A 54663-nucleotide genomic window follows, 5' to 3' on the forward strand; every position below is an offset into this window, starting at 1 on the left:
AGAGATCCGCTCCTTAACATAATAGGTTTATTCTACAAGCCCTTATTTTTTCTGTCCAACTTAGTGTAACCGATCCATGCGTAGTGGCTCCGGGGTACAGGATGACATCAATCAGGCGCGGCGTGAGCAGCAAGAAGCCCGCGCTGCCGCTTCAACTCGTAACAAAAAGCTTGAGGACGCACTAAGCGCCAATACAGCTGCACTCGCCCAAAACACAAAAGCGACCGACAAAAACACGAAGGCCCAACTGCGCGAGAATCTCTCACCGTTAGACTTGGCAGACAGCCTGCTTGGGCGCATTGAGCGTCATATGTGGTCCACGTAACGTTAGTTAAAGGGGGGGGGGAGCTATCTTGATTAACGTGTTTCTATCGCACTCCAACAACAAAGAGATCATGCAACTACCCGTCCCTCCAGCAAGTTACAATGTGCCGTCTCCGTGGAACAACGAGAAAGTGGAAGGGCTGCAGCAGTCGTTGAATCTGATCGGGCTAAAAGGGCTCCGAACCGTGGAGATCAAGAGCTTCTTTCCAATCCGCGACTATCCGTTCTTGCGAAACCGCAGCATGTGGGGGATGGCCTATGTTGACACCATCGAGCGATGGCGTGAGCTTCGAGTACCGATTCGCTTGGTGATTGTGGACTCAGGGGGAAGCAAGTCACTAAACATGCCTGTCACTATCGATGAGTTCGAGTGGGGCGTGGGAAGGAGTGGCGATATCGACTACACCCTGCAGATGACTGAATTCACATTCGTTTCAACGGCGCGGAGGTGACAGATTTGTTTGCACTGACACTGATAAAAAATGCTGGCGATAAAAGTTACGATATTACACCGCTGGTCGGAAGCATGTCGTGGGACTCGAACCTGTCGCTAATGTCGGCACTGGAATTTGACATCAGTTGGACAGATGCCAAGCTTTTTCCAGTGAACCCATGTGAACTGGGCGACGTTGTGCTGCTTTCCAAAGATGGAAAAGAGGTTTACCGGGGAGTCATCATCAGCGAAGGTAGGAGCGGAAGGCAAGCGATCAAATATCGAGTCTATGACTACGCTTGGTATCTTGGCAGGTCTAAAAGCGTCTACCAGTTCAACAAGATATCAGCCTCGCAGGCCATACTGAAAATCTTGAAAGACTTCGGCATGCTTGTCGGTAAGGTGCCTGATATGAATACGATCATCGACGACATTTTTTTGGAGAAAAGTCCGGCAGAGATCATCGAAACGATCTATAAGCGCCACGAGAAAGCCACTGGCAAACGATACAACGTAGAAATGCGCGAAGGCAAAATATTTTTTGAGGAAATGAAAGAGCTAGTTATCAAAGGAACCTTCAAACTGGCGGATAATATTGCGCCAGTTGATATCCTGGCCAATCCTTTGGGCGCCGATCGCTCTCGTTCCATCGAAGAAATGCGAAATCGAGTAAAAATCCTGATCGAGCGGGATGACAAAGAAAAAACGAAGCCGAAATATGAAGTGGTTGCCGTAGCGCAGGATGAGTCGGCCATCATGAAGTATGGTCTTCTCGAAGAAACGTTCAAAATCGAGGCGGAAGATGCAGCAAAAGGTCGCGAAGTTGCGCGTATTCTTTTGCAACGACTTAATCGGATACACGAGACGAACAGTTTGAAAGTCATGGGCGATGTCGCCTTTAAGGCAGGTAGGCTTTGGGATGTGACCGAACCAGTAACGGGCATGAAAGGCCGATTTATGATTATTGCCGCCAAGCATGAGGTGAAAAATCAAGTGCATACGATGGAGCTAACTTTGGCTTTGCCGGAGGATGTGAAGTAATGGACAGCCTCGATAGACTTGCTCAGTTGATAGTAGCCATGCACAAGGAGAACCGTAACCCAGTGAGCACAGCTCCGCGAGTTGGTAAGGTTATTTCCGCAAGTCCGTTACGCATCCAGTATGGAGAGAGTATCATCTTGGAGCAACGGCACTTAATTATTAGCGAAAGCCTGATGGCGGGTTACTGCCGGAAAGTCGAGTTGACTGACCTCAAGTTATCGGGAAACAACCCGGAATATCCCGCGCGCATAACATTCTACAATCCCGGCGGAAACGTTACCGAGCGAATCATCGGCATAGACGTTCCTCCGACCGTACCGGAAAGCCACGAAAATAAGCTAAATGCAACAATCACTTTCGTTGATGGACTGAAGGAAGGCGACGAGGTAATCATTCAACCGGATGAGTCGCTGCAGCTATGGTTCGTCATGGATAAAGTCTGGAAGGAGGCCGTGACATGAGCCTACCACAGATTGCTCAGCTGGAAATGCCAGCTACAGAGATCACCCGTCAAGCGAGATCCCAAACCGTTCACAAAACGTTTTTGTGGGATTTCCAGGCGGGTGATTTTGTTTTGCGGGATGGCAAGCTGGTTGAGGTAACTGGAATCGAGTACATCAAAGTCTGGATCGAAAAGGCGCTGCGAACGGTAAAGGATAGTCTGATTTACGCAGGAACGGGATACGGCAGCGAACACCACTCGTTGATCGGGCAGAACTTCCATCCGGACTTTTCTCGCGCTGAGTACGAGCGGATGATTCGTGAGGCTTTGCTACAAAACGATGCTATTACGCAAGTAGCCAATTTCAAGTTTACGCAGGATGGCGAACGGCTATCAGTTGAATTCGACGTGACCAGTATTTACGGAGTAACGAGCGGAGAGGTGACGGTGTAGTGGCAAATAAAGATGCCATATTGATGGACATGCTTACCTCTGTTTCTGATGAGCATGACAAACGGCCAGGCAACTTTTTTTATGATGCACTTGCGCCAGCTGCAGAGCAGTTTGAAAAAGTAGATGCTGCTATCGAAGCAGCTAAGAAGAAGCTGGATATACGCACCTTGACAGGAGAAGAACTGGAACAGCGTATATATGAGCGCACAGGAATTGGGCGCAAACCAGCAACACATGCCATTGGTACGGCGACGCTGGCGGGGACAGGGATGGTGCGCATAGGCGATTTGGTAGAGACGCCAGGTGGAATCCAGTTCCGGGTGACAGAGACAAAGGCAATCTCGGGCAGTGGCACGGTAAGCATCGAGGCAGTCGTGGCTGGAGCCGACGGCAACGTACCGGCAAACACCATCACGCTGTTTCCAGTTACGCTGGCCGGGTTAACGGCTGTTACTAACCCTAGTCCTACTGCCGATGGGTTTGACGCTGAATCTGACGACGATCTACTGCAGCGCTACTACGAGCGCATTCGTACACCCGCCACGAGCGGCAATAAAGCCCACTACAAAAACTGGGCAAAGGAAGTACCTGGTGTAGGCGACGCCCGCGTCATACCACTCTGGGCTGGTGACAACACGGTCAAGGTAGTCATCATCGACAGTGACAAAAAGCCTGCAAGTCCGGCAATCGTAGCGGACGTTCAGGAGTACATTGACCCAGGAGTAACGGGAACAGGCGAGGGGGCGGCTCCACTCGGAGCTTTTGCAACGGTAGTCAGCGCCGCTGGAGTAAATATCAATGTGTCCGTCACCATTACGTTATCAGCCGGATATACGCTGCAACAGGCAACAGAAAATATCTCAATGAGTTTGACACAGTACCTCAAAGGGATCGCCTTCGCAGAGTCGATCGTCAGCTATGCGAAAGTGGGGGCGACTATTCTGGAAAGCGATGGCGTAGAGGACTACTCTGGGTTGACGATCAACGGCGGGGCAGCAAATGTTTCAGTCGGAACTGAAGAAGTAGCAGTATTAGGGACGGTGACAGTGAATGTCTAGGGCCGACGAAATGCTCAAACGGCTGCAACCGTTTCAGCGCAAATCAAAGCTTTACCAGGCGATCTTTGACGCCGAATTGCCGCAGTATGTCAGCAGAGAAGAGGCGATAACAGATCTGCGTGCCCAGATGGACGTTAGCACGGCTACATGGGCTCTCGTTATCTATGAGTACGAGTACGGGATCAAGACCGATCCGTCAAAAACCCTGGAAGCTCGCAGGTCGTCCGTCATCGCCAAGATGCGGGGAGCAGGGAAGTTTACGGCTCCCCTTGCCCATGCCATCGTGAGCGCTTTTACGGATAGAGTCAGCCGCGTAACCTTTACTGGCAGAATCAAAATCCAATTTGACGAACTGACAGACCTAGACTTGGCGGTTGTTGCTGCCGCGCTGGAGGACGTCAAGCCGGCACATATCGATGTGGAGTATGACCTAAAAAATAACTCCGCCCTGGTGATATCGGATAAGGTGATCGTTCACCATCGGCGATACCACAAGGTGTCCGAGTTCCGAGTCGGGATGAAGCCATTGAGGTATCAAAGCGAGGTGACATTATGATCGACAATGCCTACCTGGGGCGAGCCGCTGAAGACCTGAAAAACCGGGTTGGCTCTCTTGTTGTAAACAATCACACGGTGCCGATTCAAAGCGTCACCCGAGATGGCCGATCGATCATCGTGCAAACATTGAGCCAGCAGGGAATCACAGAAGTCACATCCATCAAATTGTACGACGATAATGGAAACCTGATCACCGAGAGGGCAGCCAATATCACCGTTGCAGACCAGCAACGACTAGCATTCCGTTTTGAGTTTGAGGTCAGGGGGGAGGCAAGATGAGTAGTTATGATCCAAAACTGGACTGGAAATACGATGATGATGTCACGGAACAGGACATCAACCGATGGGAAAATGGGATCAATAACGCTCACGTCCAGTTGGCGCAGCTGCAGGCGGATGTGTCCAACCTAAAAACGCGAGTAAACACGCTGGAGGCCACGTTACCCGACAATTTCACCCTCAATAACTTTAACGATGACCTTGCATCAATCGACTCGATCAAAGTGATCCGCGGCTACTACAACGAGGCGCAAAGCCGCCTGGAGGTATGATGCTATGATCTGGAAACCTGCCGATAACGGCCATTGGTAGGGGGATGGACAATTATTGCTAATTGTTGGAAAATAGGGATGGAGAGGGGGGATAGAAGTGAAAGTGCTTAGACAAATTGTTCAAACGGAAATATTTCAACATCATATGGAATCAAAGCTTCAAGATAAAGTAAATGATTTCCTTCACCATTTAAAGCCTGAAGACATAATCGATATTAAGATGAGTCACGGCGTGTCTTCGCCAAATCCTAGTGAGCACAACGATGTTTATTCTACGGTTGTAATGATAGTATACAAAAAATACATTACCTAAGCTGCTCACCCGAGCGGCTTTTTCTTTTGCACGAGGAAAGGGGGAGAAACATGCCTGTAGTTACTCTAAGCAAATTAAATTCTGTCACGCAGGATACATTCGTAGAATCATTCGCCCCTACTAACACACAAGGAACATCAACCGTAATTCGTGTTGGTCATTCTAGTTCACCAGGTAACATTCGCGGTCTGCTTAAATTCGATTTGGGTCTAGTGCCTAATGACGCAATCATTAACAGCGCGACACTGAAATTAAAGCAGTCGTATACTAATAATGGGGCAGGTGGACAACTAGACATCCATAAAATCACCGGAATTTGGGATAACTCAACAAATTGGAACACTCAACCTCCATTCGACACTACTCCATCCGCCAGTTTTACAGTTGCAGCAAACGGACTGTATACCGTTGATATAAAGAACCTTGTGCAAGACTGGGTAAATGGCGCTACGAATAACGGTCTGTTAATTAAAAGGCAAGATGAGTCTGTTGTCCATTATGTTGAATTCGACTCATTTGATCACACGACCAATACCAACCGTCCTATTTTGGAGATCGACTACACCATCCCGACAACAGGCAAAAAACAGGTGGAGTATGTGGGACAAAGTAACAGTTACTCATCTGCTGAAGTTTCTAGCATTACTCCTACAATCCCAACTGGGGCGGTTTCAGGTGATTATTTAATTGCTCATTGGATCATTTATTCCGAAACAAGTACATTTGCACTCCCTCCTGGGTGGTCGCTTCTTAGCAATGGAACAGGGCAAGCTTGGCGCTACGTAATTGCGTATAAGAAGATGCAGACCGGGGAGACAGCGCCTACTTTTCAAATCACGTCTGCTGCAAAGTACACAACCATTGTTCTATATGCCTTCCGTAATGTTAAAAGCGTTTTGAACACTAGCCAAGCAAATACGGGCACAGTGACTGCATACATGCCACCTGCTCCAATTAACGTTTCTGTCGACAAGGCATTGTTCGTTTTAAGCAATTGGAACGCAATTGGATACACAGCCACTCCACCATTAAGTTACGCAGAAAAAGAGGATTTTCAAAACGCAAGAGGCGGATTTGAGATGTCGATACGCTACTTGCACACACTGCGCACGCAAACAGTAAGCGATATGACAACGACATTAAACGCAGCATCGAACGGTGTGGCTGGGGTGTTTGTCCTCGAACCAATCACCAACAACCCACCAACACTCACGCTCACGTCACCTTCCAATAATCTCGTATTATCAGAAGGTAACACGCTGCAGATCGGAGGCTCGGCAACCGACTCGGACAGCGGCAACGTGGTGACCATCAAGTACAAAGTCAATAACGGCACGGCAAGGGCGTTGCAATCCGGGGTATCCAACGGCAGCACGCCTATTTCTTTTGCCAAGACGCTGACCTACAGCAACAAGCGTCTGTGGGACGGCGCGACGGACGTGGTAGGAGCGGATCTCGCGGAGGGCACCAATCACACGCTGGCCGTGTGGGCGGAGGACGATCAACCGGGCGGGGTATCCAGCCAGGTGACGCGGACGTTTACCGTCATACACAACCGGCCGCCAACGATCAGCGGATCAAACACAAACCTCGGGACGATCAGCACGCCGCCGAGCCAGACCTACACCGTCACAGAGCCGGAGGGGGACGGCTTTACCGTCACCGAGAAGATCAATGGTCAACTCATCCGCACGTTTGCTGGGGGCGCCGGGCGCCAAGAAACGGTGACCATACCTCATGACAAGTGGATCAGGCTGGACCTGGACACGCCGCACACATTGACCGTGGAGGCAACGGACAGTAAAGGGTTGATGTCGACGAGGACATACACCTTTGTCCGCACAGAGACACACATTGAGTTTATGCTGGACTTTGACAATCCGGACGTAGCCGCGCATTTTACGCTGGATGGCATGCCGGAGCGCGTGCTGGTGACGCTTGAAAAGTATCTCCCTACAGGAGCGGAGATCGAGAGTGTGAAGGTATGTAACAATGCCTTCGACGCAAGTCCGACGTGGGAGGATGCCACTAGCGCAGTGCGTGGCGGCCGCGGGTATCTTTTCACCAATACGGTCAAAACGGCTGCAGATTGGGGCATTAATATTTGGGTTGTCTTGGCGAAAGGAACGGCGGCTGAGCGAGTGCTGCTCAACGGCTACGGAGGTGCATTCGATTGAGTTTGAAGGTGAAAAACGTCAAACCAATCTCTCAGATCAGGCAGGAGCAATTGGTGGACGACAAGGCCAGAATTGCCCAACTGGAAAACGAGCTCGCAGCATCCAAAGAAGAGACCCTCATGGTTATGGAGGCGCTCGCCGAGGTATACGAAGAGCTGCTGGCGCTGAAGGGAGAAGCGTCGTAATGACTCAAATCTACTACAACCTCGTAAAGGCCGGACGCCGAACGATCGACCAGGTACCGGAAAATCTGCGGGAGGAAGTGCAGGCGATGCTTGATGCTGACAGCAGCGCTGGTTAATCTCGGCCTCTGGCTGATTGCCTTGGGAGGAGGTGAGGAAACCATGGTAGCGATCTACGTTGCTCTGATTGTCGCGGGGCGTCGCACGTTTGAGAGCGTGCCGACGGGCCTGCAACCAGCCGTACAAACTGATCTGGAGGCATTGGGTCTGGGTACAGACGGAAAGCCTTTGGCATAACGCTCTTTCCTAGTGGAGAGGGCGTTTTTTCGTGACACCAAGACTGACAGCCAGCCTCGTGCCTAGCGTGGCTACTTTTATTGCCCGCCGAGGGAGAGAGGAAGAGAGAGCATGGAAAACATCTTTAAATCAGCAATAGCAGTAGGCGGTGCAGCCGTATCGTTCTTGTGGGGTGGATGGTCGCCACTTCTCGCCGTCTTGCTGACCTTTGTCATCATCGATTACATTACTGGGGTCATGGCTGCAGGAGTCGAGGGTAAGCTTGCAAGCCGAGTCGGGCTGGCAGGAATCGCGCGAAAGGTCTTCATTTTCGCGATGGTCGCAATTGCTCACTTGATCGACACAGCCCTCGGCGACCAGCACGTATTGCGCGACGCGACGATATTTTTCTACCTGGCGAACGAATTGTTGAGCATCATCGAGAATGCCGGACGAGTGGGGCTCCCTGTTCCGACGCCGATCAAAAAGGCTGTCGAAGTGTTAAAAGGAAAGGGTGGTCAAGATGCCAGCAACAACTAAAGGAATCGATTGCGCAGCTCCACTTACAGCCGATAAAGCAAAAGCGATCGCCGCAGCAGGCTACAAGTTCGCGGTGCGCTACCTGGTGCCGGAGCGGCTGGCCTGGAAGCGTCTGACGCGGGCAGAAGCAGAGGTGATCACGGCGGCCGGGATGAGAGTAGTATCCGTGTTTGAGACAACTGCCAATCGGCCGGCAGGTGGGGCTGTAGCCGGGCTGGAGGATGGAGCCGAAGCATACAAAGAGGCGCAGCTCATCGGGCAACCGATCGGCAGCGCCATTTATTTTGCTGTGGACTTTGATGCTACAGCGAAGGACTACCCTGCGATTGAGGCGTACCTGCGCGCAGCGGCGACCAAGATACCGGGCTACGAGATGGGGGTCTACGCCGAATATGATGTAATCGAAGAGATGGCAAAGCGCGGCGCGGCCAAACACTTTTGGCAAACGTACGCGTGGAGCGCGGGGAAGAAGTCAGCGCGAGCGAACATCTATCAGTACAAGAACGGCCAGACGTTGGCCGGGCACTCGGTCGATCTGAATGAATCTTACGGCGGTGAGGGATGGTGGGATACTCGCCCACAGGTGGTGGAAAAACCTGTGGGCAAGCCCGCCGCCAATCCTCCGGAAATACCCGAATGGAAACGGCAGGACCACGACGAGTTGCTGGCCGCGGGGCTGCTGACGTCGGACCATACGGCCAGCTTGGATGATCCGGTGCCGCAATGGATGCTGTTTGCGCTGCTCAATCGGCTGCGCAAAGGCGATACAGCGCCGCCAGCGCCGCAGCGCCGCCAGCGCCGCAGCCAACGCGATAAACGTTGCTCATCCTGTCGTGGCTGACTGGCTCAAACAATACCTGTAAACTGCAAAAGCCCTTCTGGTATCAACTACCAGAGGGCTTTTGTTTTAGATACGGCTTTGTATTCTAACCTTTTCAATAGCTCCGTTTATTAAATCCTCGAATTTTTCCTTATGCGCTTTCTTAAACCCTTCAAACTCCTGGTCACTTTCGATGTTTTTGTACTCATCAGGTTTCATATCCAATAACTTTTTAAGGTATAGATATGTGTCAGTATATTCCCTAATATGGGCAGAAAAACGGGCCATGTCATTGATGCAGGCATAAGATTCAGGAAACGTCTCGATTGCCTTATGAAAGTACTCTTTTGCCTTGATAATATCTTGCTTAGAGTACCAATACGCATAAGCTAACGACGTGTAACCATTGAATAGTTTAGGGTAAGTCTCTACAGCCTGTTCAAACAAGGAAATAGCCAGTTCTTTATCATGTTGATTTTCACTGAACTGAAAACTATAGGCAGTCATCAACTTTTGCATAGCTTCTTGCATCTTCAAATTTTCTTTGTCTAGAGCTTCAAGTCGCTCGGAAAGTTTTGACTCTAACTTCTCATCAATTATTTTTTCGGCATGATGTGTATTGAAATAACCATACAAAGCAAAGCCGAGACCTGAAATAGCAGCTGCTAAACCGCACACACCTAAAAGAAAAGCGACTGGATCCCAGTTAGATTCGGGCAACGGAGTTGAGCCTCTAATTCCTGCGTACACAAAAATTACAACGCCCAGTAGAACGATCCCGTATGGAAGGTATTTTCTCAAATATTACACCACCTTTCCAGTAGCTTCGACCTCAGTATACTTGAAAAACGCTTCTGCTAGGAAGGATTTAGTGAAAATTTTAATTGTCAATTTTAATTTCAATACGTTTCTATTTGGGGTGGGGGAGCTCGGGCGGATTTTTACGGAATGGGGCGTCGTGAAGCGCATCGATATGCAGTACCGACAAATTAAACTTTTGCGAGACGAAGACTTTTGGTGGATACCCATCGATCAGCTTATAGGGGTTTAGCCTGTCTGAACAGGCTTCGCATCCGGAAAAAGAAAGATGACCCGGCTCCGCACTAAGCAGAGGCGGGTTTCTGATTATATGCTCTTGCCAACCTGCTCTAATACCTTGATAAACAGGGGAGACAATTGGATCAGGATGTATCCAAGTCCGGCGTTTTGGATGGTTGACCAAGCCCGATCGGCCTGCCCAAACATGAAGAAGAAGCAACCCCCGATCATGACCACAGATGCAACAGGCAGTGAAATGGCAACAAGTATCTGCGTCAGTGGATCAAGCGCATGAGCTAGTACCTGGAGCGTTGTGCCAGCTACAACCTGCGTAGCAGACGCTGTAAGGCTCTCTGCGGCGCTTACGTGTACTGCAGAAGCGAGTGCTAACGGAATCATGGCCCCTGCTTTTATGAGCGCGTCTGTGACCTTTTTCAAATCGTTCTTTTTGCCTGGGTCCTTCCACGTCCCGTCCATGAAGTCACGAAATTTAATCACTTCTGTCCTTGCCATGCCGATCACTCCTTAGCGTATATCTTCGATGCAGTAAACCCGGGCAGGCATGCCCTGGCACATCTCCACAAACCGTTTTACCCTGCTCCTGCTGACTGTGACAACGTGGAGGGCAGGGAAGTAACCAAACTCCAGCTGGAAAACCCCTCGCTCGAACATTTCCCTGTACTTCTTGACCTTCAAACCGTTCTCCGCCATGCTCTGCGTATTGTCGACTTCCAAAAAGTGATACCTTTTATCCTTGATGAATAGCGCGTCCGTAACAAGAGTTGCTTTTCCGTCTGTGACCTTCATTTCGTTTTTCCAGCTGGCCGGACAACCAGCATAGAAAAAGAAGTCGTTGCGCATAAGCGTGTGCCTAGTCTGGAGGGTGCGGCGGACAACTTTCTGTGATCCAATCATCTGCCGGCCGATCTGGTTGAGATAGTAAACAGCGCCATAACCTTCCTCCCGAAAGCTGTACAGGCACTCTTCCATTCGCTTGAGCACCTTCTGTGCATTGCGATCACCGCCCAGTCGGTGGAGGCGCTGCAGTTGTTGTCTACTCAAAAAAACGAATCTGTCCAGGCTGCGGAGGATTTGCTCCTGCCGTTCGACTCTGCTGATTGTGGCCCGCATCGTTCTGCTCCTTTCTCTGCTTAATGGCGATATGAGGCTTGACGATCCGCTGGATAGCTTGCGTGTCTATGAAAGGCGTCTGCACGATTTGCCGCTTGCCGGCAGTCTGGTATATGGCACGACCTCGTATCTCCGGCAGCAGCTCGGCTCCGGTTTCATCCAGGACGACGCGGGATGCGGTGGCCGTCTGCACCCGAAAGCACAGCTTCGCGTCAGCGTTTTGCTTGCATGCGCGAGGTATCACGTCCCCGGTTGGGTATTGCGTGGCAAGGATGAGCCTGTAGCCTAGCCCGGCACCAAGCCGCGCGATCTGGCTCATGTAGGTTTGGCAGCGCTCTTTGAGCTGGCGTTCTTCCTTGGTCACGGCCTCGTCTGGATTGAGTTCGCCGACCTCGTCAACGATGATAAAATGTCGGTTCGGGTCTTTTGCTTCCTGGACGTTTCTGACGCCCTTTTGTTTGAGGGCAGACTGTTTCCCTCTCATTTCCTCTACGATGGCCTGTAGCGCCGCCTCTGCCTCCTCCGGTTCCTCTGCATAGTGGACGACCTGCTTCATATCGCGGTAGCCCGCAAACTCCACGCCGCCCTTGAGGTCGATCAACGTAAAGCGCACGTTTTCCGGCTGCTGCGCCAGTAAGGTTGTGATGACCATGTTTAAAAAGTTGCTCTTGCCGTACCGGGTAGCGCCGCCGATAACCATATGCGGGATCTGTTCAAAGTCATGATGGACGATGGTGTTGCCTTCGCGGATCTGCCCAACTGGCACGGACCATCCTCCAGGAGCGTAAACGTCCTCATACTTGACCAGCGTGGGGAGGGGATGGTTGTAAACCTTAACCTTGAGCAGACCGTCATAACTCAGTTCAACTTCCTTTTTCGCAGCCTTTTTCTTTGTGACTAGGGCTTTGATCTGGGGGAGCAGGGGCCGCGCGCGATCCAATGCCTTGACGTCTGACCAGGTAAACTGCAACGTTGTCTTGCGGTTATTCAGACCGTCTTGGATGTGGTTCAGCTTCGCCTGGTAGTCCTCGAAACTGCGACCGAGGGGAATCCTGTACCTGTACTCTGTTCCCCATGCGTGGTTCACTTTTTTGACGAGCTGCGCCGTGCAGGTTTTATCTCCATCTCGGATGTTCAGGCCGGTCAGCGAAAAAATCTTGTTAAGCTTGGCGCTGTCATTTGTGGCGCCAGATTTTTTTGTCTGTGCATAAAGGGCTATCCCTCCCATCAATGCGGATGACACGATTTCCAAAAGCAAACTGCACCACCTCACTGTTGTTTCGTTAGAAACAGTTGCGGTAAAAACGAACTCGTACTCTGGCGCAGATCCATTGTGGCTACCGCGTTTTCCCGTTCGTTTCGGTGTTCCAGGGATACGCCAGCAAAGCGAATGGTAAAGCGAACATCGTTGCGAATCATCTTGTGTTACTAAGGGATGCAGCAGGGATTGTCCATTATTCCATTGAATTTAGTAAAAATACAATGTGTTGGAAAAGGGGGCAAGGAATGAGCGGATTGGGGAAAACACGATCACTTCTTGGTGAGTGGTTAGATAAACGCGGCATCAAACAAGAGTGGCTTGCCCGGGAAAGTGGGGTAACAAATAGCACCATCAGTAACGCTGCATCAAAGCCAGGGCACATGCCGACCTACTCAAACATGGTGAAGATTGTTGCTGTGTTAAAAAGGATCGACCCGACAATAACCATCGAGTCGTTTTGGCCTTCAAAAAACGCATGAACAGGGGGACGAATTGGGGACGATCTTTACTCGGACTCTCGAAAATTCACACGGTTACGAACGGATACGAACAAGAAAAACCCTTGATTTTCAAGGGTTTTTAAGATTTACTCGGACATAATAAGCACTAGATTTCAGCTTCCCAAGCTAGCGGCGTGGGTTCGATTCCCATCACCCGCTCCATACGAACGCTCTTGAAAAAGGGGCTATCTACTACGTCTCAAACCAAAAAAGTTGGGCGGGAAAACGTAATGCTTTCCGTCCAACTTTTTTGGTTCTTTTGCTTTTGCCGGAAAGTGGCGAGGCGGATACTCGCCGCCTTCACGCCTTCAGTAGATTGTGGGCCAAAGCCACACTCCCAAACTTGGCGTGAACCACTGGCCGCGCTTTCAACTGGTGTGGGAGCAGGTCCTTTCAAATAGGGGAAGAGGATAGAGAGGAGAATAAAGAAGAGTAGCAATAAGATGAATTGGGTAAAATCCGAGAACCTTTTCATGGAGTCAGTCCTCCTTTAGGCAAGCAAAATGAACCCCTCCAAACGATGATGGTGGGGTAAATGCTGTTACAAGCTTGTCAAAAGCTTGCGAGCGCATCCGCTCGCTTTATCATCACAATCCTACGCGAAACATGACGATAAAACCTTTACCAGATTGTACCACTTCTTTCCGGCATGTTCAGAATCGGAGAGGCCCTTGTTGGCGTACCCATGCTTTTCGTAATAGCCGATCAAACCTTCTTTGCAGGTTAGGGTGATCGTTTCCCGCTGTTTCTGTCTTGCTTCTTGTTCCAGGTGCAGCAGCAGCTTTGCGGCGATACCGCGCTTTTGAAAATGCGGGTGGACCGCCAGTCCCAAGATGCTTTGATGCCCGCCGGTTGCCGGATTTTTCTTGATGTGCGTAAACAAATCGTCCGTTATGTAGGCAGTTTCGATGACGGGGCCGTTTATGAACCCTACGATGTCCCCGTTTTCTTCGGCCACATAAAAACTGTCCGGAATCATCTGAATCCGTTTTTCAAACGCCGCTTTCGTTGCCGCCTCTTCTTCCGAAAAACAGAGCTGCTCTATGGCGACAAGCTGCGGCAGATCGTCCATATGGACCTTGCGAATGTGCAACACGAACATCACCCTTTGTAGCTTTTTGTCAACAACCCTGCCCCTAAATAAGCCAGTCATTTCATAAAAAGTCTCCTCTCTGCCTTCTAGTAGATAGGGTATTATGTTCCGGAAGGGAATGGAATAAAAAGGGAGATAGTTTGGCTTTTGGCAGTCCGAAGGGAAAGAGCGACGCACAGTTTGCGCATTTGTCAGATAGTGGTAATATAAAAAAGAATTCTGTCTTCTGGAAATATCCAGTCTGGCAAAAGGAGAGAGAAAGGGGGCTGGAACTGTGCTGGATTTTGGCGCTGTCTCTTTGGAATGGGGCACAACGCTGGTTCAATTGATCGTTTTCCTCCCGGTGCTGCTGTTTTACGCGTTTGTGATTTATGCGATCGGGAAAACGCTTAGCTTCATGAAAGCAAAAATACAGCTTGACCGCGAGCGCAATCAAAAGCTCGATGAGCTGCTGGAGAGCCAAAGACGCGCACAAAAGTAAACGATTGGGACAGCAACGATTATCGCTACCAGGAGCCGATTCCGGCGAAGCAAAAAAAGAGCAGAGAAAACCTGCTCTTTTTTCGTAGCCAAAAAAGGATACACATTCCGCATCCCTACAAAAAGCGCACCAGCACCTGCACGAACTTTTCCAGATAAAGCTGATCCACTTCGTCAAAACGGTTTTTGCGCGGGCTGTCGATATCGAGCACGCCGAGAAGCTGGCCGTCTTTTATGATCGGCACGACGATCTCCGATTCGGATGCGGCGTCGCAAGCGATATGGCCGGGGAACAGGTGCACATCTGCGACACGAACGGTTTCCCGCTTCTCTGCTGCGGTACCGCACACGCCTTTACCAAACGGGATGCGTACGCACGCAGGCAGCCCCTGGAACGGTCCAAGCACCAGCTCATTCCCGTCGTTGAGGTAAAAACCGACCCAGTTGACTTCCTCGAAAAATTGGTTCAGCAAAGCGGCGGCGTTTGCCAAATTGGCGATTTGGTTGGATTCGCCTTCCAGCAGCGCCTCTAGTTGTTTGATGACCAATTCGTACTGGTCTTCTCTTTTTCCTTGAAACTTTTCGACTTTGAACATGAAAGCTTCCTCCCCACGCTGATCGTCTGTTGGTCTACTCCGCCATTATAAAGCATTTGCGTGGGAATTGGCTCTGACAAATTCACCGGGAGTGTGCGGATGCTCCCAAGTTTTGCTAGAAGCAGACAGGAGGCTCTTGTACAATGAAGAAAGACGACGACACTCTTTTCGTCGCAAGCAAGGCAGGGATAGGAGGCAAGAGACAACATGGAAAAAGCGACATTTGCCGGAGGATGCTTCTGGTGCATGGTTACTCCGTTCGAAGAATTGCCCGGGATCGGGGGCATCGTCTCGGGGTATACAGGGGGATCGGTCGAGAATCCCACCTACGAACAAGTGAAAACAGGGCAAACCGGACATTGGGAAGCGGTCCAAATTACGTTCGACCCGGAGCTGTTTCCTTACGAAAGACTGCTGGAGCTGTACTGGCAGCAAATTGATCCGACTGATCCTGACGGGCAGTTTCATGATCGCGGCAGCCAGTATCGGACGGCGATTTTTACGCACAATGAAAAGCAGTACGAGCTGGCCGTCCAGTCCAAAAAAGCGCTGGAAGCGAGCGGCCGATTCTCCAAGCCGATTGTCACGGAAATTTTGCCTGCGGCCCCTTTTTATCCGGCAGAGGAATACCACCAGAACTATCACAAGAAAAATCCGAAGCATTACAAGGAAGACCGCGAAAAATCAGGGCGCGATGCGTACATTCAGGAGCATTGGAAGAAAACGACATAGGCGCAACAGCAACAACAGCACCGTAGCAGAGCTGCACAGGCTGCTGCGACCGTCCCATCCAGCGCCGTCTCCTTCGGCGTGCACGTTTTTTCGAACGGCACCGTTTAGACAAACAGACTGCTAAACCAGGGCAACGTCAAATAGACGAACGCACAGACGAGAAGAAACAGCATCGTTTTGAGCATCACGCCTGCCAACAAGCTGTCGGTGGGCAGGCTGCGCTCGATCAGCCTTTCGAGTGCGAGAAAAAGCGTGATGGACAAACAAGCAAGCAAGCCAAAGCCAATGAGCGGTTCCATCCGGCAGACACCTCCTGGAAATGTGGGCAGCGCCTTCCTTCTTTGTATGTCTAGTGTTCGTGTCGGTAGTTTTTGGTTGCGGAAGAGGAAATAAACCAACCCCGTCTTTGCAGCAAGCGCAAACGACGGGGGTTCTTCACAGATGGTCGGGAACGTTCATCAACGCGGATCTTCCGTCACCAGTACAATGGCAAAGCCGTCGTAGCCTTTGCTGCCCACCGTTTGAATGGCAGTCGCGCTCACCGTCGGCTCGTTTTCGACCAGATCGGCAAATTGCCGGATGCCGAGAACGTTCGGATCGCTGCTGGCTTCGTCGAGGACGGCCCCATTGCGTACCACGTTATCGGTGATGATGATGCTGCCTTTTCGCGAGAGCTTCAGCGCCCAGCGGAAGTAGTCCGGATTGTTTTTCTTGTCGGCGTCGATGAAGATGAGGTCAAACGGCCCCTGTTTTTCATCCGCGAGCGCGGAGAGGCTGTCCAAGGCGTCTCCAAGTCTGATCTCGACCACCGACTCAAGCCCGGCGCGAGCGATGTTGGCTTGGGCCACCTCGGCATGCTTCGGGGCCACTTCCAGCGTGATGAGCCGACCGTCGGCAGGCAAGGCGCGGGCCAGCCAAATCGTACTGTAGCCGCCGAGTGTCCCGATCTCCAAAATCGTCCGGGCTCCCTGGATGCGCGCCAGCAGATGGAGAAATTTTCCTTGATTGGGCGTGACGTCGATCGACGGAAGGCCAGCGGAAGCGTTGTTTTCCAGCGCAGCTTCCAGAAAGGGATCGGCTGGAACGAATTTCTGCGTAAAATACGCGTCTACGGCTGTCCATTGTTCGCTGTTCATGGGTTCCCTCCTTTATATGACAAGGCTACAACCATCCTGGCGAAAAGAGCGTCCGGATCTGGCAAAATCAGCATAGCACAAAAGCGGTATCGTCGAAATAGTGGAAAAGGCAAGACAATGGTCAGCGCACGAAATTGAGAACGCCAACGACGATGAGAAAGCCCAGAAACGCGATGATTCCGTAGACCAAATACGTCGGCAGCTTGGCAAAGCCTGGCTTCGCTGCGTCAGCGTCGTGCTCGCGCGCGCCCATGGACAAAGTGTTCTCCTCGGCAGGATTCGGGACGCCCGACTCGTGACCGGAACGAACGGTTGGCTGCTTGGGCATCGAAAAGACGATCCCGACGATCAAGAGAAAGAGGCTTGCCGCCAGGAAAAAGGCCACGAAGCCGTTGGTGAACAGGGAGGGAAGCTCCGGCTGTGTGGGAAACTGCCCGGTGGCAGATGCAGCTTGCATTTGCCCGATCCAGATGTAGTAGGCCAGTATTCTTTCGAGCGTGTAGAGCAACCCGCTGGCTAGAAATAAAAGTGTGCTGAGCGTATAGGCAAGTTTTGCGGTCAATGGATTTGGCACTCACTTTCTGTCAACGACAAGGATGGGAGGTACGCCATGTAGATGGCTGCGAAAAAGCAGATGGCGGTACTGAGCAAGATCAGCGCGGTAGCCTTCCTGGACAGCGGGTGGTTGTGCCTGCTTGGAAACCAGCTAGATCGCTGCAACCGATTGCGGTAAACCAGGAGCAGAAGAAGAAACAAGGCAACGTGCGCCAAAATCAGGCTTTCCCCGGGTGCTTGCTCTGGAAAAAGCAAGGTGACCACCGGACTTGTCACCATCAAAAAAAGGGCCATGCAAATCAAGATTCGCATGATTTCCAAAAAAAAGCGAACCAACATGAGCATCATCATCACCATGTATATGGTAACACAACTGGATATTGGAAGGAATGATGGAATTTGTTTCTTCTACTACCATTATTTTCGCGTGGCATGATCGTTTGATCCTCGCGATAATAGAAAAGGAATCCAAGCTAGCTAGTATAATCCAACTTGGGGAATTGGGGATTCGAGGCGTTCGACTGAATGGATGCAGACAGGTCGACGCTATTTTTTTGCCTTTTTTGCCGTCCGGCATCCAATGATCTCCTATCGCGTTTGGACGCGTTTTTGGTATATGCTATACGAGGACTCGCAATGTTCTTGGGGTCCGCGGTGGCTCAATAAGGCAGAGGAGCCATCGCTTTTTTTTATGCATGGCCCTCTGTCGCTTTTGGAAGGATCGCGCATTCATACATGCTCCCATTCCGGTCATCCTAAAGAAAGGGAAAATTGGTCTGGAGGTGTTTCGTATGCGAACGATCCTTGCTCTATTGGCACTGGTCTTGGCGATTACGGGTTGCACAGGCAAGAACAACGCGCAAACGCAGCAGAAAAACGATGCGGAGCCGTTGTGCAGTCCGGCGCCAGTCCGCCATCTCGAATGGGAGGAGCAGGCAAAGGCGATTGCAGGCAGGGTGGATGGTATCGACGAAGTGGCAGCCGTCCACATTGACAATGACTTGAACCTGGCGATCAAGGTGAGAAATTTCAATCGCTTTCGGCTGGAGTCGATTGAAAAAGAGGTGGCCGGCAAGCTGAAGGACGCGTTTCCGGATTCCCGTATTCACGTCACTTCTGACAAGAAGCTGCTTTGGGACCTGCAAGCAATGAGCGGCGCTCCGTGGCCGACTGATATCAAGGAAGCATGCCGCAAAAAGAAAGCCAGCAAAGAGCTGGAAAAGAAAATGAAAGGGTAATAGCGGTCTTGTGCCTCGGCTTGCCAACAGGGTAGTCGAGGCTTTTTGTGGTCGGGGACGAGAGGGCGAGGCGAAGGAGCGACGATGCAACGCCTCACGGGCAAAAGAAAAAACTCCCGGCAAGGGGAGTTGCATTCGCTACTAGCGCTCGCGGTTCTCGCGATCACGGCGCAAGTCCACGCCGCGAAGCTCATCTTTTGCTTTCTCGACCAGCACTTGATAATCCCTTACCACTTCGGTCAGAGCCGCAACGGATTCTTTGTAATCCGGCTCGTTACAAATCCCGTCGATGGCCCGATGGAGGTGGTACATTTTATCTTCGGTTTTGCGGATAAATTCTACCCAATCCATTCCGTTCATAAAAATACCTCCTTTCCTTGCTTAGGCTTTACCCGATGCCGGAGAAGTATGCAGCGATTTTGGCTATGGAAATAAACTTGTCTAGTGGGTACTATAAGAGGATGGGATTTGGCGTGAGCCGTGGATCGTGTTCGCAAGTGAATGAGGTGGAGAGTGTGGATGGTTTCGCAAGACTAAACAAGTCATTGGAAAAAATAATGCCGCTATTGACCCCGAGCAGCGTGGCAATTGGCGTGGCGGCCGGGACGCATCTTCAGCCCTATGCCTTTTTGTCGCCGTGGGTGTTTGCCTTTATGACCTTTGCCGGGAGCTTGGGAGCGGGGTTCAAGGAATTGGCCCAAGTATTGACGCGGCCGCTGCCGCTCGTCGTCAATTTGCTGATTTTGCATGCGCTGATGCCGTTTATCGCCTGGGGAGTGGTGCATCTGCTCTACCCGGACGACGTGCATGTCGTCACAGGCTTTTTGCTGGCGGCACTGATACCGACGGGGATTTCCAGCTTTCTCTGGTCGTCGATTTACATGGGCAATATTGCCCTGACGCTTTCGATTATTTTGCTGGATACGATGATTTCGCCGCTGGTCGTTCCGTTTGGCATGTACGTTTTGCTCGGGGCAAAGGTGGAGATGGACGCGTGGGACATGATGCAAGGGCTGTTTTACATGATTGTGCTGCCGTCGCTTGCCGGGATGCTTTTGCATCATGTTTCGCAGGGGAGGGTCAAAAAGACGTTGGCTCCCAAGCTCGCTCCGTTTTCCAAGCTGGGCATGGGTGTCGTCGTTGCCATTAACAGCTCGATGGTCGCGGGCTATTTCCATGCGATAGATGCCAAGCTGCTGGGCATGGCGCTGGTCGTCCTCTTCCTCGCGATTTTGGGCTACCTGCTCGGGTGGTGGATCTCCAGGCTGTTCGGCTGGGAGCGCGATGTGATCGTGACCTTGACCTTTACCAGCGGGATGCGCAACATCAGTGCCGGAGCGGTCATGGCGATTACGTATTTTCCGGCGACGGTCGCGCTGCCTGTCGTGCTCGGGATGCTGTTCCAGCAGACGCTTGCTTCCACCTTTGGCAAGTTTTTGGACGTCGTGGAGAAAACCCCGAAAACCATCGTTCAAGAAGCTGCGCGGTAGGAAGCAGGTAACTGGCGACAGGCACAAAAGAAGGAGGGCGAACATGCCCTCCTTTTTCATTGGAAGGAGGAAGAAAAAGAGATATGTAAGAAAACCTAACACAAAAACTAAGAAAATTGCGAAAGTACGTTGACAATCGACTGTGATATGTTAGTATATATTACATAGCATGCATTCTCTCCACTTCCTATCTTTGACCCGGAAAAGGGTCCTTTTTTTTGCCCGGATGGCTTGCCTATTGCGGATAGGGTTTGCCCTCGCACTTGAACAGCTTGCTCACCATCTGGTACAGACGGCCCGGCATATGCGGGAACACGAACGAATACTGATTGGCTCCTTCTTGCAGCAAAGCGACCGGAGCCTCGATTGTGTAAGGAATTTTCATCAAGTCGAGCATTTTTTTGTACTCATCCACCATGGTGTGATCCACTGTATAATAAAACGATTTGGAAGGGTTCATTTGTACACGCTCCTTTTCTTTATTGTAGCATAGGAAGGCGTCCGTTTGAATGCAACATAATATTTGTTATGTTAACTAAATGACCGTCCGCGCGACAAAAAACACTCTGCTGTCAGGCAAACAGAGTGTTTTTGCTCGTGCTCATGCAAGGGACGGGACTGCCTAGCTGCTGAAAAAACTCCTGCTGGCGTGCTTCCGCTTGTAGTGGGAGCTGCCGTAATGGGAGTGCCCATGCCCGTGCCCGTTACTGGAACCGTAGCCTTTGCGATATTTGTAATCGCTGCTGCTGTATTTCCGGTATTTGTGGGAAGAAGTTGAGTGATTACCCAGCAGTTTATTCAATAGCTTTTTGAACATCTTCATCACTCCCAGTCGTCATGTAGGATCGCGTTATATTCGTATGTACGAATGTGCTTGGCAATTGTTTCAGTTTCCTTCGAATTTTTCCTGGAAAACAGGTCCGATCCGGTCAATCCGGTTCGTCCAGATTCCGCCCGTAAACGTGGCAGGCACCCGGTCGAGGTCAGCAGGCGTGTCGAAGCCTTCGGAAAAATCGCCGCTTCCGCCCACGAGAATGACGCGCGTATCGATGGCTTCCATTCTCGCCAGGAAACGGTTCGGCCAACCCCACAGCCATGGCGCGATTTGATCGGGAATGTGAAGCTGGGTGCGGGCGCAGGCGTCGGGAACGTAGCCGGACCAGCCCGCCGCGATGTACGGGATCAGACAGCTTTTCATCGTAGCCATGGACATGACGCGCAGCTCGGGGATTTGGCTTTTCAGGGCGGCGACCGGCTCGTCTCCTCCATATACCGTCAGCTTTTCCAGCCGCTCTTTCGGCAGAGACTGCAAGGCGTTTGCGAGTGCCTGTCCTTCGTCTGGATCATTGCTCTTGATATGGATGAGCAGAGACTCGTCGGGGAACGCTGTGAGCACATCGGGTAACGACGGCATCAGCCCGATGCCTTTTCCGCGGAACGGATAGGTGCGTCCTCCGTCTGCTGTATAGTTGTAGCCGATATCGAGCTTTTGCAGATCAGCCAGGGTAAAATCTCGGGTGACACCGTCGCCGTTCGTGCGACAGCCGAGCGTCCAATCGTGGAACACGGCAAATTGTCCGTCTTTCGTCCAGTGGACGTCCAATTCCACGACGTCGGCACCTGCTCGAAAGGCGGCTTTCATGGAAGGCAACGTATTTTCCAGATACGGATGCTCCGGCGGGTATATTCGTTCGGCTGTACACGTCTCATTCGTCAGCCCCTCCATGTGAAACGTCTGCGCCATTCCGCGGTGCGCGAGCAAAAAGGGAGAGCCGGCAGGCGGCCGAGCCAGGTAGGAGCTGTTGACGAAAAAGACGTAGGCAACAAAGAACAGCAGAATCCAGACCCGTTTTTTACGGTACCATTTTTTGTTCTTGCCCGATCCGGTATCGGAAGTAGACATGACTTGCCATCCTCCAGCGTCGTGACGTTGTGTGCGTTCATTTTAGCAAAAGACGAACGCGGGAGGAAATGCTTTCTCGCGGGAGAGAGCAGGGGTTGGCACGGAGAAAAAAGACTGGCAAAATAGATGCATAATCGAAACCAGAATGGACGGGCAGGGAGATTCCATGAAAATAGCGCTACACCAGATTGCCTATCAAATCGGGATGCACCCGGCAGAGATGGCCAAGCTTGTTTACGAAGGAGAAATCACGGGCGAAGTGCCTGACCGCAACCCGCAAGCTAAGGATGCGTGGGTAGATTTGCATTCGCTGAAAAATTTCATTGAATGGAAGTTCGATCAGGGCGTCTTTGACCAGATGTTTTTCGATAAAGCCATGCGCCATCTCAACAAGGCGATGGGGAAAAAATAAGCGGTACGACAAGGGAGAGAACACAACATGCAGCCATCGATCATTTATTGTCTGTCCCCCAAAGCCTACTGGGAGCAATGGGCGGATAAAGACCACTATCTGCCCCGCGACTACGAGCAGGAAGGCTTCATCCACGCCACAAAAGGCGAAGAGCTGCTCGGCAAGGTAGCCGACCGGGTGTACGGCACATTCGACGAGGAGTTGTACGTGCTCGTCGTGGACGAGACAAAATCGCCTTCGCCGGTGAAATACGAGCAGGCCAAGGACGGGCTTTTTTATCCGCATCTGTATGGGCCGCTCCATCGCGAGGCGATCGTCGATGTGAGACGGATGCTGAAAACGGACGGGCACTGGCACATCGGGCCGTCCATCCGCTGAGAGCCGCGTTTGTCAACGCCTGTCGCTGTCCATTGCGGCAGGCGTTTTTCACATGGAGCCGACAAAAGTGCAACAAGACATGATTTGTCGGGCGAAACATGGTAATCTGTAGATGGACAAATTGAATCAAGAGGAGAAAGACTATGAAGCGACCAGAAGAGACACGCGTCGTTGTCGGCATGTCCGGCGGGGTCGACTCCTCCGTGACGGCTTACCTGCTCAAGCAACAGGGATATGACGTCATCGGCATCTTCATGAAAAACTGGGACGATACCGATGAATTCGGCCATTGCACGGCGGAAGAAGACTTCCAGGATGTCCGGCGCGTCTGTGAACAGATTGGCATTCCGTACTACACGGTGAATTTTGAAAAAGAATACATGGACAAAGTCTTCCAGTATTTTTTGGATGAATATAAACGCGGGCGCACCCCGAATCCCGATGTGATGTGCAACCGCGAAATCAAGTTCGGCGAGCTGCTTGCCAAGGTCATGGACCTGGGCGCCGATTACATCGCCACCGGCCATTACGCCCAAGTGAAGCTCATCGACGGAGAGTACAAGCTGATCCGCGGCGCGGACAATAACAAAGACCAAACCTACTTCCTCCATGTGCTGGGTCAGGAGCAGCTGGCGAAAACGATGTTCCCGATCGGCCATTTGCCGAAGCCCGAGGTGCGTAAAATTGCCGAGGAGGCCGGGCTGTATACGGCCAAAAAGAAGGACAGCACAGGAATCTGCTTCATTGGCGAACGCAACTTCCGCGAGTTTTTGCAAAACTACTTGCCAGCCAAGCCGGGCATCATCGAAACGGTAGACGGCGTTGGGATCGGGCAGCATGACGGGCTGATGTATTACACGCTCGGTCAGCGCCAGGGCCTGGGGATCGGCGGTGGGCACGGCAAGAGCGGCCAGCCGTGGTTTGTCGTGGACAAGGATCTGGAGCGCAATGTCCTGATCGTCGGCGAAGGCTCCAACCATCCCCGCCTGTATTCGAGCAGCTTGCTGGCTACCGACGTGAGCTGGGTGAGCGCGAACAAGCCGACCGAATCGTTTACCTGCACGGCGAAATTCCGCTATCGCCAGCCGGATCAGCAAGTGACGGTGCACATACGCGAGGGCAACACCGTCGAAGTCGTTTTCGCCGAGCCGCAAAAAGCGGTGACTCCCGGGCAAGCCGTCGTCTTTTACGATGGGGAAGTGTGCCTGGGGGGAGCAACGATTGACAAGGTGCGTGTGATCGACAAACAGAATGGATAACGGGGGAAGCGCTTGGTGGATGCAACGAAAAAGTCCAAGGTGATTATCGTTTCGTTTTTGGCGGGGGCGCTGCTGCTTAGCGTGCTGGCTTACATGGGGATGTCGGCCGCGAGCAACGAGCACATGGCCATTATCCGGAGCGTCATCAAGCAGCAGGGCGGCGTCATTGTGCCGGATGGCGTGACAGCGGTTCCGCTTGAGGAGAGTCCTTTCGAGAGGAGCGGAAAAGGCAACACCATCTATCGCATCCAGTATACGAAGGATGGACAAAGCCTGACAGCCTGGTATCGCTCGGAAAACCATTCCTCGATTATCAAGGAACCGGAAGAGTGGATTCTTCCGCAGTAAGCATAAACCTGACAGGGAGGGTGAGGGTACGACATGACCCACTATGCCGGACTTCGTGATTTGGCCCAATTGATTCGCAGACTGGAGCCGCAGCTCGCAGGGGCATCCCTGAGCATTCTGGCCCACGAACATAAAGAAGAAATCGCTTCGCTTCTGGTAGAAGGTCTCGGCGACGGCGTCGCGGTTCAAAACAGCTCCGGAGAATACGCCAATCATCTGGCGGTTTTGCGCGTGGGCGCGAACAAGTACACGTTTGCCCAGGACTGGCGCGAGGTGTACATCAGCGAGATCAATTTCTGCGCCTGTCGGATCCCTCCGGGCGCTCACGGTCTTTTGGTTCACCATACCGACTATCCCGGCGTCATTTACGACGTTTCCCGCAAGCTGGCTGAGCATGAGATCAATATTTCCAAGTTGAATGTGTCGCGCGAGCAAAAGGGGAAACACGCTCTCCTGATCTGCGTGACCGACGAAGAGATTACACCGGGCGTCGTAGCTGCCATCGAGGAGTTGCCGCAGATCGACAAGGTGAGGTCTCTGCAATAGGCGAAAAAGAGCAGGAGGGCACGCATGGCCGCTCATCTTTTCGTATGGGCGGCTTTTTCGTGTGCGCCGACTGCCTGGTTTCCGTAACGCGGGATCAAAAAAGCTGCCCGGACTACCGGGCAGCTGTCTTCGAAGCAAACCGAATGGCGTGACTGATGAGGACAGGCAGGACGGATGTATGATTTTCGTCCGGGAACTGGCGAAAAGCCGCTTCGATCTGGCCATCGCCCATGGCGGACAATCGCTTGGCCATGGCCTGTGCTTTCTCATGGACCTGGAAGCGTCCGTCGTTTTCCAGCTCCCCGATAGCAAGCAGCGCCCGAACCCGCAAATCGTCTGTGAGCAAGGACGGCAGGCGGCGTTCCTCTTCCAAGAGGACGCTCTCGTTCCAGTGGATGGACGGGCTGCCGGCGATATAGCACTGGTAGGCGTGCGGGCGGGTCAGCAAGGCATGCAGCACGAGCAGACCGCCGAGCGAATGTCCGAAAATCGTTTGTCGCGTGCGATCGACAGGCAAGTCCTGTTCGATGGCGGGTTTCACCGTGTCTTCGATAAAGGTGAGGAAGTCTTCTGCCCCGCCCATTTCCGGCCATTCGCCGCCGCGCGGATGAGCGGGCAGCTCGGATACAGGGACGGCGTGGGTGAAATCGTAATAGCGCGATGGATGGAACGGCGCTTCTGTCGGATAACCGATACCGACGACGATTGCCGGATTCACGCCCGTCTTTTCAGGTGCCCGGGATTGCAAGCGGATCGCTTCGGTCATGGTGCCAAACACCGAGTTTGCATCCAGCAAATAGATGACCGGGAAGCCGGATGGCGGCGGAGTCACGTCGGGGATGCTGACGTAGAGGTGGAACGTGCGATCGCGGTAGGCCATTTTTCTGATGTGGGAACGAGGAATGGTAACGGCTTCATACATCGTGCTTTCCATCATGGATCACTCTCCATTCGCTTGTGGCGTCAACTTTTGTGCAGGGAACCTATTCATTATAGGAACGAAAATTCGAGACTGGCAATAGAGAAATAGAGAGGGAACCCATTGGCCAAAATCGCGCACGCTGAGCTTGACTACTACGATATATTGAGGTAAAGTAAGTTTTACCAACTATATATTGATGCGGACAGGTGTTTACCACGCTAGATGTTGGTAGACTTAATAGGGAAGTCGGTGAAATTCCGACGCGGTCCCGCCACTGTGATGAGAGAGTTCCATTTTGTTTGTACGCCACTGATTCAGCCAATCGGGAAGGCGAAAATGGAGCGATGACCCCGAGCCAGGAGACCTGCCTGACCGTCGGCACTGGAAAACCTACGGGAGATAGGGAAGTGTTCGAGCGCTCCATTCGATTTGGACGGATGGATACGATGGGGATCATCATGCGCATTCGACATTTTGGCGTCGGATGCGCTTTTCCTTTGGCTGAAACGTATACATTTGCAGTAAAGGATGAGGGACATGCTAATCGCTTTTGATTCAAAAACAGGAAACGTACGAAGATTCGTCAGCAAGCTCGATCTGCCGCACGTGGAGATTGATCCGGACATGGTGATCGACGAGCCGTTCATTCTGGTCACGTACACGACAGGCTTTGGCCAGGTGCCGGAGAAGGTGGACCGTTTCCTGAAGCGGAATCATGTCTATTTGCGCGGGGTGTCGGCGAGCGGCAACCGCAACTGGGGAGCCAGCTTTGCCAAAAGCGCAGACACCATCGCGAGCCAATATGGCGTTCCGGTCATTTCCAAATTCGAACTGTCCGGAACCGGCCGTGACGTGGAACAATTTACGAGTGGGGTGGCAGCAATTGCGACACATTGAATTGAACAACCAACTGATGCAGCGAGGAAGCGACGGATTTTACCAATTGGAAAAAGACAGAGAGGCTGTCGCTGTCTTCATGGAAGAAGTACAGGCGAAGACCATGACCTTCCGCAGTGTGAAAGAACGCATGGACTATTTGATCGAACATGATTTTTATGAAAATGTGTACGAAAACTACACCGTTGAACAGGTCGATGAGATTTTTCGCCTGGCGCATGAGGTTGGTTTTCAATTCGCTTCGTACATGGCCATCTCCAAGTTCTACAAAGACTATGCCTTGAAAACAGACGACAAATCGATGTATCTGGAGCAGTACCCGGATCGGGTGGCGATTGTGGCGCTTTCGCTCGGACGAGGGGACTTCGAGCTGGCGAAGCGGCTGACGGTGTCGATGATGGAACAGCGACTCCAGCCGGCGACGCCGACGTTCCTCAATGCGGGGAAAAGCCGTCGGGGCGAAATGGTGTCCTGCTTCCTTCTGGAGATGGACGACTCCCTGAACTCGATCAACTACGTGCTCGGCACCTGCATGCAGCTCTCGAAAATCGGCGGCGGCGTAGCCGTCAACCTGTCCAAGCTGCGCGGACGCGGTGAGCCGATCAAAGGCGTCGAGGGGGCGGCCAAGGGCGTCATGCCTGTGCTCAAGCTGCTGGAGGACGCGTTTTCCTACGCCGATCAGATGGGGCAGCGCAAAGGCTCCGGGGCAGCGTACTACAACATCTTCGGCTGGGATATCAACGAATTTCTCGATTGCAAAAAGATCAATGCCGATGAAAAATCGCGGATCAAGACGCTGTCGATCGGCCTGATCGTGCCAAATGTGTTCTACAAGCTGGCAGAGGAAAACAAACCGCTGACTGTATTTGCTCCGTACTCCGTCTACAAGGAATACGGTGTCCATCTGGATGATATGGATCTCGACGAAATGTACGACGAGCTGGTGGCAAACGAGCGCGTCAAGAAAAAGGTGGTCATGAGCGCCCGCGACATGCTCACCAAGATCGCGATGATCCAGATGGAATCGGGCTATCCGTACATCATGAACAAGACGAACGCGAACAAAAACCACGCGCTGAAGGACATCGGCTCTGTGAAAATGTCCAATCTGTGCACGGAAATTTTCCAGCTCCAGGAGACATCCACGATCACCAACTACGGCGAGCCGGATATCATCCGACGCGACATCAGCTGTAATCTGGCTTCGCTCAACATCGTCAACGTGATGGAGCACAAAAAAGTGCGCGAATCCGTGCGCGAGGGCATCGAGGCGATTACCGCCGTGAGCGATATGACCCGTGTGGAAAATGCGCCCGGCGTGCAAAAGGCCAACCGCGAACTGCACTCGGTCGGGTTGGGCGCGATGAATCTCAACGGCTATCTGGCGAAAAACAAGATCATGTACGAGAGCGAGGAAGCCAAAGATTTTGTCCGCACGTTCTTCATGATGATGAACTATTACTCGCTGGAAATGAGTATGGAGATTGCCAAGGCCAAAGGGGAAACCTTCATGGGCTTCGAGCAGTCGGAGTACGCCAAAGGCACGTATTTTGACAAATATCTCGCAAACGACTACCGTCCGCGCACGGAAAAAGGCCAGGAGCTGTTTGCGGGCATGCACATCCCGACGCCGGAGGATTGGGCCGCTCTCAAGCAAAAGGTGCAGGAGCACGGGCTGTATCACGCCTACCGTCTGGCGATTGCCCCGACACAGAGCATTTCTTACATACAGAATGCAACGTCGAGCGTCATGCCGATCGTGGAGCACATCGAGACGCGGACGTACGCGAACTCGACGACCTACTATCCGATGCCGTACTTGTCGCAGGAGAACTATTTTTACTACAAATCTGCCTACGTGATCGACCAGTTCAAGGTGATCGATTTGATTGCGGAGATTCAGGAGCATGTGGACCAAGGCATTTCCACCGTGCTGCACGTCAACAGCAACATCTCGACCAGAGAGCTGGCGCGCTACTACATTTACGCAGCGAAAAAAGGGTTGAAGTCGCTCTACTACACACGCACCAAGCATCTGACGGTAGAAGAGTGCATCAGCTGCGCTGTTTAATGTGAGTGAACGATCCCGGATGGAACAAGTTTTTTCAGAGAAGAGGAGCGCCCTATGAAAGCTGTCAATTGGAACAGGCCGGACGACGATTTTACGATGACGTTTTGGAACCAGAACATTATGCAGTTCTGGACCGATGACGAGATTCCGCTCTCGGATGACAAAATGTCCTGGATGGAGCTGAGCGATGCGGAACGGGATACCTATAAAAAAGTGCTGGGCGGATTGACCTTGCTCGATACGGTGCAGGGCGGTGTCGGGATGCCGAAAATCATGGAGCATGTGGACGGGCTGCAGCGCAAAGCCGTCCTGGCCTTCATGGGCATGATGGAGCAAATCCACGCCAAATCGTACAGCAGCATTTTCACCACGCTCGCGGCTACGGAGGAAATTGATGAAATTTTTGCCTGGGTGGAGCAGAGTCCGCATCTGCAAAAGAAAGCGGCGCTGATCGCCAAGCGCTACCAGGAGATCGAGACGCCAAAAGATTTGTACATGGCCATGGTCGCCTCCGTTTTCCTGGAAAGCTACCTGTTTTACAGCGGCTTTTTCTACCCGCTCTTTTTGGCCGGGCAGGGCAAGATGACGAGCAGCGGCGAGATTATCGACCTGATCGTGCGGGACGAGAGCATTCACGGCCTGTACGTCGGCGTACTCGCGCAGGAGGTGTACCATCGCCTCAGCGTCGTAGAGCAGGCAGCGGTCAAAGAAGAGCTGTACGCGCTCTTGCATGAGCTGCACGAAAATGAAGAAGCGTATACCGTCTCCCTGTACACGGAGATCGGGCTGGCCGATGAGGTATTGGCCTACGTGCGCTACAATGCGAACAAGGCGCTGATGAATTTGGGACTGGAGCCGTTCTTCCCGGAGGAGGACGTCAATCCGATCGTCCTGAACGGAATCCGGACGCACACCAAGCAGCACGATTTCTTCTCGAAAAAAGGAAATGGCTACGTCCGCACGATCAACGTCGAGCCGCTGACTGATGACGATTTTCGTTTCGATGAAACCAGGTAAACGATCGTTTCAAAAGGCTGCTGTCTAGCGACGGCAGTCTTTTTTGCTCTGCGGAAAATTTTTCGGTAAATATTATTTTACTGAAAAAAACGAAAGAATTCTTCATTTTGAAATACCTTTTCCCTCTTATTTATGTTATATATAAATGATGTGTCGGCTCTTTTCGTTGCTAACGGGTCAAAGAGAGAGAGGTTTCGGCGGGAACGGCCAAACGCAACGGCGAGAGTCCCAGGTCATGAAGTCATGTGCTTGTCCGACTGATTTATCTGACAATAGATCCAAGGATATCCAGTTTAGCTGGAACTTGGACAAGCCCGTAGACTTCGTGAATTTTTTCACTAATCTGAGGGTTGTTGAAATAACCCTTTGTTTTTCATCACAGGAGGTTTTTGTCATGCAGCAAAAAGTTTCGTATTCGTTTATCCTCATCATCGGGTTCATGCTGTTTGCGCTGTTTTTCGGCGCAGGCAATCTGATTTTTCCCCCGATGCTGGGGCAAATGGCGGGAACCAATGTCTGGGAAGCCAACGCAGGCTTTCTCGTGACAGGGGTCGGGCTGCCGCTTTTGGCTATTACAGCGTTGGTGTATTCAGGCAAAGACGATTTGCGTTCGCTTGCCAGCCGTGTTCATCCGCTGTTCGGCCTCGTTTTCACGATTTTGCTTTACCTGGCGATCGGGCCGTTTTTCGCGATCCCGCGTTCCGGGAATGTTTCGTTTGAGATCGGGATCAAGCCGTTTCTATCGGAACAGGCCGGTCCTGTGCCGCTGATGGTCTTCACCGTTTTGTTCTTTACGCTCGCTTGCCTGTTGTCGCTCAATCCTGGAAAAATTATCAATGTAGTCGGAAAAGTCTTGACACCGATGAAGCTGACTTTTATCGGGATTATCGTCCTGACGGCGATGGTGAACCCGATTGGCGAGTTGCAAGCGCCGGTGGGGGATTACCAGACCAAGGCGTTTTTCAAAGGCTTCCAGGACGGGTATTTGACCTTGGACGCTCTCGGCGCGTTTGTGTTTGGGATCATCGTCGTCAATGCGATCAAGGGAAAAGGAGTTACGGCCAAAAAGGAAATTTTGCTGACGTGCGCCAAAGCAACGCTGATTGCAGGCGTACTCCTGGCGTTTTTCTACACGGTGCTTTCCTACATGGGCGCGTCCAGTGTGGCCAAGCTGGGTCATCTGGAAAACGGCGCGCAAATTTTGGCCAAAGTGTCGAATTATTATTTCGGTTCTTACGGCGGTCTGCTGCTCGGTCTGATGATTACGGCGGCGTGCCTGACGACCAGCGTCGGACTGATTACGGCGTGCTCGTCGTATTTCCACACCTTGTTTCCGCGTATTTCCCATAAGCAGTTTGCCGTGATTCTGGCTATTTTCAGTACCCTTGTCGCCAATATCGGATTGACCACGCTCATCAAGGTGTCCGTTCCGATCTTGACCACGATGTACCCGATCGCCATTTCGCTGATCTTTTTGACGTTTTTGCATCAAGGGTTCGGCGGGCGGCCAGAGGTGTATCAAGGCAGCCTGCTCGCTACGTTTTTCGTCAGCCTGTTTGACGGGCTGAATGCTGCCGGGGTTCAGCTCGCGGTGATTAACGATCTCTTTACACGTTACTTGCCGATGTACACGATCGGGCTGGGATGGCTGCTTCCCGCGCTGGTCGGTGGCGTTGGCGGCTACATCGTTTACCTGATCCGCAAGCCTTCGCTGCGTGCGCGGGAGCTTCGCCTGACCAAGCAATAGGGAGGGCGAAGCGCGTTGCGCGGAAGCAGCCTGAACTTTAGCATCATTTTGGGAAATGGAAATAGTTTAGCATGACAAAAACTGGTTTACGTGGTACTGTATGAAGAAAGGTGTGTCCCGCATGTGTTTGGGACACATGCTCTTTCTCTGACAATTTCATAGGAGTGGGAACAGGTTCCTTGGCGATGAAAATCGGCGCAAGGATGAAAAGGGAAGTCGGTGAGAATCCGACACGGTCCCGCCACTGTATGAGGGGAGTTTGCCCAACTTTTGGCCACTGGTCGAGACAGACTGGGAAGGCGTTGGGCAAATCATGATCCTCAAGTCAGGAGACCTGCCTGTTTCGACAACACTGCTTAACCTACGGGAGATAGGGAGGTGTTAGGATGCTGTGATTTCCATGCTTATTTGGCATTTCTAACGTTCTTTCTGATCGTTGGAGATGCCTTTTTTTCTTGGGCAGAATCGAAAAATGATCGCAAAGGATGGAGAGGAAGCAGATGAAAAGCAGCAATTTGGGCTATCCGCGCATCGGCAAGGATCGCGAGTGGAAAAAGGCGCTGGAGTCTTTTTGGGCAGGAAAGCTGGATGAGACGACCTTCCTTACGCACATGGAGCACATTCGCAAGCAGCATCTGGTCCAACAGCAAAAAAAGGGGATTGAGCAGATTCCGGTCAACGACTTTACGTTCTACGATCACATGCTCGATATGGCGGTCATGTTCGGTTTGATTCCGAAACGGTTCCCGTATGCGGGTGGCCCCGTGCCGCTGGCTACGTATTTTGCCATGGCGCGCGGCAACAAGGAAGCGGTCGCCTGCGAAATGACGAAGTGGTTCAATACGAACTACCACTACATCGTCCCCGAGTTCGGCGAGCGAGCGCCTGTCCTGACGGAAAACAGACCGCTGCAAGCGTACCTGGAGGCGAGGGATCAGCTGGGAATCGCGGGCAAGCCTGTCATTGTCGGTCCGTATACGTTTGTCAAGCTGTCCAAAGGCTATGCCAAAGACGAATTTGCGCGTGTCGTCGACCAGATCGTGCCGCTGTACCTGGACGTCCTGCGAGAGCTGGAGTTGCACGGCGTGGAGTGGGTCCAGATGGATGAGCCGGCGTTTGTTCTCGACGTCACCGCCGATGACAAAGCTATCATTCGCCGGGTATACGAGCAGTTCAGCCAGGCGCTGCCGCATCTCAAACTGATGGTCCAGACGTACTTTGAAGCGGTGGATTGGTACGAGGAGCTGATTGCCCTGCCTGTTCACGGCTTGGGCCTGGATTTCGTTCACGGGAAAAAGACAAACCTCGCGAACCTGACGACGCACGGTTTCCCGCAGGACAAGGTGCTTGGCGCGGGTGTCATCGACGGGCGCAACATTTGGCGTTCGGCGCTGGAGGAAAAGTGGGAGCTGGTCAAAGCGTTGAGCGAAGTGGTAGCGCCAGACCGGATATGGGTTCAGCCGTCCAGCAGCTTGCTGCACGTTCCTGTCACGGTAGAGGACGAAACCGATTTGCCCGAGGAAGTGCGCGTCGCATTGGCGTTTGCCGATGAGAAGTTGGCGGAAGTGCGCTTGTTAGTCCAAGGTTTCCAATATGGAAAGTATGTGATCTCGAAGGAAATCGCCCAGAACGAAATAGACTTGCTGCGCTTGGCCCAATCTCCGGCACGGAACCGCCCGGAAGTGCAAGAGGCGAGAAAAGAGCTGAAATCGACAGCGGCCAAACGGACAGTGCCGTTTCATAAGCGTCGCGAGCTTCAACAGGCGACGTGGAAGCTTCCGCTGCTGCCCACGACGACCATCGGCAGCTTTCCGCAGACGACAGAGGTTCGCCAGGCCAGACAGCAGTTCAAAAAAGGAAAGGCGACCGTCGAACAGTACGATGCGTTCATTCAGGAGCAAATCCGCGAGTGGATCGCCATTCAGGAACAGATCGGCCTGGATGTGCTGGTGCACGGCGAGTTCGAGCGGACAGACATGGTGGAATATTTCGGCGAAAAGCTCGACGGCTTCGTGTTCACCAAAAACGGCTGGGTGCAGTCGTACGGCTCCCGTTGCGTCAAGCCGCCTGTCATCTACGGCGACGTGCAGTTCGTCTCCCCGATGACGGTCAAGGAGAGCGTGTATGCCCAGTCGTTGACGGAGAAACCAGTAAAAGGGATGTTGACTGGTCCTGTTACGATTTTGAACTGGTCGTTCGTGCGCGACGACGTTCCCCGCCAGGAAGTGTGCGAGCAGATTGCGTTGGCGCTGCGCAAAGAAGTCGAGGCCCTGGAAGCAGCGGGCATTCGCATGATCCAGGTGGATGAGCCGGCACTGCGGGAAGGCTTGCCGCTCAAGCAGGCAGACAGAGCCGCGTATCTGGACTGGGCGGTCCAGTCGTTCCGGGTCGCCACCTCGACTGTCGAGCCGACCACGCAAATTCATACGCATATGTGCTATTGCGAATTCCATGACTTCATTGATGTCATCAGCGAACTGGATGCCGACGTCATCTCGATCGAAACCTCCCGCAGCCACGGCGAGCTGGTCTCTGTATTCGAGACAAGCACGTACGACAAAGGAATCGGCCTCGGCGTCTACGATATCCACAGCCCGCGCGTTCCCTCTGTGGCCGAGATCGAGGAGATGGTGTCCCGCGGTGTGCAAGTCTTGCCGCCAGGACAATTTTGGATCAATCCGGATTGCGGGCTGAAGACGCGGGGAAGAGAGGAGACCATCGCATCGCTGAAAAACATGGTGCAAGCGACACACGCGGTGCGAAACCGCTTGACACAAAAAGCATGAGCGAGGAGCGAGAGGAAGGAGCAGCACAGATGGCAACAGAAGCACAGATCGTCACAGAAGCACGGCCTGTCGGACAGTCGCGAACCTTTTTGACGGACCTCGTGTTCCCGCCGGATACGAACCATCACCATACGATCTTTGGCGGCAAGGTCATGGCGTACGTCGACAAGATCGCCTGCATCGCGGCGATGCGCCATTGCCGCAAGCCGGTCGTCACTGCGTCCAGCGATTCGTTCGATTTTCTGGCCCCGATCAAGACAGGGGAAGCGATCAATCTCGAAGGGTACGTCACCTGGACGCACAACACGTCGATGGAAGTGTTCGTGAAGGTGGAGTCGGAAAATCTGTTGACAGGCGAGAAACGCATGACAGCAAGAGCGTACCTGACGATGATTGCCCTCGACGAGCAGGGAAAGCCGACGCTGGTGCCCGCCGTCATCCCGGAGACCGAGGAGGAACGTATCCAGCATGAACAGGCAAAGCATCGCTACGCGCTGAGGAAGCAGCGGAAGGCGGAGTTGTAGCCATCCGGGCAAGAAACAGCCGAAAGCAACAGAGCCATGGCAAAAGCCCTCACCGCAGGTTGAGGGCTTTTTTGCTGGGAGAGGCACGTAGGCGTGGCACGAGAACCGTCCCGCTTCCTCGCGCAGCTCTCTACCGTCTCCGAAAAGAAAAGCTTTCTCCTGCGCGTTTGGAGTGTTAAAATTTTCTGAAAAGGGGGTAGAAGGTCATGTATCATTTGAATGAAAATTTGCGACAAAGCGCACAAACTTTCCCGGACCGTCCCGCCTACATCTTTTCGGGAGAGACAGCCACGTACCGGGAGCTGGATCAGCAAGTGGATAAGCTGGCCTCCGGCTTGGCCAAGCTCGGGATCGGAAAAGGAGACGCTGTGGCGCTCATCATGGACAATCGGCCGCAGTTTGTAAGCGCTTACTATGCGATTTTGCGGACAGGCGCTGCCGTCGTCCCGATGAATCCGATCTACACGCCGAGAGAGATCAGCTTTATCCTCGCCAACAGCCAGGCAAAAGCCGTGATCGCCCTCGCTGCGCTCGAACCTGTCCTCACCCCCCTGAAGGAACAACTGGAGCATGTGAACCATCTCATCTACACAGAGGCGACAGGCAACGGACTGACGCTGGAGCAGGTGGCACAAGCGGGGGATGGCAGCTTTGTCGAGCCAGAGCGACACGAAGACGATCTCGCTGTGATTCTCTACACGTCCGGCACGACTGGACAGCCGAAGGGCGCGATGCTCTCTCACCGCAACATGGCTTCCAATGCGGAGGCGATGGGCATTTTGTTCGAGCTGCTCCCCGAGGATCGGGTGGTGGCCGTGCTGCCGATGTTCCACGTGTTTTGCATGACGGTCTGCCTGAATGGCCCCATTCGCTACGGGGCATCCATGATTATCATTCCGCGCTTCCATCCGGTAGAAGTAGTCCAAACGATCCGCGAGCAAAAAGCGACCTGCTTTGCGGGCGTGCCGACGATGTACAACTACATGCTCCAACTGCCGAATGCGACGAAGGAAGATTTCGCTTCCGTCCGTATCTGCTGCTCGGGCGGCGCTTCCATGCCCGTCGAGCTTTTGCACAAGTTCGAAGCCAAGTACGAAGTGATGATTTTGGAAGGCTACGGTCTGTCCGAGGCCGCTCCGGCGACCGCCTTCAATCCGCTGCGCGGGACGCGGAAGCCTGGCTCGGTCGGAGTGAACATCCCCCATGTCGTGAACAAGGTCGTCGATCCGGAGGGCAACGAGCTGCCGCGTGGCGAAGTCGGCGAGCTGGTGGTGCAAGGTCCGAATGTCATGCTCGGTTATTTGGGACTGCCGGAGGATACGGCCGCCACGCTCAAAAACGGTTGGCTGCATACCGGCGACATGGCATGGATGGACGAGGAAGGGTATGTGTACATCGTAGACCGCAAAAAAGACATGATTCTCGTCGACGGCTACAACGTCTACCCGCGCGAGGTGGAGGAGGTCCTCTACCAGCATCCGGCGATTATCGAGGCGGCGGTGATCGGGGTGCCGGATGAAGTGCACGGCGAAGCAGTCAAAGCGTTTGTCGCGCTCAAGGAAGTAGCGGTGTCCCAGGAAGACATCGTCGCGTTCTGCCAGGATAAATTGGCGAAGTACAAAGTGCCGCGCCTGGTCGAAATCGTGCCGGAGCTGCCGAAAAACAGCACGGGCAAAATTTTGCGCCGCAGCTTGCGCAAGTGACCTGCGCTTGGGCGCATGTGGTGGTTTTATCTGATTGTGGTAGGTAGAAGGAAAAGAGCAGACCCGCACGTGAAGTGTACTCCTTAAGGTAGACATTGGAAAAACCCCCGCGGTTTACCGATGAACTTAGGGGGTGCATTTTTTATGGTAGCTAATGGCCAAAAGTATATGAGTTATCCGGAAACATGGAAAGGAAATCTATACGTTTACACCTTGAGGAAAAATGGATGTATGTGAATTTTTTTGAAAATAAGGAGGTATACATGAACAAAATCATGTCAAGAATCATCGCAATCTATTCACTCATTTGGCTAACAGTTCTAGTTATCATTTTTGTCACGCTAGAAGAAATAACGTTATACTACACAGCGGTATACACGTTTCTTATCGGGCTAATCGTCTTAATAGGGTTCATTGCTTTAAAAAAAATACTCCATATTCACTCCGCCCATAATCAAAAACAAGAAGCTTTATGGGGCATCATTTTTGCGGTTTTATTTTTTGCGCTCATTGTTTTTGTCATCGCTATTACCGTATTGTATTAGAGCGTGTATGCAAACTTTCAAAAAAGCCAGGTTGAATTGCTGCCGTGATGCAGATCATGGATGAAGGAATGAAGGTCTCCCCTGTTGCGAAGGCTTTAGGCATTCTTCCCATTGACAAGGCATTCCCGACATGCCTAGCATGAAGAATCAAGAAAAAAGAAGGGAAGGCGCCAGATGCAAGAAATCGACACCGCCACGCTCCACCGCCTCTGCCAACAAAACAAGCCCTTCGCCTTGTTCATCTACACCCCCATGTGCGGCACGTGCAAGCTGGCGGAGCGGATGCTGCACGTCACCAGGGAAGCGCTCCCGGGGCAGCTTCCGCTGTACCAGCTCAACATCAACACGGCCGCAGCCCTCGCAGAGCGACTGCAAATCACGAGCGTCCCGGCCCTGTTCCTGTTTCGCGGGGAGCAGGTTACAGGCAGGCATTATGCGCTGCGCTCCGTCGCTTATTTGTACGACGTGCTGAAAACACTCGTGTAGACAAACACCTATCCCCTTCGCGCTGAATACAAGAAGAGAGACACCTATTGCGAAGGGGGAGACGCATGCAAATCCATGTCGTGGAAGAAGGACAGACGTTGACCGGAATCGCCGCAGCCTATGGGACGACGGCAGCGGCAATCGCGGAAGCGAATGAGCTGCCCGATCCGGGCAAACTTGTCGTGGGACAGGCGATGGTGATTCCGATTGTCGGCAGCTACTACTGGGTCAGGCAGGGAGACACGCTGTATACGATCGGGCAGCGGTACCAGATCAGCGCAGCCGAGCTGGCCCGCGTCAACAACATATCCCAGTACCGTCCGCTGCAAATCGGGCAGCGCTTGTACATCCCGCCCCGCCCGCGCCGAGCGGCGGATTTCAATGCGTACGCCGAGCCGCGTCGGACGGTATCGGCCGCCCTGGAAGCGGATGTGCGCACAGCGGCCCCGCATCTGACGTACCTGGCGCCGTTCAGCTTTCGGATCAGGCGGGACGGTACGCTGGCCCGGCCGCCATTGAACGATTTTCCCGCCATTGCAAGAGAAAACCAGGTTGTGCTGATGCTCGTCGTCACCAACCTGGAAAACGACCAGTTCAGCACGGAGCTGGGCGGGTTGATCCTGAACGATCAAGAGCTGCAAAACAAGGTACTCGACAACATTTTTCAAACGGCGAGAGAACTTGGGATGGGGGACATCCATTTCGATATGGAGGCGCTCCCCGCTGGGGATCGCGAGGCGTACATCCGCTTTTTGCGCAGGGCGCGCGATCGGGCGCACGCTCAGGGGATGATGATTTCCGTCGCTTTGGCGCCGAAGACGAGCGCCGAGCAGCAAGGCAGATGGTACAGCGCCCACGATTACCGGGCGATTGGCGAGATTGCCGACTTTGTCGTCATCATGACGTATGAGTGGGGCTACAGCGGCGGGCCGCCGATGGCCGTGTCGCCGATCGGGCCTGTGCGGCGCGTTCTCCAGTACGCGCTGACCGAAATGCCCGCAGAAAAAATTTTGATGGGCCAAAACTTGTACGGCTACGACTGGACGCTGCCGTATGAACAAGGGACGACGGCACGGGCATTGAGTCCGCAGGCAGCGATTGCCTTGGCGGCGCGGGAAAACGCCGTCATCCGCTACGACTACCGGGCGCAGGCGCCGTTTTTCCACTATACGGATGGAGACGGCAAACGGCATGAGGTATGGTTCGAGGACGCCCGGTCGATTCAAGCCAAGTTCGATCTGGTGAAGCAGCTGGGCCTGCGGGGAGTCAGCTACTGGAAGCTCGGTTTGCCGTTTCCGCAAAACTGGCTGTTGATCGAAAGCAACTTCCGCGTCCGCAAACGGGCGTAGCGAGAAGGCGTGCAATCCATTTTCCGGCTTGTACGCCTTCTTGCGTTGCAAGGTTGCAAGTCTGTCTGTTGCGGCATGCTTGCTCGCACGCCTTTTGTCTGGCACCGCTTGCGGCGAAGCGTGTACCGCCTGCTAGCCGTCCGGCGGCCCGGTGCGAGCGGGAGCAGCCAGGCTGTCCCATCACACCGCTTCGCTCGTTGGTTCGCGCGTGCTGCGGCGGCAAGGCCGGGCCGCCGGACGCCATGGACCGGTCACGTTTTCGATTGGGAGCAATCGTGGTATGATGGAACAGGAATACGGGGAAAGGAGTAGAACGATGGGAGAATGCAAGCTGGATCACAGTAAAGAGGATGTGCAAAAGAAGCTGGCCGAGCAAGCGCCGTTTTTGGCCGGAGAGCGGGTAGGACGATTGCAGCGCATGCTGGAAGGCGAGCTTAGCCAGGAGCGTTTGAACGAGCTGTTTCACCTGTTGAAAAAATACGATCTGGCAAGCCCGGAAGAGCGCCGCACACGCGAACAGCAGATGGATCGCCTGTTGGGCTAAAAAACCGTCACCGGATCGGCTTGCGGCCCATGAAGCCGTCGTGCGGCCCGTGGTAGTGGGTGATGGAGTCTTCTCCCGCGCGCCAGCACAAGAGCACTTCTTCGCCGTCGATGATGGCGGGAAAGTCGAACAGGCCGATGTCGATGTCTTTGACCTGGATGCCTTTGCCGATCAGTTGGGTGACGTGCATCTTCGCTTCCAATTCGAGAAAGTCAAGCTGGCATTCTACGGAAAAGAGCGCCTCCTCGTCCACAGGCTGCTGCTTTTTGAGTTGCTCGCGTTTTTGATACATTTCATAGAAAGAACGCTTCGATTTTTGCAAAAACGAGAGTTCTTCCCGTACATAGGGCAACAAGTCGTTCGCTTCCTGAAGCGTAAACATTTTTTTGTTCAAGGATCATCCCTCCTCGATCTCTATTCTATTAGTATACTAGCAACCCCTGGCGGGAGAAAATGGCCGGAATGGAAAAAAGCGCAGTTGTCGTTTCCGTCCGGCGGCAAGGAGCAGGTATGGAAGACAGAATCTATTATCAAGATGCGTATGCGAGAACGTTTTCGGCGCGCGTATTGCGGCAGGGCAGGGAAGAGGATGGAACGCCGTACGTCGTGCTGAGCGAGACGGCGTTTTACCCGACGGGAGGCGGACAGCCCGCGGATATGGGCACGCTCGGAGAATGTCGGGTCATCGACGTGGAAGAGGTGGCAGGCGAGGTGCGACATCGGCTGGAAGCCCCGCTGCCGGAGGACTGCACGGAAGTCGAGGGCCAGATCGATTGGGACCGCCGCTTCGATCACATGCAGCAGCATGCGGGACAGCACATTTTGTCCGCCGCCTTTCTGGAAGTCGCGCAGGCGGAGACGGTCGCGTTTCATCTGGGAAAAGAACGCGTGACGATCGACGTGCGGCTGGATGAGCTGACACCGGATGTATGGGAAGCGGTCGAGCAGCGGGCCAACCAGGTCGTGCTGGAGAACCATCCGATCATCGCCCGGTTTGTCGACGATGAGGAGCTGGCTCGTCTGCCGCTGAAAAAACAGCCGACGGTCACGGAAAATGTCCGCGTCGTCATCATCCCCGCGTACGACTACAATCCGTGCGGCGGCACACATCCTGCGCGCACAGGCGAAGTGGGCGTGATAAAAATTCTCGGCTGGGAGCGCCATCGCGGAAACATCCGGCTGGAGTTCATCTGCGGCTTGCGGGCTTTGCGGGATTACACGCGCAAGCAGGCGACCGTCCGCGAGCTGGCGAAGCTGATGGCGACCAGTGAGACGGAGTTGATCGCGCAGACAGAGCGCGTGCTGGCCGAACGGGACAGTTTGAAAGCAAGGCTCGCCGAAGCGGAAAAACAGCTGCTTGCGGGCGAAGTTCGCAAGCAGCTCGGCGCGGCGGAGCAGATGGGCGGGGTGCGTGTCCTGGCGCACGTTTTCCCGGACAAAACGATCCAGCAGTTGCAGCAGTTCGCCCAACTGGCGGTCGCGGAGGCGCCGGACGTCGTTTGCCTGCTGGCCGCAGCGACTGGCGAGAAGACTCAGCTTGTGTTTGCGCGGGGGCAGGATGTGAATGTCGCCGTCAACCAGCTGCTCAAGGAGACGCTCCCGTTAATTGCCGGAAAAGGTGGCGGCAATCCGGCGATGGCGCAGGGCGGCGGTCAACCAGCACCTGCCGCAGATGAAGTGCTGGCGCACGCCCGCAAGTTGCTTGCCCAGTCGCTGACCTGACGGGCGAGTAGTGAGTGGCAAGCTGTGGCAAGGCCGTTTTTGCCTAAGCCCCTACCATAATGAATGATGCGAGGAGGAAACGACGATGTTTTGGAACCCCGGCGATAAAGTTCGCGTGACGCAGCGGACAGGAGAATATATCGCGGAAGTGCTGGAAATTCACGACACGAAGCTGTTGCTCAAGGTGCTTGCGGTGACGAAATACCCGCAGCAGGGCGATCTCCATACCTCCTACGAGGTGGATGTGCCGCTGTTCCACCAGCGTCCGGCGCTCTCCTACCAGGAAAAATTCATGGCCCCGGCCGCATCCGTCATCCGCTACAACGGCGAAGTGCCGGACTACAAGGAGTCCGTGCGCACGGCGATGGAGCGGGAAATGGAAAAGCTGAAAAAAATGGCGGCCTGGGCCGAGCGTTGCCTGGTTGAGCTGGAAGCGATGTATAAGGAAACCTTTACAAACACGAAATAGAGTGGTACTGTAATACTCGAATGTACGACAATTTCATAAGGTGACTACCAAACGGGGGCCGAGCATCGTCGGCTGAGATTGTAACGAGCGTGTTACTGACCGTTGAACCTGACCTGGGTCATGCCAGCGGAGGAAGAGGTATATGAATCGATTTCACGGTGCAGCAGTTGCGGCGGATTTGCCGGAATGCTGCTACCAGACGACGAGATCAACTCAACCATCCCACGGCGGATGGTTTTTTTCTTCCATCTGTCCGATGGGATACGTATACGGCTTCCACCGTTTGACTGGAGTGACTTCCGGCAGGCGAGGGAGGCCGTTTTTTCGTCCCTCGACAAGTAGCAGCAAGAAGGAGGAAGACCATGGTTGTTGTGCTGAACGGAAAAACGGCAGAGCTGTCGGCTGAGATCAACACAGTCCGCGCCCTGCTCGCTTCGTATTCCCTGCAAGAGAAGATTGTCGTCGTGGAGCGCAACGGAGAAATCATCGACCGCTCCCGGTATGAACAAACGCCGATTGCAGACGGAGATCGCATCGAAATCGTTCATTTTGTCGGAGGAGGATGACCAGCATGGATACATGGAAAATTGGCCCTTACGAGTTTCGTTCCCGCCTTTTGCTCGGGACTGGAAAATTCGCAGATTTGGAAACGCAAGGAAAAGCAGTAGAGGCGTCGGAGGCCGAAATTTTGACATTCGCGATTCGTCGGCTCAATTTGGAAAATCCGCAAGAGCCGAACTTTTTGGAACAGCTCGATCTGAAAAAATTCACGCTGCTGCCGAATACAGCCGGGGCCTACACGGCTGAGGAAGCGGTGCGCATCGCCCGTCTGGCGCGGGCATCCGGCTTGTGTGACATGATTAAGGTAGAGGTCATCGGCGATCCGAAAACGCTGCTGCCTGACCCGATCGGCACGCTGGAAGCGTCGAAAATACTGGTCGAGGAAGGCTTCATCGTGCTGACTTACACCAACGACGATCCGATTCTCGCCAAGCGCTTGCAGGAGGTGGGCGTACATGCCGTCATGCCGGGCGCGTCCCCGATTGGCTCCGGACAAGGCATCGTCAACGAAAACAACCTCCGCTTCATCATCGAGGACGCGAAAGTGCCGATCATCGTGGACGCAGGCATCGGGTCGCCAGCCGATTGCGCGAAAGCGATGGAGCTGGGCGCGGACGGCGTGCTGCTGAATACGGCAGTCGCGCTCGCGGACAATCCGGTGCTGATGGCCGAAGCGATGAAGCTCGGCGTGGAAGCGGGGCGCAAAGGCTTCCTCGCGGGACGGATCGCGAAAAAGCGCTACGCGTCGGCGAGCAGCCCGACCGAAGGGATGATTGAGTAGCGTGGACCGACTGACAGAAGCGGTAGAATCGATTGCCAGGCGCAAAGAAGAGTTGTTTGCCCTCCTGGCAGAGCTCGTTTCCCATCCGACTGTAAGTCCGCCAGCGCGAAACAGCGACGCGGCGCAAACGGTACTCGCCCATCGGCTCGCGGCCATCGGCTTTGAGGTCGACCGCTGGACCGTCTACCCCGGCGACGACAACGTCGTCGGCCGACTGCCGGGTAGCGCTTCCGCTCAGGCGAACAGCCTGATTATCAACGGGCACATCGACGTTGCGGAAGTGGGCGACGATGCGAGCTGGACGTATCCGCCGTTTTCCTTGACGCGCGGCGCAGACGGACGGCTGTACGGACGCGGTGTCGCAGACATGAAGGGCGGACTGGCCGCAAGCCTGTTCGCCATTCAGATGCTGCGCGAGCACGGCGTCGAGCTGGCAGGCGATTTGCTGTTCCAATCGGTAATCGGCGAGGAAGCGGGCGAAGCAGGGACGCTGGTCGCGCTCGAACGCGGCTACCAGGCGGACTACGCCGTCGTCGTCGACACGAGCAACCTGCATATGCAAGGGCAGGGCGGCGTCATTACCGGCTGGATCACGATTGAGAGTCCGACGACCTTGCACGACGGGATGCGGGCGAGGACGATCCATGCCGGAGGCGGCGTGCGCGGGGCGTCTGCGATTGAAAAAATGGCGAAAATCATTACGGCGCTACAGGAGCTGGAACGGGACTGGGCCGTGATGAAGGCGTACCCCGGCTTTGCGGCTGGCAGCAATACGATCAACCCGGCTGTGATCGAGGGCGGACGCCATGCTGCGTTCATCGCGGATCGCTGCGCGCTCTGGATTACGGTTCACTTTTATCCGAACGAATCACACGAACAGATCATTCGCGAGATCGAGGACCATGTCGGACGGGCAGCGGCGGCTGATTTGTGGCTGCGCGACCATCCTCCCGTCTTCCGCTGGGGCGGTCGCTCCATGATCGAGGAGCGCGGGGAAATTTTCCCGTCCCTGGAGCTGGATACCAAGCATCCGGCCCTGGCGCAGCTGCAAGCCGCCTATGCAAGCGAGTTGGGCGAGGCGCCTGTGGTGGACATGTCTCCTACCGTCACAGATGCGGGCTGGTTCGCGCACGCAGGCATTCCCGCCGTACTGTTCGGCCCGGGCGAGCTGAAACACGCCCATGCCGTCGATGAGTCGATTGATCCTGACCAGCTTGTCCGGTTCGCCCAGATCATGGCCCGCTTTATCGCCAGCTGGTGCAACACGCCAAAGGAAGCGAAGGAGTGAAAAGAAGCATGGCAACCTTTACAGACCGTTTGTTACGCAGTGTCGCCCCGATCTGGGAGCGCGTTTACCAGCATCCGTTCGTAACTGGCTTGGGTGAAGGCACGCTGCCTGTAGAGTCGTTCAAATTTTACTTGAAGCAGGACTACATCTACCTGATCGATTACGCCAAAATGTTCGCGCTCGCCAGCGTGAAGGCCTACGATCTGGAGACGAGCGCCCGATTCGCCGCCCTGCAGGAATCGACGCTCCACACGGAGATGGAGCTGCACCGCCAGTATGCGGCGCGCTTCGGCATTTCCCGCGAGGAGCTGGAAGCGACCGAGCCGTCCTTTGTCATGCTGGGCTACACCAGCTACATGCTGCTTGTCGCGCAGCAAGGCTCACTGGCAGAGCTGGTCAGCGCGCTTTTGCCATGCACATGGAGCTACTGGGAGATCGGCAAGCGGCTGGCGCAGGTAGAAGGGGCGCTGGACCACGAGCTGTACGGCGAGTGGGTGCGGATGTACAGCTCGGACGAGTTCGGGCAGCTCGCGATCTGGCTGATCGACATCATGAACGAGCTGGCAGACGGGAAAAACGAGCAGGAGCTGGCGAGACTGGAAGCGTATTTCGTCAACACCTCCAAGATGGAGTACATGTTCTGGGATATGGCCTATAGAGAGGAAATGTGGCCGTGCGCGATCAACTAGCTTTCTCCAACGTCCGCTTTTCCTACACAGGCACGCCGATTCTCGAAGACTTTGATCTGCGGGTGAAAAAAGGCGAGTTCGTCAGCATGATCGGGCCAAGCGGGATCGGAAAAAGCACGCTGTTTCAGCTGATTGCGGGACTTTTGCAGCCCGAACAGGGAGAAATCCGGCTGGGCGGGGAGCGGATGGAACAGCGGCTGGGGCAGGTAGGCTACATGCCCCAGCGCGATCTGCTCATGCCGTGGCGCACGATTGTGGAAAATGCCGCCTTGCCCCTGGAGATCAAAGGCGTGCCGAAAAAGGAAGCGCATGCGCGCGTCCGGCAAGAGCTGCCCCGCTACGGACTGCACGAGTGGGCAGATGCTTATCCTGCCCAGCTGTCTGGCGGCATGCGGCAGCGCGTGTCTTTTTTGCGGGCGCTCTTGTCCGGGACAGACCTGATGCTGCTCGACGAGCCGTTCAGCGCGCTCGATGGCATTACGCGGCTCGACATGCAGGAATGGCTGATGGAAAAATGGCAGGAGACCGGCAGTACGATGCTGATGATTACGCACGACATCGACGAGGCGATCTTGCTTGCCGACCGGGTGATCGTCCTGTTGGGCAAGCCGATTCGTCAGCCTGTGGAGCTGCACGTCCCGATTCCGCGGCCGCGAGCGGTGGACAGCCGTAACCAGTCTGGCTTTCTGGCCTTGCGCGAACAAATCTGGGCCTTGCTGCGCACAGAGCAGTCCAGGCTCCAGTCGCTGGGGAGGGAAGCGTGATGGGCAGAGGGATCTGGTTCGGCATTTCTATCGCGCTGTTTTTCGTCGCCTGGGAAGCGGTTTGCCGCCTCTTGGCCGTGCCGCCGTTCATCCTGCCGCCGCCGAGCGCAGTCGTGCTGGCGCTGTGGGAGCTGCGCGGCTCGCTCCTCGGGCTGCACTTGTGGGTTACGTTGAAGGAAGTGCTGCTCGGCCTGTCTGTCTCGATCGTATTTGGCGTATTGCTCGCTTTTGCGATGACGATGAACCGGGTGGTCGAGCGACTGGTTTACCCTTATATCGTCATATCCCAGACGATCCCGATCATTGCCTTGTCGCCTGTCTTTATTTTGTGGTTCGGCTACGATTTGTCCGGAAAAATCGCGGTGACGATCCTGTTTACCTTTTTCCCGATTGTCGTCAATACGTATGACGGACTGCGCTCAACCGACAAAGAGATGGTCCAGCTGTTGAAAACGATGGGCGCTACCCGCTGGCACATGTTTGCGAAGCTGCAACTGCCGTCGAGCCTGCCGCATTTTTTCAGCGGCTTGAAGGTGGCCGCGACGTACAGTGTCGCGGGTGCGACGATCGGGGAGTGGCTCGGCGCGAGCGAGGGACTTGGCTACTTCGGCAGACGGGCATCGGGCAATTTTCAGGCACCGGCGCTGTTTGCCTCGGTCCTGCTGCTCTCCGTCCTCGGCATGCTGCTTTTCTGGCTTGTCGGGCGGATCGAGCGCCGTTTGTCGCCGCATACAAAAGCGAAACAACCAACATCCAAGTGAGAAAAGTAGGGAGATAACGATGAAACCGATACGTACAAAATGGACAAAAGCCATCCTGGCCCTGACGCTGGCTACGGGACTTGCTGCCTGCGGCAATCAGTCTGGCGCTGGCACAACCGCACCGCAGACACCAGCTCCGGCTGAACAAGCGGCGGAGCCAGCCGAGCTGACAATCGCGCTCGACTGGTATCCGAATGCGGTGCACTCCTTCCTGTACGCTGCAGAGGAACAGGGCTTTTTCAAGGAAGAAAATCTCAAGGTCAATCTGCAAATGCCATCGGACAGCAACGATCCGTTGAAAATGGCGGCGGCAGGCAAAGTCGACCTGGCCATCAGCTACCAGCCGCAGCTCGTTCAGGCGCGCGCCGAAGGAATTCCGGTCGTGGCGGTCGCGGCGCTCGTACGTCATCCGCTTAACGTCATCATGACACGCCAGGACAGCGGCATCGACAGTCCGCAAAAGCTGGCAGGCAAAAACATCGGCTACCCGTCCATTCCGCTCGACGAATCAATCGTTCGCCAGGTGGTCAAGCACGCGGGCGCAGACGATTCCGGCCTGTCCTTTACCGACATCGGATTTGACATTGTGCCAGCCTTGACGGCGAAAAAAGTAGACGCGGTCGTAGGCGGCTACATCAACCATGAGCAGCTTATCCTGGAGAAAAACGGCATTCCGGTCCACGTCATCAAGCCGTCTGACTTTGGCGTACCGGATTATTACGAGCTTGTGCTGGCGTCCAGCGACGAGACGCTTGGCAAAAAGCAGCAGGCAGTCGAAGGCTTCCTGCGTGCGATTGCCAAAGGCCAGGACTACGTGAAAAACAACAAGGAAAAGGCGCTCGACCTGCTGCTCGCCAAGCAAGCCGCCGAGTTCCCGCTGGAAAAAGACATCGAGACCAAGAGCTTGGACATCCTGATCCCGCTGATGGACGCGGGCGACAAACCGTTTGGCTTTATGACAGCCGAGTCATGGCAAACGATGATCGACTGGATGAAACAAGAAAAGCTGATTACGACCGATGTGAAAGTGGAAGACATCATGCGTGATCTGGTGAAATAACCAGCAACCCCCGATTGCCAAACGGCCTGAACGAATTTTCGTTCTGCCAGGACGAGGCAGTCGGGGGTTTTTCGTAAGCGGCAATCGCGTAGTTGACGGGGGAGTGTTGTCATGGTATTTTCAATTTAGTTATTTTGATAAATTTCTAAATATCTAATAAAGATTGCTGAAAGTAGGATCGATCACGATGTCCATGAATCATGCCTTTAAGGCGCTGTCTGATCCCACAAGGCGAAAAATTCTTGATCTGCTGCGAGAAAAAGACAGGACGGCCGGAGAAATTGCCGAGCATTTTCAAATGACAAAACCGAGCATCTCGCATCACCTCAACCTGTTGAAGCAGGCGGAAATGGTTTTTGACGAGCGAAAAGGGCAAAACATTTACTACTCGTTAAATACGACCGTTTTTCAGGACCTGCTGAAATGGTTTATTCAATTCCATTCGAAAGAGGAGTCATGAAATGAAAATATCCCGCTTGACTATTCTGAGTTTCCTTGCCAGCGTCGTGATGGCGGTGATTTGTTATCCCTCCATGCCTGACACCATGGCCGTTCACTGGGGAATAAACGGCGAGCCGGACGGTTTTGCGCCCAAGCTCGTGGGCGTAACTTTTGTTCCGTTCATGATGGTGGTCCTGTTTTTGTCTTCCCGCTACCGCCAACAGAGCTACGAAAAGTTCCAAAGCAGCCAGAATGCGATCATGAACACGCTGATGGTTGCGCTTCTCGTCATCCACGGCTTGATTATCGCATACGGTTACGGATATGCGGTGAACATGGCGACTGCCGCGACGCTTATCCTGGGAGTTTTGTTCATCACGATGGGGAATTTTATGCCGCGTTTTCGCCATAACTATCTAATCGGGATTCGCACGCCGTGGACGCTCGCTAGCGAAGAGGTCTGGAAAAAGACCCATCAACTGGGGTCCCGTGTATTTTTTATCGGCGGGCTGCTCATCGTCCTCACCTCATTTTTGCCTGCACCACTTCACGTTATCGCGCTGTTGTTTCTGATCGTGGCAACGATTCTCGTCACGACGGGGAGCAGTTACTACTATGCCAAAAGGAGGGGATAAAATGAAAAACTTGAAAATAGCGTTATTTTTGTCGGGGCTGAGTGCGATCGGGTTTGTCGCGGCCACGCCTTACTTGCTCACCATGATCGGGGATGCGGTAGCCATGGTGCCGCTTCCGCTGCCTGCTGTGATCGCCTTGTTTGTCTTGCAGGGCAGCATTACGGCGTTTCTGCTTTCGTGGGCGGGCTTGACTTTGGCGGGCAAGGTTGGGCTGGATGCTCCGATCTTGCGGAAATGGTTGTATAAAACGGGCGGCGCATCGTTTAACCGGGAAGGAATCGTGCAAGCGGTCATCTTCGGGCTGCTCGGAACGCTGATGATCTATTTGCTGGAACGGCTGATTTTCCAACCGCTCATGCCGATTCTCGCGGAAAAGGCGCAAGAGTTGAATGCGCCGGTCTGGGCAGGCGTCCTGACCGCCATTCAGGGCGGGGTGTACGAGGAAGTCATGGTACGGCTGTTCATGATGACACTCGTCGTCTGGATTTTGAGCAAGCTGTTCGGGCGTCAGTCCTCTCCCAAGCCGTGGATGTACTGGATCGGAATTTTCGGCGCAGCCTTTTTATTCGGGCTTGGCCATCTTCCGGCAGCGTCTGCTTATTTTGGCGAGATCACTCCGCTCTTGTTTGTCCGGACCATCGCCTTGAACGGGGTGGCAGGCATTTTGTTTGGGTACCTCTACTGGAAGCGCGGGCTGGAATACGCGATGATTGCCCACGCGATTGGCGATATCCTGCTTCACGGCTTTTTGAGCTGAGGGGAGCAGGTTTTTTTTGTGGATATACTGGTAAAAAAAGGTGTTCGACCCAAAAAGGTAAGTCGCAGCGTATGCACCCTCGTCTCTATCCCGAGCTTTGAACTGCGCGTCCTGTTCCAATGCCCTTGTTCCGAAATGAAAAGGGACAACCGGAGGGAACAGCGCTTTTGGCGAAAAGAAAACCCCCTCCAGACAGAGGAAGCCAACCACAGTGGCGTGGCTGGCAGATCCATGTCTGCTTGGAGGGCGGGCTGTCACGGGCGCGTTTTCTTTTGTTTCCTGATGCTTGCCGCTGCGAGAGCGGTTACGAAACCTCTTTTTCCGTGATGATCGTTTCGCCGTCCTTGCCGAAAGCCGTGATGGAAAACATCTCGTTATGCTTGAGCGGCAGCTGCGCGTACCACAGGCGGAACGGGAACAACTCATGGTCGATAATTTCCACCTCAAGCGTTTTTCCGGTCTTTGCGTTGACGACGGTCAGGCTGTCGATTTCCGGATCGAGAATGACGCCAAACAACATCGGGAACGGGGAATCGAACGGGTTTTCTTTTCCGTTGGCAATATAGTGCGTGGAAAAGGCAGAGTCAGGCAGCGGAACTTCGGAAACAGCGGGGATAGTGTGACTGCCGCCATTTCCCCATTTCCAGCCAAGAATCGTTTTCTTGGCGAATTCGGCATCAATCGTTTGGCTATCCTCGCGAACGAGGAAGAACAACGTGCCTTTCTCTGTGCTGGCTTCATGAAAAATGGTGCCGATCTCTTCCCGTATGCTCTCAATCGCCTCAAGCGGAGTGGGAGAAGAATCGTCGGTCAGAACATAGCTGAAGCTGAAAAGGGTGAGCAGACACAAAAAGAGGACAATTCTTGTCATAGGGAACTCTCCTGTACGTGTTTTTCCATGACAGAAAGCTTTTGCTACAGTCTTATTTTACCAATAAATCATCATATAATCCATAACTTATATGTGAGGGCTGGCCGTGGGCGGAATGACGGTTCCTTTTCAGGCAAAATCCCCCTATAATAGAGAGGAAATGCTTGTACGAGGAGAAGTTTTCATGAGCGACAACCACGACCGGAAAACGAACAACAAATGGGTCATCCTGGGCTTTGTCGGCAGTGTACTGGCTTGTGCCGTCTCGATGGTACTGTTCATTTACGCCATGAGAAGCTGACTGGTGGGGACGCCAAAAACCGCTCCGGCGAGCGGTTTTGGCGGTTTTGCTTACGGGTGTATGCTTTTCAGCTTTGGCTCGATTTCATTCCATGACAGCTGATTGAAGTCAGCAAAGCCGGCCCCCTGCAAGGCGATGGTTTTGCCTTGATACAGCGGATACACGCCTTGCCACAGTCCTGTGAGGCTGTACAGCGAGGAACCCTTGACCTTGCGCAGAAATACGAGGTAGTTTCCTTCTGCAAGCGGCCCCGTGTACGTCAGGTTCAGCGGGCTGGAAGTGTCGGGGAGCGGCTCCACGCCCGAGCTGAGAATGGTCAGCAATCGTGGAGAGGCGCCCTTGAACACTTTTTTGACATGCAAAGTTTGCGTGTAATGCACGATCTTACCCTGGGGGATGCTGCGCCCCGTGGGATAAGATTGATGCGCGCTGTCCATCCAGCCGAGCACGATGAGGTCGCTTTGCCGGACAAGCTCTTTGGCGCTTGGGACAGGAGCGGTCGCAACCGGCAGATGGCCGATGTTTGGCTCGGCGGAAGCAGGCAGGATGACGGCGCACAGCAGGATGGTGAGAATCAGCAGACGGTATCGCATGGACGAATTTCCCCTCGCTCTTCGTAATCATGACGATAGTATGGTCGAGAGAGCGAAGATTCATCCTCTTGTTCCGATGATTCCGATTAGTAGGATTGGAATATTCCGAAAAGTCAAAATAGGTGCTATTATGGGGGCGTACTGTGGAATTGGCGCAAAACGTCAAGACTAGGACAAGGAGGGTGACATGAATCAGTTGGCTGGTTTTCGACGCGTCTGTACCTGCTTTTTTCTTTTCGTGCTTGTTTGGCAGCTAGCCGCTTTACCTGCATTTGCCCGCGAAGGCACCGCCACCAGGAATGCGCTCGCAGACCACATCGAAAGCTATTTGACCGACCTGAAGCGCGACGAGAACAGCAGGGGGCTGTACGCGGGGATTGCCGTTTACGATCTGACGGACAAAACGTATTTGTACCGGCACAACGCCGAACGCACCTACATCCCCGCCTCGAACATGAAGCTGTTTACCACGATTGCCGGACTGGATCAGCTTGGGCCGGACTACCAGTGGAAGACGGAACTTTTCTTGCAAGGAAAGGTACGGGCGGATGGCGTGCTGGAAGGCGACCTGGTATGGAAAGGCTACGGCGATCCGACCTTGACGCCGGCGGATATGCAACACCTGGCAAGCGTCTTGAAGCAGGCCGGAATCAAGCGGATCAGCGGCAATCTTCTGCTGGACGAAAGTGATTTCGATGATACGCGCCTTGGCGTCGGCTGGATGTGGGATGACGAGCCGTATGGCTACAGCGCCCAGCTGAGTGCGCTTTCCGTGCATAAAAATGCTGTCACGCTGACCGTTGCGCCGGGCAAGGCGGTGCATGCGGCACCGACAGTGGCGATGGAGCCGATGACTACATACGTAACCATACACAACCGCCTGCAAACGGTGGAAGGCGGCGAAACGGCGATTTCGCTTGAGCGGCCGCGGGGTACAAACGAGATTGTGCTGACCGGGACGATCGGGCTTGCGGCCAAACCGTACGAGGAAAATGTCTCATTGGAGGACCCGGCGCTGTTCGTCGGGGACGTCTGGAAGCAGCAATTGCTCGCACAGGGAATCGAACTGCGTCCGGGAGTAGAAGTGAAAAAGACGGTGCTGCAATCGGGGGTGCCTTTTTACACTCACCTCTCCCGGCCGCTCGGAGAGGTGATCGTGGAACTGAACAAGGAGAGCGACAACTTTTACGCCGAGATGCTGCTCAAGACGCTTGGCGCGAGGCAAAAAGGGGCGGGCACCTTCGAAGCCGGAAGCGAAGTGGTAGCAGATGTGGTGAAGCGCGCCGGTATCGCCACCGGCTATCGTCAGGTGGACGGCTCGGGTCTGTCGCGGTTGAACCTGGTTTCAGCCGAGCAGATCGTACAGCTGCTTGCGTTTGCGCAGCAAGAGAGCTACAGCGTGGAGCTGGAAAAATCGCTGCCTGTCGCGGGTAGCGACGGTACCTTGAAAAGCCGGATGCTGGGGACAGCCGCAGAGAAAAACCTCATCGCCAAGACAGGCTCGATGAGCGGCGTCAACAGCCTGTCCGGCTACGTCACGGCGCAAAACGGCCACAAGCTTGCTTTTTCCATCCTGATTAACGGCATCTACCAATCGAAGTACGCGCGCGACCTGCAAGACTACGTGGGCACGTTGCTCGCATCTTATCCGCAGCTCGCCGCCGTGCAAGAGTATCAGCAGGAAGCAAAAAAAACCTACGCGCTCTCCGTGCTGCTCGATCCGCTGTTCGAACAGCCGCAGGCAGTCGGCGTGACCGCAGGCGTCCTCGTCAAGTCGCTGGACAAAACGGGAGACGAAGCCATTTTGTACGAAAAGGAAGCCGACGCGCTGCTCACGCCCGCGTCCAACCTCAAGCTGCTGACGACGGCTGCGGCGCTTTCCCAGCTGGGAGAGGACTACACCTTCAAGACGGAGCTGTACGGGGATGCGCCCGTCGCCAAAAACGGCGTGCAGCGAGGCAATCTGTACGTCAAAGGCTACGGCGATCCATCTCTGCACACGGAAAACGCCCTGAAGGTGCAGGAAGGCGTCTCGATTGAAAAAATCGCCGCCTGGATCAACGAGCAGGGAGTCAAAGAGATTCAAGGAAACCTGGTGCTCGACGAAAGCTACTTCGATACGCAGCGGCTCGGTCTCGGCTGGGCTTGGGATGACGAGAGCTTCTCCTACAATCCGACGCTCGGCGCACTGGCCGTCAATCGCGGCACCGTCATGATCGCGTACGAGCCTGCGGCAAAAGCCGGGGAGCCCGTCTCGTTCAACCTGCTGCCGAAAACGTCCTACGTTGCCATCATCAACGAGGCGAAGACGGTGGCGCCAGACGAGGAAAACACGTTTGCCATCGTGCGCGACCGCGGGACGAATACGATTCGCCTGACGGGACATCTCCCGCTGGATCACCCCGGCGACTACGAGCGCGTACCTGTGGAAGATCCTGCCAAATACGTCGGAACGCTGCTGAAGGAAGCGCTGGAGAGCGAGGGCGTCCGCTTCGCTCCGGGCAGCGAGCTGCTCGTTTCGCCTGTGCCCCCTACAGCGGTCAAATGGAACGAATTTGCCTCGCAGCCGTTACCAGAAATCGTCTCGTACCTGAACAAGAAAAGCGACAACTTTTACGCGGAGATGCTCTTGAAAACGCTGGGTGCCGTGAAAAAAGGCGAGGGAAGCGCAGCGGCGGGAGCGAAAGTCGTCCAGGAAGCTGTAGCCGCGATGGGCGGCCAGACGAATTTTGACATGGTGGACGGTTCCGGGCTGACGCGCTACAACCTCATTTCGGTTCGCCACATCGTCACAGTGCTGGAAGGCATGGCGAAGCAGCCGGCTTTTTCCGCGTACGAGGCGTCCCTGCCTGTCGCGGGCGTGGACGGTACGCTGAAAAACCGTCTGGCGGAAACGGCCGCCGCCCATAGCCTGCACGCCAAAACCGGGTCGATGACAGGCATCAACAGCCTGTCCGGCTATCTTACGACGAAAAGCGGCGAGAGGCTGGTCATCTCGGTCATCTTCAACGGCTTCGTCGAGGATGAGGACTTTTTCCTCGAGCTGCAAGACCGGATCGTTTCGATTGTCGCCGCTTACGAATAAACGGTCCGTAAAAGCAGAGAAGCTCCTTTT

69 protein-coding genes and 3 riboswitches are annotated in these 54663 nt (G+C 54.0%); of the genes, 50 read left to right on the forward strand and 19 right to left on the reverse strand.

The window, feature by feature from the left end; all coding sequences use genetic code 11:
* Window positions 1–76 precede the first annotated feature (76 nt).
* From ACTHO6_RS10965 to ACTHO6_RS11040, 16 genes are all read left to right on the forward strand, one after another.
* Window positions 77–325 carry a hypothetical protein gene (locus ACTHO6_RS10965; protein ID WP_440241587.1) on the forward strand — a complete coding sequence of 83 codons (249 nt, stop codon included), beginning with the start codon at window positions 77–79 and terminating at the stop codon, window positions 323–325.
* Window positions 326–362: 37 nt separating this feature from the next.
* Window positions 363–776 carry a hypothetical protein gene (locus tag ACTHO6_RS10970; RefSeq protein WP_327921010.1) on the forward strand — a complete coding sequence of 138 codons (414 nt, stop codon included), beginning with the start codon at window positions 363–365 and terminating at the stop codon, window positions 774–776.
* Complete coding sequence (locus ACTHO6_RS10975; RefSeq protein WP_440241588.1) at window positions 773–1798, forward strand: XkdQ/YqbQ family protein; 1026 nt, start codon at window positions 773–775, stop codon at window positions 1796–1798. Before ACTHO6_RS10970 ends, ACTHO6_RS10975 begins: the two co-directional genes overlap by 4 nt.
* Window positions 1798–2259, forward strand: coding sequence for a DUF2577 domain-containing protein (locus ACTHO6_RS10980; protein WP_327920944.1), 462 nt, complete (start codon window positions 1798–1800; stop codon window positions 2257–2259). Before ACTHO6_RS10975 ends, ACTHO6_RS10980 begins: the two co-directional genes overlap by 1 nt.
* Window positions 2256–2693: a DUF2634 domain-containing protein gene (locus ACTHO6_RS10985; RefSeq protein WP_327920942.1), complete on the forward strand. Its 438-nt coding sequence runs from the start codon at window positions 2256–2258 to the stop codon at window positions 2691–2693. Before ACTHO6_RS10980 ends, ACTHO6_RS10985 begins: the two co-directional genes overlap by 4 nt.
* The gene (locus ACTHO6_RS10990; protein WP_440241589.1) at window positions 2693–3751 is read left to right on the forward strand and encodes a baseplate J/gp47 family protein; all 1059 of its coding nucleotides are present in this window, start codon (window positions 2693–2695) and stop codon (window positions 3749–3751) included. Before ACTHO6_RS10985 ends, ACTHO6_RS10990 begins: the two co-directional genes overlap by 1 nt.
* Window positions 3744–4307, forward strand: coding sequence for a putative phage tail protein (locus ACTHO6_RS10995; RefSeq protein ID WP_440241590.1), 564 nt, complete (start codon window positions 3744–3746; stop codon window positions 4305–4307). The genes ACTHO6_RS10990 and ACTHO6_RS10995 overlap by 8 nt, the downstream gene beginning before the upstream one ends.
* Complete coding sequence (locus ACTHO6_RS11000; RefSeq protein WP_440241591.1) at window positions 4304–4588, forward strand: hypothetical protein; 285 nt, start codon at window positions 4304–4306, stop codon at window positions 4586–4588. The genes ACTHO6_RS10995 and ACTHO6_RS11000 overlap by 4 nt, the downstream gene beginning before the upstream one ends.
* Complete coding sequence (locus ACTHO6_RS11005; protein ID WP_440241593.1) at window positions 4585–4860, forward strand: hypothetical protein; 276 nt, start codon at window positions 4585–4587, stop codon at window positions 4858–4860. The genes ACTHO6_RS11000 and ACTHO6_RS11005 overlap by 4 nt, the downstream gene beginning before the upstream one ends.
* 97 nt (window positions 4861–4957) lie before the next feature.
* Complete coding sequence (locus tag ACTHO6_RS11010; RefSeq protein ID WP_440241594.1) at window positions 4958–5173, forward strand: sporulation protein Cse60; 216 nt, start codon at window positions 4958–4960, stop codon at window positions 5171–5173.
* Between the two features lie 50 nt (window positions 5174–5223).
* Window positions 5224–7350, forward strand: coding sequence for a DNRLRE domain-containing protein (locus ACTHO6_RS11015; protein ID WP_440241595.1), 2127 nt, complete (start codon window positions 5224–5226; stop codon window positions 7348–7350).
* Entirely contained in the window at window positions 7347–7535 is a 189-nt protein-coding gene (locus ACTHO6_RS11020; protein ID WP_440241596.1) for a hypothetical protein, read from the forward strand. The genes ACTHO6_RS11015 and ACTHO6_RS11020 overlap by 4 nt, the downstream gene beginning before the upstream one ends.
* Entirely contained in the window at window positions 7535–7651 is a 117-nt protein-coding gene (locus ACTHO6_RS11025) for a CD1375 family protein (RefSeq protein WP_440241597.1), read from the forward strand. The genes ACTHO6_RS11020 and ACTHO6_RS11025 overlap by 1 nt, the downstream gene beginning before the upstream one ends.
* Before the next feature lie 43 nt (window positions 7652–7694).
* Entirely contained in the window at window positions 7695–7829 is a 135-nt protein-coding gene (locus tag ACTHO6_RS11030) for a CD1375 family protein (RefSeq protein ID WP_440241598.1), read from the forward strand.
* Window positions 7830–7940: 111 nt separating this feature from the next.
* Window positions 7941–8348, forward strand: coding sequence for a phage holin family protein (locus ACTHO6_RS11035; RefSeq protein ID WP_440241599.1), 408 nt, complete (start codon window positions 7941–7943; stop codon window positions 8346–8348).
* A complete protein-coding gene (locus ACTHO6_RS11040) occupies window positions 8332–9189 on the forward strand; it encodes a DUF1906 domain-containing protein (RefSeq protein WP_440241600.1) in 858 nt (285 codons plus the stop codon). Before ACTHO6_RS11035 ends, ACTHO6_RS11040 begins: the two co-directional genes overlap by 17 nt.
* A gap of 66 nt (window positions 9190–9255) precedes the next feature.
* Here ACTHO6_RS11040 and ACTHO6_RS11045 read toward each other — a convergent pair whose 3' ends face one another.
* The 4 genes from ACTHO6_RS11045 to ACTHO6_RS11060 form a co-directional block, all read right to left on the reverse strand.
* On the reverse strand, window positions 9256–9969 hold the full coding sequence (locus tag ACTHO6_RS11045; protein WP_440241601.1) for a hypothetical protein: 714 nt from the start codon (window positions 9967–9969) through the stop codon (window positions 9256–9258).
* A gap of 324 nt (window positions 9970–10293) precedes the next feature.
* Window positions 10294–10719 (reverse strand): hypothetical protein, encoded by a 426-nt coding sequence (locus ACTHO6_RS11050; protein ID WP_440241602.1) that lies wholly within the window; start codon window positions 10717–10719, stop codon window positions 10294–10296.
* A 12-nt stretch (window positions 10720–10731) separates the two neighbouring features.
* Window positions 10732–11268 carry a replication-relaxation family protein gene (locus tag ACTHO6_RS11055; RefSeq protein ID WP_440241604.1) on the reverse strand — a complete coding sequence of 179 codons (537 nt, stop codon included), beginning with the start codon at window positions 11266–11268 and terminating at the stop codon, window positions 10732–10734.
* Window positions 11261–12595 carry an FtsK/SpoIIIE domain-containing protein gene (locus ACTHO6_RS11060; protein WP_440241605.1) on the reverse strand — a complete coding sequence of 445 codons (1335 nt, stop codon included), beginning with the start codon at window positions 12593–12595 and terminating at the stop codon, window positions 11261–11263. Before ACTHO6_RS11060 ends, ACTHO6_RS11055 begins: the two co-directional genes overlap by 8 nt.
* 248 nt (window positions 12596–12843) lie before the next feature.
* On the opposite strand from ACTHO6_RS11060, the gene ACTHO6_RS11065 reads away from it, so the two are divergent.
* Entirely contained in the window at window positions 12844–13077 is a 234-nt protein-coding gene (locus ACTHO6_RS11065; protein ID WP_440241606.1) for a helix-turn-helix domain-containing protein, read from the forward strand.
* Window positions 13078–13297: 220 nt separating this feature from the next.
* Here ACTHO6_RS11065 and ACTHO6_RS11070 read toward each other — a convergent pair whose 3' ends face one another.
* Together ACTHO6_RS11070 and ACTHO6_RS11075 are read right to left on the reverse strand one after the other, a co-directional pair.
* A complete protein-coding gene (locus tag ACTHO6_RS11070) occupies window positions 13298–13573 on the reverse strand; it encodes a hypothetical protein (RefSeq protein WP_440241607.1) in 276 nt (91 codons plus the stop codon).
* Between the two features lie 120 nt (window positions 13574–13693).
* The gene (locus ACTHO6_RS11075; RefSeq protein ID WP_440241608.1) at window positions 13694–14194 is read right to left on the reverse strand and encodes a GNAT family N-acetyltransferase; all 501 of its coding nucleotides are present in this window, start codon (window positions 14192–14194) and stop codon (window positions 13694–13696) included.
* 271 nt (window positions 14195–14465) lie between these two features.
* Between ACTHO6_RS11075 and ACTHO6_RS11080 the strand changes: the two genes are divergently transcribed.
* Window positions 14466–14672, forward strand: coding sequence for a hypothetical protein (locus tag ACTHO6_RS11080; RefSeq protein WP_440241609.1), 207 nt, complete (start codon window positions 14466–14468; stop codon window positions 14670–14672).
* Between the two features lie 115 nt (window positions 14673–14787).
* On the opposite strand, the gene ACTHO6_RS11085 is transcribed toward ACTHO6_RS11080, so the two are convergent.
* On the reverse strand, window positions 14788–15267 hold the full coding sequence (locus tag ACTHO6_RS11085; RefSeq protein WP_440241610.1) for a GAF domain-containing protein: 480 nt from the start codon (window positions 15265–15267) through the stop codon (window positions 14788–14790).
* Between the two features lie 207 nt (window positions 15268–15474).
* On the opposite strand from ACTHO6_RS11085, the gene msrA reads away from it, so the two are divergent.
* Entirely contained in the window at window positions 15475–15999 is a 525-nt protein-coding gene (gene msrA / locus ACTHO6_RS11090; RefSeq protein WP_440241611.1) for a peptide-methionine (S)-S-oxide reductase MsrA, read from the forward strand.
* 104 nt (window positions 16000–16103) lie between these two features.
* Here the strand turns inward: msrA and ACTHO6_RS11095 are convergent, their stop codons facing one another.
* The 4 genes from ACTHO6_RS11095 to ACTHO6_RS11110 all read right to left on the reverse strand — a co-directional run bounded on the left by ACTHO6_RS11095 (window position 16104) and on the right by ACTHO6_RS11110 (window position 18267).
* A complete protein-coding gene (locus ACTHO6_RS11095) occupies window positions 16104–16298 on the reverse strand; it encodes a hypothetical protein (protein WP_440241612.1) in 195 nt (64 codons plus the stop codon).
* A gap of 159 nt (window positions 16299–16457) precedes the next feature.
* Window positions 16458–17135: an O-methyltransferase gene (locus ACTHO6_RS11100; protein WP_440241614.1), complete on the reverse strand. Its 678-nt coding sequence runs from the start codon at window positions 17133–17135 to the stop codon at window positions 16458–16460.
* Window positions 17136–17256: 121 nt separating this feature from the next.
* Window positions 17257–17697: a hypothetical protein gene (locus ACTHO6_RS11105; RefSeq protein ID WP_440241615.1), complete on the reverse strand. Its 441-nt coding sequence runs from the start codon at window positions 17695–17697 to the stop codon at window positions 17257–17259.
* Window positions 17698–17841: 144 nt separating this feature from the next.
* On the reverse strand, window positions 17842–18267 hold the full coding sequence (locus tag ACTHO6_RS11110; RefSeq protein WP_440241616.1) for a hypothetical protein: 426 nt from the start codon (window positions 18265–18267) through the stop codon (window positions 17842–17844).
* Between the two features lie 214 nt (window positions 18268–18481).
* Here ACTHO6_RS11110 and ACTHO6_RS11115 point away from each other — a divergent pair, with 214 nt between their 5' ends.
* Window positions 18482–18928 carry a sporulation protein gene (locus ACTHO6_RS11115; RefSeq protein WP_440241617.1) on the forward strand — a complete coding sequence of 149 codons (447 nt, stop codon included), beginning with the start codon at window positions 18482–18484 and terminating at the stop codon, window positions 18926–18928.
* Between the two features lie 141 nt (window positions 18929–19069).
* Here the strand turns inward: ACTHO6_RS11115 and ACTHO6_RS11120 are convergent, their stop codons facing one another.
* Complete coding sequence (locus tag ACTHO6_RS11120) at window positions 19070–19288, reverse strand: hypothetical protein (RefSeq protein ID WP_440241618.1); 219 nt, start codon at window positions 19286–19288, stop codon at window positions 19070–19072.
* 155 nt (window positions 19289–19443) lie between these two features.
* Between ACTHO6_RS11120 and ACTHO6_RS11125 the strand changes: the two genes are divergently transcribed.
* Window positions 19444–20418: a bile acid:sodium symporter family protein gene (locus tag ACTHO6_RS11125; protein ID WP_440241724.1), complete on the forward strand. Its 975-nt coding sequence runs from the start codon at window positions 19444–19446 to the stop codon at window positions 20416–20418.
* A 235-nt stretch (window positions 20419–20653) separates the two neighbouring features.
* Here ACTHO6_RS11125 and ACTHO6_RS11130 read toward each other — a convergent pair whose 3' ends face one another.
* From ACTHO6_RS11130 to ACTHO6_RS11140, 3 genes are all read right to left on the reverse strand, one after another.
* Window positions 20654–20878 carry a hypothetical protein gene (locus tag ACTHO6_RS11130; RefSeq protein ID WP_440241619.1) on the reverse strand — a complete coding sequence of 75 codons (225 nt, stop codon included), beginning with the start codon at window positions 20876–20878 and terminating at the stop codon, window positions 20654–20656.
* A gap of 162 nt (window positions 20879–21040) precedes the next feature.
* Window positions 21041–21235: a hypothetical protein gene (locus ACTHO6_RS11135; protein WP_440241620.1), complete on the reverse strand. Its 195-nt coding sequence runs from the start codon at window positions 21233–21235 to the stop codon at window positions 21041–21043.
* Window positions 21236–21304: 69 nt separating this feature from the next.
* Window positions 21305–22321, reverse strand: a complete 1017-nt coding sequence (locus ACTHO6_RS11140; RefSeq protein ID WP_440241621.1) for a glycerophosphodiester phosphodiesterase family protein — start codon at window positions 22319–22321, stop codon at window positions 21305–21307.
* A 166-nt stretch (window positions 22322–22487) separates the two neighbouring features.
* Between ACTHO6_RS11140 and ACTHO6_RS11145 the strand changes: the two genes are divergently transcribed.
* The 5 genes from ACTHO6_RS11145 to ACTHO6_RS11165 all read left to right on the forward strand — a co-directional run bounded on the left by ACTHO6_RS11145 (window position 22488) and on the right by ACTHO6_RS11165 (window position 25264).
* The gene (locus ACTHO6_RS11145) at window positions 22488–22733 is read left to right on the forward strand and encodes a hypothetical protein (protein ID WP_440241622.1); all 246 of its coding nucleotides are present in this window, start codon (window positions 22488–22490) and stop codon (window positions 22731–22733) included.
* A gap of 27 nt (window positions 22734–22760) precedes the next feature.
* Window positions 22761–23111, forward strand: a complete 351-nt coding sequence (locus tag ACTHO6_RS11150) for a DUF952 domain-containing protein (RefSeq protein WP_440241623.1) — start codon at window positions 22761–22763, stop codon at window positions 23109–23111.
* 143 nt (window positions 23112–23254) lie between these two features.
* Entirely contained in the window at window positions 23255–24370 is a 1116-nt protein-coding gene (gene mnmA, locus ACTHO6_RS11155; RefSeq protein ID WP_440241624.1) for a tRNA 2-thiouridine(34) synthase MnmA, read from the forward strand.
* A 15-nt stretch (window positions 24371–24385) separates the two neighbouring features.
* Entirely contained in the window at window positions 24386–24718 is a 333-nt protein-coding gene (locus tag ACTHO6_RS11160; protein ID WP_440241625.1) for a hypothetical protein, read from the forward strand.
* Window positions 24719–24751: 33 nt separating this feature from the next.
* Window positions 24752–25264 (forward strand): ACT domain-containing protein, encoded by a 513-nt coding sequence (locus ACTHO6_RS11165; protein ID WP_440241627.1) that lies wholly within the window; start codon window positions 24752–24754, stop codon window positions 25262–25264.
* A gap of 112 nt (window positions 25265–25376) precedes the next feature.
* Here the strand turns inward: ACTHO6_RS11165 and ACTHO6_RS11170 are convergent, their stop codons facing one another.
* A complete protein-coding gene (locus tag ACTHO6_RS11170) occupies window positions 25377–26198 on the reverse strand; it encodes an alpha/beta hydrolase (protein ID WP_440241725.1) in 822 nt (273 codons plus the stop codon).
* A gap of 175 nt (window positions 26199–26373) precedes the next feature.
* Window positions 26374–26572: riboswitch (cobalamin riboswitch) on the forward strand.
* Between the two features lie 151 nt (window positions 26573–26723).
* On the opposite strand from ACTHO6_RS11170, the gene nrdI reads away from it, so the two are divergent.
* The 11 genes from nrdI (at window position 26724) to ACTHO6_RS11225 (ending at window position 39855) form a co-directional block, all read left to right on the forward strand.
* Entirely contained in the window at window positions 26724–27083 is a 360-nt protein-coding gene (nrdI, locus tag ACTHO6_RS11175; RefSeq protein WP_440241628.1) for a class Ib ribonucleoside-diphosphate reductase assembly flavoprotein NrdI, read from the forward strand.
* Window positions 27070–29154, forward strand: a complete 2085-nt coding sequence (gene nrdE / locus ACTHO6_RS11180; protein ID WP_440241629.1) for a class 1b ribonucleoside-diphosphate reductase subunit alpha — start codon at window positions 27070–27072, stop codon at window positions 29152–29154. The genes nrdI and nrdE overlap by 14 nt, the downstream gene beginning before the upstream one ends.
* A 54-nt stretch (window positions 29155–29208) precedes the next feature.
* Window positions 29209–30171, forward strand: a complete 963-nt coding sequence (nrdF, locus tag ACTHO6_RS11185) for a class 1b ribonucleoside-diphosphate reductase subunit beta (RefSeq protein ID WP_440241630.1) — start codon at window positions 29209–29211, stop codon at window positions 30169–30171.
* 394 nt (window positions 30172–30565) lie between these two features.
* Window positions 30566–31918 (forward strand): branched-chain amino acid transport system II carrier protein, encoded by a 1353-nt coding sequence (gene brnQ, locus ACTHO6_RS11190; protein WP_440241631.1) that lies wholly within the window; start codon window positions 30566–30568, stop codon window positions 31916–31918.
* A gap of 155 nt (window positions 31919–32073) precedes the next feature.
* A riboswitch (cobalamin riboswitch) is annotated at window positions 32074–32274 on the forward strand.
* A 144-nt stretch (window positions 32275–32418) separates the two neighbouring features.
* Entirely contained in the window at window positions 32419–34704 is a 2286-nt protein-coding gene (metE, locus tag ACTHO6_RS11195; protein ID WP_440241632.1) for a 5-methyltetrahydropteroyltriglutamate--homocysteine S-methyltransferase, read from the forward strand.
* A gap of 29 nt (window positions 34705–34733) precedes the next feature.
* Entirely contained in the window at window positions 34734–35228 is a 495-nt protein-coding gene (locus ACTHO6_RS11200) for an acyl-CoA thioesterase (RefSeq protein WP_440241633.1), read from the forward strand.
* A gap of 206 nt (window positions 35229–35434) precedes the next feature.
* Window positions 35435–36931 carry a long-chain-fatty-acid--CoA ligase gene (locus ACTHO6_RS11205; protein ID WP_440241634.1) on the forward strand — a complete coding sequence of 499 codons (1497 nt, stop codon included), beginning with the start codon at window positions 35435–35437 and terminating at the stop codon, window positions 36929–36931.
* A gap of 263 nt (window positions 36932–37194) precedes the next feature.
* The gene (locus ACTHO6_RS11210) at window positions 37195–37476 is read left to right on the forward strand and encodes a hypothetical protein (protein ID WP_440241635.1); all 282 of its coding nucleotides are present in this window, start codon (window positions 37195–37197) and stop codon (window positions 37474–37476) included.
* Between the two features lie 174 nt (window positions 37477–37650).
* Window positions 37651–37962 carry a thioredoxin family protein gene (locus ACTHO6_RS11215; protein ID WP_440241636.1) on the forward strand — a complete coding sequence of 104 codons (312 nt, stop codon included), beginning with the start codon at window positions 37651–37653 and terminating at the stop codon, window positions 37960–37962.
* A 65-nt stretch (window positions 37963–38027) separates the two neighbouring features.
* The gene (locus ACTHO6_RS11220) at window positions 38028–39311 is read left to right on the forward strand and encodes a LysM peptidoglycan-binding domain-containing protein (RefSeq protein WP_440241637.1); all 1284 of its coding nucleotides are present in this window, start codon (window positions 38028–38030) and stop codon (window positions 39309–39311) included.
* Window positions 39312–39627: 316 nt separating this feature from the next.
* Window positions 39628–39855, forward strand: coding sequence for a hypothetical protein (locus tag ACTHO6_RS11225; protein ID WP_440241726.1), 228 nt, complete (start codon window positions 39628–39630; stop codon window positions 39853–39855).
* Window positions 39856–39862: 7 nt separating this feature from the next.
* On the opposite strand, the gene ACTHO6_RS11230 is transcribed toward ACTHO6_RS11225, so the two are convergent.
* Window positions 39863–40249, reverse strand: a complete 387-nt coding sequence (locus tag ACTHO6_RS11230) for a DUF2203 domain-containing protein (protein ID WP_440241638.1) — start codon at window positions 40247–40249, stop codon at window positions 39863–39865.
* Between the two features lie 116 nt (window positions 40250–40365).
* On the opposite strand from ACTHO6_RS11230, the gene ACTHO6_RS11235 reads away from it, so the two are divergent.
* The 12 genes from ACTHO6_RS11235 to ACTHO6_RS11290 all read left to right on the forward strand — a co-directional run bounded on the left by ACTHO6_RS11235 (window position 40366) and on the right by ACTHO6_RS11290 (window position 49783).
* On the forward strand, window positions 40366–41577 hold the full coding sequence (locus ACTHO6_RS11235; protein WP_440241727.1) for an alanyl-tRNA editing protein: 1212 nt from the start codon (window positions 40366–40368) through the stop codon (window positions 41575–41577).
* 85 nt (window positions 41578–41662) lie between these two features.
* Entirely contained in the window at window positions 41663–42046 is a 384-nt protein-coding gene (gene kapB, locus ACTHO6_RS11240) for a sporulation phosphorelay system protein KapB (RefSeq protein WP_440241639.1), read from the forward strand.
* 41 nt (window positions 42047–42087) lie between these two features.
* Window positions 42088–42198: riboswitch (TPP riboswitch) on the forward strand.
* Between the two features lie 210 nt (window positions 42199–42408).
* Entirely contained in the window at window positions 42409–42612 is a 204-nt protein-coding gene (gene thiS, locus ACTHO6_RS11245) for a sulfur carrier protein ThiS (protein WP_007782031.1), read from the forward strand.
* Between the two features lie 5 nt (window positions 42613–42617).
* Entirely contained in the window at window positions 42618–43388 is a 771-nt protein-coding gene (locus ACTHO6_RS11250; RefSeq protein ID WP_440241640.1) for a thiazole synthase, read from the forward strand.
* Window positions 43381–44676: an acetylornithine deacetylase gene (locus tag ACTHO6_RS11255; RefSeq protein ID WP_440241641.1), complete on the forward strand. Its 1296-nt coding sequence runs from the start codon at window positions 43381–43383 to the stop codon at window positions 44674–44676. Before ACTHO6_RS11250 ends, ACTHO6_RS11255 begins: the two co-directional genes overlap by 8 nt.
* Window positions 44677–44684: 8 nt before the next feature.
* Window positions 44685–45365 carry a thiaminase II gene (gene tenA / locus ACTHO6_RS11260; RefSeq protein WP_440241642.1) on the forward strand — a complete coding sequence of 227 codons (681 nt, stop codon included), beginning with the start codon at window positions 44685–44687 and terminating at the stop codon, window positions 45363–45365.
* The gene (locus tag ACTHO6_RS11265) at window positions 45350–46129 is read left to right on the forward strand and encodes an ABC transporter ATP-binding protein (RefSeq protein WP_440241643.1); all 780 of its coding nucleotides are present in this window, start codon (window positions 45350–45352) and stop codon (window positions 46127–46129) included. The genes tenA and ACTHO6_RS11265 overlap by 16 nt, the downstream gene beginning before the upstream one ends.
* Complete coding sequence (locus ACTHO6_RS11270) at window positions 46129–46890, forward strand: ABC transporter permease (protein WP_440241644.1); 762 nt, start codon at window positions 46129–46131, stop codon at window positions 46888–46890. Before ACTHO6_RS11265 ends, ACTHO6_RS11270 begins: the two co-directional genes overlap by 1 nt.
* A 19-nt stretch (window positions 46891–46909) precedes the next feature.
* A complete protein-coding gene (locus ACTHO6_RS11275; protein WP_440241645.1) occupies window positions 46910–47950 on the forward strand; it encodes an ABC transporter substrate-binding protein in 1041 nt (346 codons plus the stop codon).
* Window positions 47951–48137: 187 nt separating this feature from the next.
* Complete coding sequence (locus tag ACTHO6_RS11280; protein ID WP_007782051.1) at window positions 48138–48410, forward strand: autorepressor SdpR family transcription factor; 273 nt, start codon at window positions 48138–48140, stop codon at window positions 48408–48410.
* Window position 48411: 1 nt separating this feature from the next.
* Window positions 48412–49026 carry an SdpI family protein gene (locus ACTHO6_RS11285; protein ID WP_440241646.1) on the forward strand — a complete coding sequence of 205 codons (615 nt, stop codon included), beginning with the start codon at window positions 48412–48414 and terminating at the stop codon, window positions 49024–49026.
* Between the two features lies 1 nt (window position 49027).
* The gene (locus ACTHO6_RS11290; RefSeq protein WP_440241647.1) at window positions 49028–49783 is read left to right on the forward strand and encodes a CPBP family intramembrane glutamic endopeptidase; all 756 of its coding nucleotides are present in this window, start codon (window positions 49028–49030) and stop codon (window positions 49781–49783) included.
* A 304-nt stretch (window positions 49784–50087) separates the two neighbouring features.
* Here ACTHO6_RS11290 and ACTHO6_RS11295 read toward each other — a convergent pair whose 3' ends face one another.
* Both ACTHO6_RS11295 and ACTHO6_RS11300 read right to left on the reverse strand, forming a co-directional pair.
* Window positions 50088–50654, reverse strand: a complete 567-nt coding sequence (locus ACTHO6_RS11295) for a hypothetical protein (RefSeq protein ID WP_440241648.1) — start codon at window positions 50652–50654, stop codon at window positions 50088–50090.
* 351 nt (window positions 50655–51005) lie between these two features.
* Window positions 51006–51548, reverse strand: coding sequence for a hypothetical protein (locus ACTHO6_RS11300; protein WP_440241649.1), 543 nt, complete (start codon window positions 51546–51548; stop codon window positions 51006–51008).
* A 187-nt stretch (window positions 51549–51735) separates the two neighbouring features.
* Between ACTHO6_RS11300 and dacB the strand changes: the two genes are divergently transcribed.
* Entirely contained in the window at window positions 51736–54633 is a 2898-nt protein-coding gene (dacB, locus tag ACTHO6_RS11305) for a D-alanyl-D-alanine carboxypeptidase/D-alanyl-D-alanine endopeptidase (RefSeq protein WP_440241650.1), read from the forward strand.
* Window positions 54634–54663: the final 30 nt, after the last annotated feature.

Origin of the sequence: Brevibacillus sp. SAFN-007a (genome assembly GCF_051967035.1) — a bacterium.
In the GTDB taxonomy this organism is placed as follows: domain Bacteria; phylum Bacillota; class Bacilli; order Brevibacillales; family Brevibacillaceae; genus Brevibacillus.

Coding starts and splice junctions, on each gene's coding strand:
- ACTHO6_RS10965 (WP_440241587.1), top strand. CDS start 77: ATGCGTAGTGGCTCCGGGGTACAGGATGACATCAATCAGGCGCGGCGT.
- ACTHO6_RS10980 (WP_327920944.1), top strand. CDS start 1,798: ATGGACAGCCTCGATAGACTTGCTCAGTTGATAGTAGCCATGCACAAG.
- ACTHO6_RS10985 (WP_327920942.1), top strand. CDS start 2,256: ATGAGCCTACCACAGATTGCTCAGCTGGAAATGCCAGCTACAGAGATC.
- ACTHO6_RS10995 (WP_440241590.1), top strand. CDS start 3,744: ATGTCTAGGGCCGACGAAATGCTCAAACGGCTGCAACCGTTTCAGCGC.
- ACTHO6_RS11000 (WP_440241591.1), top strand. CDS start 4,304: ATGATCGACAATGCCTACCTGGGGCGAGCCGCTGAAGACCTGAAAAAC.
- ACTHO6_RS11005 (WP_440241593.1), top strand. CDS start 4,585: ATGAGTAGTTATGATCCAAAACTGGACTGGAAATACGATGATGATGTC.
- ACTHO6_RS11015 (WP_440241595.1), top strand. CDS start 5,224: ATGCCTGTAGTTACTCTAAGCAAATTAAATTCTGTCACGCAGGATACA.
- ACTHO6_RS11025 (WP_440241597.1), top strand. CDS start 7,535: ATGACTCAAATCTACTACAACCTCGTAAAGGCCGGACGCCGAACGATC.
- ACTHO6_RS11030 (WP_440241598.1), top strand. CDS start 7,695: ATGGTAGCGATCTACGTTGCTCTGATTGTCGCGGGGCGTCGCACGTTT.
- ACTHO6_RS11035 (WP_440241599.1), top strand. CDS start 7,941: ATGGAAAACATCTTTAAATCAGCAATAGCAGTAGGCGGTGCAGCCGTA.
- ACTHO6_RS11040 (WP_440241600.1), top strand. CDS start 8,332: ATGCCAGCAACAACTAAAGGAATCGATTGCGCAGCTCCACTTACAGCC.
- ACTHO6_RS11050 (WP_440241602.1), bottom strand. CDS start 10,719: ATGGCAAGGACAGAAGTGATTAAATTTCGTGACTTCATGGACGGGACG.
- ACTHO6_RS11065 (WP_440241606.1), top strand. CDS start 12,844: ATGAGCGGATTGGGGAAAACACGATCACTTCTTGGTGAGTGGTTAGAT.
- ACTHO6_RS11070 (WP_440241607.1), bottom strand. CDS start 13,573: ATGAAAAGGTTCTCGGATTTTACCCAATTCATCTTATTGCTACTCTTC.
- ACTHO6_RS11085 (WP_440241610.1), bottom strand. CDS start 15,267: ATGTTCAAAGTCGAAAAGTTTCAAGGAAAAAGAGAAGACCAGTACGAA.
- msrA (WP_440241611.1), top strand. CDS start 15,475: ATGGAAAAAGCGACATTTGCCGGAGGATGCTTCTGGTGCATGGTTACT.
- ACTHO6_RS11095 (WP_440241612.1), bottom strand. CDS start 16,298: ATGGAACCGCTCATTGGCTTTGGCTTGCTTGCTTGTTTGTCCATCACG.
- ACTHO6_RS11100 (WP_440241614.1), bottom strand. CDS start 17,135: ATGAACAGCGAACAATGGACAGCCGTAGACGCGTATTTTACGCAGAAA.
- ACTHO6_RS11110 (WP_440241616.1), bottom strand. CDS start 18,267: ATGCCGGACGGCAAAAAAGGCAAAAAAATAGCGTCGACCTGTCTGCAT.
- ACTHO6_RS11115 (WP_440241617.1), top strand. CDS start 18,482: ATGCGAACGATCCTTGCTCTATTGGCACTGGTCTTGGCGATTACGGGT.
- ACTHO6_RS11120 (WP_440241618.1), bottom strand. CDS start 19,288: ATGAACGGAATGGATTGGGTAGAATTTATCCGCAAAACCGAAGATAAA.
- ACTHO6_RS11130 (WP_440241619.1), bottom strand. CDS start 20,878: ATGAACCCTTCCAAATCGTTTTATTATACAGTGGATCACACCATGGTG.
- ACTHO6_RS11135 (WP_440241620.1), bottom strand. CDS start 21,235: ATGTTCAAAAAGCTATTGAATAAACTGCTGGGTAATCACTCAACTTCT.
- ACTHO6_RS11140 (WP_440241621.1), bottom strand. CDS start 22,321: ATGTCTACTTCCGATACCGGATCGGGCAAGAACAAAAAATGGTACCGT.
- ACTHO6_RS11145 (WP_440241622.1), top strand. CDS start 22,488: ATGAAAATAGCGCTACACCAGATTGCCTATCAAATCGGGATGCACCCG.
- ACTHO6_RS11150 (WP_440241623.1), top strand. CDS start 22,761: ATGCAGCCATCGATCATTTATTGTCTGTCCCCCAAAGCCTACTGGGAG.
- mnmA (WP_440241624.1), top strand. CDS start 23,255: ATGAAGCGACCAGAAGAGACACGCGTCGTTGTCGGCATGTCCGGCGGG.
- ACTHO6_RS11165 (WP_440241627.1), top strand. CDS start 24,752: ATGACCCACTATGCCGGACTTCGTGATTTGGCCCAATTGATTCGCAGA.
- ACTHO6_RS11170 (WP_440241725.1), bottom strand. CDS start 26,198: ATGGAAAGCACGATGTATGAAGCCGTTACCATTCCTCGTTCCCACATC.
- nrdI (WP_440241628.1), top strand. CDS start 26,724: ATGCTAATCGCTTTTGATTCAAAAACAGGAAACGTACGAAGATTCGTC.
- nrdF (WP_440241630.1), top strand. CDS start 29,209: ATGAAAGCTGTCAATTGGAACAGGCCGGACGACGATTTTACGATGACG.
- brnQ (WP_440241631.1), top strand. CDS start 30,566: ATGCAGCAAAAAGTTTCGTATTCGTTTATCCTCATCATCGGGTTCATG.
- metE (WP_440241632.1), top strand. CDS start 32,419: ATGAAAAGCAGCAATTTGGGCTATCCGCGCATCGGCAAGGATCGCGAG.
- ACTHO6_RS11200 (WP_440241633.1), top strand. CDS start 34,734: ATGGCAACAGAAGCACAGATCGTCACAGAAGCACGGCCTGTCGGACAG.
- ACTHO6_RS11205 (WP_440241634.1), top strand. CDS start 35,435: ATGTATCATTTGAATGAAAATTTGCGACAAAGCGCACAAACTTTCCCG.
- ACTHO6_RS11210 (WP_440241635.1), top strand. CDS start 37,195: ATGAACAAAATCATGTCAAGAATCATCGCAATCTATTCACTCATTTGG.
- ACTHO6_RS11215 (WP_440241636.1), top strand. CDS start 37,651: ATGCAAGAAATCGACACCGCCACGCTCCACCGCCTCTGCCAACAAAAC.
- ACTHO6_RS11220 (WP_440241637.1), top strand. CDS start 38,028: ATGCAAATCCATGTCGTGGAAGAAGGACAGACGTTGACCGGAATCGCC.
- ACTHO6_RS11225 (WP_440241726.1), top strand. CDS start 39,628: ATGGGAGAATGCAAGCTGGATCACAGTAAAGAGGATGTGCAAAAGAAG.
- ACTHO6_RS11235 (WP_440241727.1), top strand. CDS start 40,366: ATGGAAGACAGAATCTATTATCAAGATGCGTATGCGAGAACGTTTTCG.
- kapB (WP_440241639.1), top strand. CDS start 41,663: ATGTTTTGGAACCCCGGCGATAAAGTTCGCGTGACGCAGCGGACAGGA.
- thiS (WP_007782031.1), top strand. CDS start 42,409: ATGGTTGTTGTGCTGAACGGAAAAACGGCAGAGCTGTCGGCTGAGATC.
- ACTHO6_RS11250 (WP_440241640.1), top strand. CDS start 42,618: ATGGATACATGGAAAATTGGCCCTTACGAGTTTCGTTCCCGCCTTTTG.
- tenA (WP_440241642.1), top strand. CDS start 44,685: ATGGCAACCTTTACAGACCGTTTGTTACGCAGTGTCGCCCCGATCTGG.
- ACTHO6_RS11270 (WP_440241644.1), top strand. CDS start 46,129: ATGGGCAGAGGGATCTGGTTCGGCATTTCTATCGCGCTGTTTTTCGTC.
- ACTHO6_RS11275 (WP_440241645.1), top strand. CDS start 46,910: ATGAAACCGATACGTACAAAATGGACAAAAGCCATCCTGGCCCTGACG.
- ACTHO6_RS11280 (WP_007782051.1), top strand. CDS start 48,138: ATGTCCATGAATCATGCCTTTAAGGCGCTGTCTGATCCCACAAGGCGA.
- ACTHO6_RS11285 (WP_440241646.1), top strand. CDS start 48,412: ATGAAAATATCCCGCTTGACTATTCTGAGTTTCCTTGCCAGCGTCGTG.
- ACTHO6_RS11290 (WP_440241647.1), top strand. CDS start 49,028: ATGAAAAACTTGAAAATAGCGTTATTTTTGTCGGGGCTGAGTGCGATC.
- ACTHO6_RS11295 (WP_440241648.1), bottom strand. CDS start 50,654: ATGACAAGAATTGTCCTCTTTTTGTGTCTGCTCACCCTTTTCAGCTTC.
- ACTHO6_RS11300 (WP_440241649.1), bottom strand. CDS start 51,548: ATGCGATACCGTCTGCTGATTCTCACCATCCTGCTGTGCGCCGTCATC.
- dacB (WP_440241650.1), top strand. CDS start 51,736: ATGAATCAGTTGGCTGGTTTTCGACGCGTCTGTACCTGCTTTTTTCTT.